Below are 55,682 nucleotides of genomic sequence, written 5' to 3'. Positions count from 1 at the left end.
TCTCTCTTCTTTCATAATGATGCTTTTTTCTGTATCATTATTTCAGGACGAGACAATTATAGACATAAAAAAATCCTCCGTATTGGAGGATTTTTTATACACGTTATTTTTTTAAATTATTCTTTTTATTCGCCTTTACGATTAGATAAGAAATGTAAAGAAAAATCATCCAAATTGGAATTAATTCTACCGAAATTTTCAATCCAGTAAACCACATAATTACCAATACTCCTAATAAAAATACAAGACAAATGTAATTGCTTATTGGGTATAAAAAAGATGGAAATAATGTTTTCGTTTTCTCTATATCCTTTTGTTGACGATATTTAAGATGAGTTATAGAAATCATAATCCAATTGATGACTAATGATGATACAACCAAAGACATTAAGACATGAAATGCACTTTCTGGAATTATTTTATTAATTAAAATACAAATAGCTGCAAAAAATGATGAAACCAAAATTGCCATAATTGGTACGTAGTTTTTGCTTAGTTTTTTTAAGAATTTAGGCGCATTTCCTTGTTCTGCTAAGCCATAAAGCATTCTACTGTTACTGTAAACAGAGCTGTTATAAACTGACAAAGCAGCTGTTAAAACTATAATATTAAGAACATTCGCGATGATTTTAGAAAACGGAATTGTTTTGCCAAAAAGATTGACATCAATTGTATTTAAATTCTCAAAAACCATTACAAAAGGGCTACTTTTATCTGTGATATTTTCCCACGGAGAAAGCGAAAAAAGAATAATTAAAGCTCCTACATAGAATATTAAAATTCTGTAAATAACTTGATTTGTTGCTTTCGGAATGTTTTTTTCTGGATTTTCTGCTTCCGCAGCTGTAATTCCAATTAATTCTAATCCTCCAAATGAAAACATAATCAGTGCCATTGCGGCCAATAATCCTTGATAGCCATTTCCGCTATTTTCGCTTAACCAACCTTTCGGGAAAAAACCACCATTGTTCCATAAGTTACTAATTGTCGCTTGTTCTCCTCCTGTTCCGCTGATTAAAAGATATGAACCAAAAACAATCATCGCTAAAATAGCAATAACTTTGATGATAGAAAACCAAAATTCGGCTTCACCAAACATTTTTACCGAGCCTAAATTAAGTGCATTAATCACTAAAAAGAAAAATAAACTCGACGCCCAAAGTGGAATTTCTGGCCACCAAAATTGTACATAAATTCCAATCGCAGTCAATTCGGACATACTTACCAAGATGTAGAGAATCCAGTAATTCCAGCCCGAAGCAAATCCTGCAAAAGGACCCCAATATTTATAAGCAAAATGACTAAAACTTCCTGAAACAGGTTCGTTAACCACCATTTCTCCTAATTGTCGCATAATAAAAAATGCGATAATTCCTGCAATAGCATATCCAAAAATAACAGATGGTCCTGCAAGAACCGCTGCTGGTCCTATTCCTAAGAATAATCCAGTTCCTATTGCACCTCCTAAAGCAATTAATTGAATATGTCGGTTTGTAAGACCTCTTTTTAATTCCTTACTTTCAGTATTTTCATTTTGACTCACGTGTGATGTATTATTTTGTTAAATATATGTAAAAACTATTTTTTAAAAGAAATTTTGATGCGATTTGTCTTGTTTTAATTAAACAGAAAATCTTTTTCAAGGTTTAATTTGGTCTAATAAAATGATTATTCTTGATGATTTGAAAGATTTTTTCTAATCTAAAAGAATTAAATGAAACTTATCTAAAAATCGATAGGTTTTGGATACATTTTACGTTGAATATAATAAATACTTAACATAAAAAATATACTCATTAATAATGTTGCAAAAGGTAAATAAGTAAGAGATTCTTCTGGCAAAATCATTGGTAAAATAACCATTGCAAAAGCTGGAGGTAAACGTAAATCGATTAATTTCAGAAGGATTGCAACAAAAATTAAATCGATTATGCCAGTAATAAGTAAGTTGTCTATATATTTTATCGTCAAACATCCAACCAAGCTTGCCATAAACATGATTAGAATTCGCTTTAAACGTATGTGAAGTTTTAATGCAGGATTATTTAATGACTCAAATGAAATAACGATAACTGGTGGAATTGCCGAAAAATAAATGTAACCAGAAAAATAACACATCAAAAACCAACAAATACAAAGACCAATTAACCATCTATTGTGACTTACGTAAATAATTGGCACTGAATTTTCGGTTGATTTTATTCTGAAAAATTTTATTGAGAGATAAAGTAAAAATACAAAAATAATAATAGCAATAAGGAATAAAAAGGAATGTGCGTTTGTGACAATTGGTAATAAACCTGTTGCTAATGCAGGTGCTAATTGACTTTTGAAAACACGTAAAGTAACTAACATCGCAACTAAAATAAGAATTAATTTAACAGAAATCAATAATGGTAAAAAGTTAATTCCAAATCCTAAAATTGCTGTAATTGTTGGTAATAAAAAAATATGAAATGGACGTTGAATCCATTTATTTTCCCTAAAAGTGATTATTCCTACAGATAATGCAGCGATTTCTGGTAAAATAATTTCTTTGTCTTTGAATAGAATAGCACTCAAAATCATCACTAAAATAAAAGCAAATGCAACGCTGTATGACAAAAAAGATTCTTTATTTCCTAAGATTGAATTCATAAAATAAAAGTATAAAAAAAACCTTTGCAAATTTTGCAAAGGTTTTCAATCTGTCGGGGTGGCAGGATTCGAACCTGCGACCTCCTGCTCCCAAAGCAGGCGCGATGACCGGGCTACGCTACACCCCGATAGATTTTTATATCGTGGGTGCAAATGTACGTCTATTTTTAAGAACTTACAAAATATTTTTAAGAATATTTTTCTGAAACCTTCATGTACGTTTCCATGTCTTTATCTCCTCTTCCCGAAAGATTCAGAACCACAATATCTTGCGGTTGAAAATTTATTTTTTCTAAGGCTGCCAAAGCATGAGAAGATTCTAAAGCAGGAATTATTCCTTCTATTTTTGTCAATAAAAAAGCGGCTTCTAAGGCTTCATCATCGGTTGCATTTAAGAATTGAGCACGACCAGTTTTGAACAAATGCGCATGCAAAGGTCCAACACCAGGATAATCTAATCCAGCAGAAATAGAATACGGCTCTACAATTTGACCATCTTTATCTTGCATTAACAAAGTTCGGCTACCATGAATTATTCCTTCTGTTCCTTTTATAGTTGTTGCGGCAGTTTCTCCAGATTCTACGCCTAAACCTGCAGCTTCAACAGCAATTAATTTCACCGAATCATCATCTAAAAAATGATAAAAAGCGCCTGCTGCATTACTTCCTCCACCTACACAAGCAATCACATAATCTGGATTTTCTTTACCATATTTTTCTTTCATCTGAAATTTAATTTCTTCCGAAATAATCGCTTGAAATTTAGTAACCATTGCAGGATAAGGATGTGGACCAACGACAGAACCAATGATATAAAAGGTTTCAGGATTATTAATCCAATAACGAATTGCTTCATTTGTTGCGTCTTTTAACGTTTTACTTCCTGAAGTTGCTGGTACTACTTTTGCTCCTAACATTTTCATTCGCGCAACATTTGGTGCTTGACGTTCAATGTCTATTTCTCCCATAAAAACAGTACAATCTAAACCTAATAATGCACAAACAGTTGCCGTTGCAACACCATGTTGTCCTGCGCCAGTTTCTGCAATAATTTTGGTTTTACCCATGCGTTTTGCCAACAAAGCTTGACCAATCGCATTGTTTATTTTATGAGCGCCAGTATGGTTAAGATCTTCTCTTTTTAGAAGAATATTTGTATTGTATTTTTTTGAAAGATTTGGTGCAAAATAAAGTGGACTTGGACGACCAACGTAATCTTTTAACAATAAATTAAATTCATTTTTGAAATCATCTGTTTCCACATATTGATCTAAAGCAACAGATAATTCATCACAATTATAGTGTAATAATTCAGGGATAAAAGCTCCTCCGAAATCACCATAAAAACCTCTTTCGTCTACTTCGTATTTCATGTTGTTTATTTTTTAATTTTGTTCAATTCGCCCATCAATAGTATCAATGAACTGTTTTACTTCGTCAATTTTTTTAATTCCTGGCTCTGACTCAAAACCACTATTGATATCAAATCCTATACATCTCGGATGTTGAAAATTTTTCAAGATAAAAGCATCTTCCAACTGTATTCCTCCACTTAATAAAAAGGGTGTTGATAACTGATAATTTGTTAACAGTTGCCAATCAAATTTACGTCCAGTTCCGCCATAATCAGCAGATTTTGTATCGAATACAAAACTATCAACAACTTGTTGATAAGTGGTTAATTGTTGAAAATCTTCCATTGATTTTATACCAACAGCTTTCCAAATTTTAAAATCTAAAAAGTTTTCATCTGTTAATAATATTTGATGTTTTTGATTGATTAATTCTTCACAAAAATTCGGCGTTTCATCACCATGTAATTGCACAACATCTAATTTATATTTTTCAACTTTTTCAAGAATATTTTCAATCGATTCATTCACAAAAACACCTACTTTTTCAGCGTTTGGAAAAATAGAAAAAATCGTTTCATCTTCTACAAATCGTTTTGATTTTGGATAGAAAATAAAGCCAACATAATCGGGTTCGATTGCTGCAATTTCTTTGAAATTTTCTACGTTATTGTTTCCACAAACTTTTACTTGAAAACGTTTCATTTCGATTCTTTTACAAATTGTTCAAAAGCCAATGTTGTATTTTCAGCTTTCATAAAATTTTCTCCAATCAAAAATGCCTGAAATCCAGCTTGTCTTAGTTCTTTTACCGTTTCTGGATCAGAAATTCCACTTTCTGCAACTTTGATTAAATCTTTTGGTAATTGTTTCAAAATTTGTTTCGATTTTTCAATATCAACTTCAAAATTCTTTAAATTTCTATTGTTAATTCCAATCAAATCAATAAATTCATTTACTTTTTCCAATTGATCTTCCGAATGTAATTCCAACAAAACTTCTAATCCAATTTCTTTTGCTGTTTTTGCTAAATTGTAAACTTCATCTTTTGTCAGACATTCAGCAATCAACAACATCAAATCTGCTCCGATCGCTTTGGTTTCGTAAACTTGATATTCGTCCACAATAAAATCTTTGCGCAGAATTGGAATGTTCAAAACATTTTTAGCATCAATTAAATCATCAAAACTTCCACCAAAAAATTGTTCGTCCGTTAAAACAGAAACAACAGATGCACCAAATTTTTCGTAACCAGCAACAACTTCTTTTACGTTTGCATTTTTATTAATAAAACCTTTTGAAGGTGATTTACGCTTGAATTCTGCAATCATTCCAGATTTTGATTCATCTAAAATTGAAGCTTTTGCAGATTTTACAGGAACAATAAAATTTTCCGAATTTTTAAAATCTTCAATTGATTGAATTTTCTGTTTTTCTAAAATTTCTACTCGTTTTTGAGCAACGATTTCGTCTAAAATTGTTTTCATTTGTTCATCAATTTTTTGAATGCATTTAGCGCCTTTTTACTTTCTAAACTTTCGTTCGCAATCGCTACACATTCGATTAAATCTTTGGTTGAATAAATTGTTTTTAACGCTAAAGCTGTATTTGCTAACACAACATTTTTTTGCGCTTTGGTTGAAGTTCCATCTAAAACACTCAAAAATATTTTAGAATTTTCTTCGATAGAATTTCCACCTTTTATATCATCAGGAGAAAGTGTCGTCAAGCCAAAATCATGACTTTCTAAAATAAATTCTCCTGAATTATTGTACACTTTTGTAGGCGAAGTCAACGAAATTTCATCGTAACCAGCCAACGCAGTCGAAATAGAATATTGCACGCCCGAATTTTGCATCACATAATGATATAAACGAGCGGTTTTTACATCATATGTTCCTAAATTCTGAAAATTTGGTTGAACAGGATTCACCAAAGGTCCCATCAAATTGAAGAACGTTTTTACTGCCAAACCTTTTCTAATCGGTGCAACTTTCGCCAAAGCTGGATGAAAAAGTGGCGCATGTAAAAATGTAATTCCGACTTCATCAAATTCGCGTTTTAGTTTATTTTGGTCTGTTGAAAATGTGTAACCAAAACTATCCAACATATTCGAAGAACCGCTAACAGACGAAGCTCCGTAATTTCCTTGCTTGATAATTTTTTCGCCAGCACCAGCCAATACAAAACAACTCAACGTCGAAATATTGAAGGTGTCTTTTCCATCTCCACCAGTTCCGACAACATCAATTGCTTGCTTTGGTAAATCAACTTTTACGCATAAATCTAACAACGCACGGCGATAACCTTTCAATTCGTCCAATGTAATATTTCGCATATTAAAAATTGTAAGAAATGAAGCAATTTCGACATCAGAATATTTTTCTTCCGAAATTTCCACCATAATTTGATACGCTTCTTCTTCGCTCAAGGTATAATTTTCGAATAATAAATTTAATAATTTTTTCATTGTTTTATGCTTCTAACCAATTCTTAATCATTTCATCACCAAGTGGAGTTAAAATTGATTCTGGATGAAATTGAACACCACGAACATCATAGGTTTTATGACGTAGAGCCATCACTTCTCCTTTTGGACCAACGGCTGTAATTTCTAAATCTTCAGGAAAACCCTCGTTTGAAACGACCCAAGAATGGTAACGACCAACTTCTAAATCTTCTGGTAAATTTTTGAATAAAATATCGTCTTTTATCACTTTAATATCTGACTTTACACCATGAAAAACTTCTTGTGTATTCAATAATTTTCCTCCAAAAACTTCTCCAATTGCTTGTTGTCCCAAACAAACTCCGAAAATAGATTTTGTTGCTGCATATTTCTCAATAATAGGTTTCAAAAGATTGGCTTCATCTGGAACTCCAGGACCTGGAGAAAGAAGAATTTTATCGTAATTATTCACATCTTCCAACGAAATTCCATCATTTCTGACGATGGTAATATCGTCTGCAAATTTCTTTAGCGAATGCACTAAATTATATGTGAACGAATCGTAATTATCGATGACTAAAATTTTCATAGTTTATAGGTTTTGAGCGATTTCAATAGAGCGACGAAGCGCTCCTAATTTATGATTGACTTCTTGTAATTCATTTTCTTCGACAGATTTGGAAACAACGCCCGCGCCTGCCTGAAAATATAAGGTATTTTGCTTGCTGACGAACGTACGAATCGCAATCGCCATATTGATATCTCCGTTAAAACCTAAATAGCCAATTCCACCACCATAAACGCCACGATTTTGATTTTCGTAACCGTCTAACAATTCCATTGCTTTGAATTTTGGTGCACCAGAAAGTGTTCCGGCAGGAAAAGAATCTGCAAAAACTTTCATTGTATTCACGCTAGGATCCAATTGCGCAGTCACTTTCGAAACCATGTGAATCACATGCGAGAAATACTGAATTTCTTTGTATTGCGCGACTTTTACATCAGTAGAATTTCGGCTCAAATCGTTACGAGCCAAATCAACCAACATCACATGTTCCTCGTTTTCTTTTGGATCAGCAATCAATTTTTCTGTTAATTCTTTGTCCAAAATTGGACTTCCAGTTCTGCGAACAGTTCCTGCAATTGGATGAATTTCTGCATGATTATTATTAATGATAATTTGCGCTTCTGGCGAAGAACCAAATATTTTATAATTTCCGTAATCGAAATAAAATAAATATGGCGAAGGATTTATCGAACGTAAAATGCGATAAACATTGAATTCGTCACCCGAAAATTTTTGTTTGAATTGACGAGAAGGAACAATCTGAAAAACATCTCCTCGAAAACAAGATTCTTTACATTTTGATACAATATCCTTGAATTCATCATCTGTTAAATTTGATTGAATTTCACTTTCTACATTAAACGGATATTCAATAATTGATTTATTATTGATGACACTTTTTATTTCAGAAAATTTAGAATCTGTTTCATCATTCTGAAATTCTATAAACTGAATTTCGTTGTGAAAATGATTAAAAACAACAATATTTTGATAAAATGAATAAGAGAATTCTGGAATCGTCGCTTCATTTCCTTCTGCCGAAAATTTTACTGTTTCGAAATACGGAATTGCATCCCAAGCAATGTAGCCAAACAAACCATTTACAATCAATTTTTCCGAATTCTTTACGTCAAATTGTTGTGTAAAAAGTTTGAATTTCTCAATCAAATCTTGTCCATTCAAAGCATATTCTTTTGCTTCGCCATTTGCATAAGTTTCATTCACAATTCCTTTTGTAACCTTGAATGTTGCAATCGGATTAAGGCAAATAAAAGAGTTTGCATCTGTCTTAGAATGATAGTCAGAACTCTCTAATAATAAGGCGTTCGGATAAATGTCGCGTAGTTTTAAATAGAGCTGAACAGGTGTTGTTAAATCAGCTAAAACAGTCTCTTTCTGTATGTTAAAAGTTAAATTCATTTATTAAATATTTAGGTTTCGAGCACAAAAAAAGGCTTGTCAGTTACGACAAGCCTTTTCTACATATAAGTGTATAGAGGTCTTACGAACCAACGTTTTGTTGTCCGATAAACCACCACCAATTATTTGTAAATAATGTTTTCATTGGTACAAATGTATAAACGTTTTTGAAATGAACAAATTATTTTTTGATAAATTTTTTAGTTCATTCAACAATTAATATTTTTGATATAAATAATAAAAACGCAAACAAAATGGAATACAAATATGACAACTTACTGATAGAGGTAGAAAATAGAATTGCATTAGTTACTTTAAATCGTCCACAGGCGCTAAATGCATTAAATAAAAATTTGTTAGATGATATTTCTAATTTCTTAACTGACGCAAATGCAGATTCGGAAATTAGAGTAATTATTTTAACAGGATCTGGAGATAAATCTTTTGTTGCAGGTGCAGATATCAAAGAATTTTCTGATTTTAATGGAGCGCAAGGACAAGAATTAGCGGCTAATGGACAAGAAAATGTTTTTGATAAAATAGAAAATTTTCCAAAACCAATTATTGCAGCTGTTAACGGATTTGCATTGGGTGGAGGATTAGAATTGGCAATGGCAGCTCATTTTCGTATCGCTTCTACAAACGCAAAATTAGGTTTGCCAGAAGTTACCTTAGGCTTAATTCCTGGTTATGGAGGAACGCAACGTTTACCAAAATTAATCGGAAAAGGTCGTGCAATGCAAGCAATTATGACAGCAGATATGTTTTCAGCAGAACGCGCTTATGAAATTGGCTTAGTAAATGAAGTTGTAGAACAATCAGAATTAATAAATCGTGCAAAAGAAATTGCTTCTAAAATTTTGAAAAATTCGTCTATAGCAATTAAACATGCTATAAAAGCAATTAATGCGTCGGACAAAGCAAACGGTTTTGAAACAGAAATTGAAAGTTTTGGAAGCTTATTTGATGAATCAGATTTTAAAGAAGGAACTGTTGCTTTTGTTGAAAAAAGAAAACCAAATTTTAAATAATTTATAACTTAAAATAAACAGCAAAAAGCTTCAGGATTTCTTGAAGCTTTTTTAATTTTACATCATGAAAAAAATAATTTTTGGATTCATTTTAATGATGAGTTCAGTTGTATTTTCGCAAGAAATTTATCAAGTTATTGCGCAAGAAGGATTGACTATCCGTTCAAGTGCAAATGGGAAAAAAATAGGAAAAATTCCGTACGGATATCCTGTTAAAATTACAGAGAAAGGTGAAGCTTTTTCTTTGATTGATAATGGAAAATCTAAAAGTGGAAATTGGGTAAAAATTGATGCCAGCGAATCAAAATTAATCTTAGACGAAGGTGTTGGCGAATCAGCTCGAAAAGGGGATTTGTACACATTTAGTGGCTATCTAATCACGCAACAAAATTTTATTAGTCAATTCGAAAAAGAAATAGCAACGCATCCAGCTTTTAGCGAATTTTATTTGGCAACAGCCTATAAATGTTTTGCAATAAAAGGAGATTTTTTTGGAGATGGAATTGTTGATTATTTATATAGAATGATTGATACAACGGGAAATGTACGTTTGTTTATTGTGAATAATCTGAAAAAAGGAAGTCAAATTTATGGTTTGGGAGGTGCAAAAGATCCGTTCAAAATTACAAATTATGATTTCGGAACTTTAACTGTTGTCCCAAAAGGAACACCTCTTTTTTCGAATAATATAAATGGTGTAAAACGTAATTTGAATGGAATTTCTAAAAATGAAATCGTAACTTTAGATTACGATGCAATTTATGTGCATCAAGAAAATGCGAAAGAAGGCGGGTTTATTTACCGAAAAGATGGTAAATGGAACTGGCTGAACCAAAAATAACCAACAACTAAATTCATGAAAAATTATTTTCTTTTATTCTTTATAGGAGTTTCTTCTTGTATTTTTTCGCAAGAAACTTTTTACGTCACTGCTCCAAGTGGTTTGATTGTGCGTGATAATCCAAATGGAGCGCGTTTCGGGAAAATTTCTTATGGCTCTGCTGTAAAAGTTGAAAAACAATTACAACCTTTTTCAATTACAGATAATGGAAAAACGGTTAACGGAAATTGGGTTAAAATTGAAGGAAATAATTCTCAAATTCAGTACGATGAAAATCTAGATACCGATAAAATGTATGCTTTCAATGGTTTTTTGACACCGAAAAATGAATTTATTAATCAAAGTGAAAAAATAATTGCGAGACATCCCGCTCTAAAAGATTACTATTTGGCGACTTCTTATGATGTTTTTGCGATAAAAGGCGACTTTTTTGGTGATGGATTAGAAGATGATTTGTTTCGAATGATAGATCCAAAAGGAAAAATTCGTTTAATGATTATTAATCATCAACAAAATGGAAGCAAAATTTATGGTTTAGGCGGAGCGAAAGATCCGTTTGGTATGGAAGATTACGGAATGGCAATTTTGCATAAAGTAGGAAAAGGAATTCCTTTGTGGTCTAATTATGAAGATGATTTTAGAGAATTTAAAAGTGTTCCGAAAAATGAAATCGTCAAATTAAATTACGATGCAATTTACATTCACGAAGCAGAAGCTTGTGGAGGTGGATTTATTTTTTGGAAGAATAATAAATGGAATTGGTTACAACAAGAATAAAAATTAAAAGAAATAATTATGCAAAATATAGAAAATAAAGTAGCTTATATAACGGGTGGAACAAAAGGTATTGGATTAGGAATTGCGAAATCTTTGGTCGAAAATGGTGTTAAAGTTGCAATTTCTGGACGAAATATTGACGATGTAGAAAATGTGCGTCATTATTTAGGAAAAGATAATGTATTGGCAATACAATCTGATGTTCGCTTTTTTGAGGATGAACAAAATGCTGTAGAGCAGATTATTTCTACTTTCGGGCGTTTGGATATTGTAATTGCGAATGCGGGTTTAGGAAAATTTGCACCGATTGATGAATTGTCTTTGGAAGATTGGAATGCAATGATTGATACTAATTTGACTGGAGTTTTTCATACGATGAAAGCGACTGTGGAAGCGTTAAAAGTATCAAAAGGATATTATATTTCGATAGCATCTTTAGCTGGAACAAATTTCTTTGCAAACGGCGCTGGGTATAATGCTTCAAAATTTGGAGTTGTAGGTTTTACGCAGGCTGCAATGTTAGATTTGAGAAATTACGATATCAAATGTACGACGATAATGCCAGGTTCTGTAACCTCTAATTTTAATGAACATGTACCAAATGAAGAAGATTCTTGGAAAATTCAGCCAGAAGATTTAGGGCAAATGGTGGTTGATTTATTAAAAATGAATCCGAATGTTTTGCCAAGTAAAATAGAAGTTCGTCCTACGAAAACAAAATAATTTTGAGACCTCCAGAAGAGGTCTTTTTTCATTAAAAAAAATATTTTATTTTCCTTGTTAGTTTACATAAATTAGTAGACGGAAAATAACACTATTTCTGAACACTATTTTTAAGAAGAAAAGATGAGTTTTAAAATAAAAGTAAATGCTTACCGTCGTAAAATAATGCGCGGTTTAACAGGTGGAATCGGAAAAGGTTCTTTAGATAATATAAAGAAGAATGACCAACTTTCTATAAAACGTGTGTTGATAAACCGTCCTAATCAACGTTTGGGTAACACATTGTTGATAACTCCTCTTATTCAAGAAATCGTGAAAAATTTTCCTGATGTTAAAATAGATTTATTCGTAAAAGGAAAAGTTGCGCCAATTGTTTTTGAAAATTATCCGCAAGTCGATCAAATTATTGAATTGCCCAAAAAACCATTCAAAGAATTAGTTGATTATATCAAAGTTTGGTTCAAAATTAAAAGTAAAAAATACGATTTGGTGATTAATGTAGATAAACAATCTTCTTCTGGACGACTTTCTACATCATTTGCAAAATCAAAATATAAACTTTTTGGTGACGAATTTATTACAAATACAGCGCAAGAAATTCAGTTGCATCAAGCACAATATCCCGTTTATCAGTTCAGAAAATTTTTAGAATTATTTGATGGAAAAATTAATAATGAAGCAATTCCTTCTTTAAATATTCAATTATCTGAAAAAGAAATTGAAGCAGGAAAAAAATTATTGAACGAAATAACAAAAGATTCTTCTAAAAAAACATTGGCTTTTTTCACGTTTGCAACTGGCGCTAAACTTTATAATGAAGAATGGTGGACAGAATTTTACAATTTATTTTATCCAAAATATAGCGAAAAATATAATTTAATCGAAATTCTTCCTGTTGAAAATATTTCGACATTAGCACATAAATTACCCGAATTTTATAGCAAAGATGTCCGCGAAATTGCGTCTGTTATGTACAATTGTGAAATTGTAATTGCAGCAGATTCTGGTATGATGCATCTTAGTTGCGCAGCTCCAACAAAAACGGTTGGTTTATTCAAATCAGAAGGTTTCTTAGAAAGATATAAGCCTTATGGAGAAGGAAATTCAGTTGTAATTGCAATTGATGACAACCAAGAAGGTGTGTTGCAGAAAATGGAAGAAACACTTTCTTAGTCGCATATTTTTCTTTGTTTAAAATTTTAATCACAAAAAATCGTTATTCTATAAAAATCTTTTGCAGTTTCGAGTTTTATTTATTCTAAGTTTTGTTTTTGCGAGCATATTTCTGCACGCACAGAATTTTGAATGGAAAAATCCAAACTTCAGGAAAGATTCTGCGTTAATTTCTGACACAGTAAAACTCTCAAATAAAGGAATTTTACCAGATAAATTTCAGATTTTTGATTCGGTCGGAAATCCTATTCCGAAAGAATTTTATACAATCAATTACGAGCGAAACGAAGTTTATTTCAATTCATCATTAGCGAAACAAATGGTGAAGATTAATTACTTTGTTAATCCACGTTTGGCGGAATCTATTTATTTTGCAAAAAATCCTAATATCATTGTTGAGGATTCAAAACCTGTTGATATTTTTCATCAAATAGAACCAAATTCAAAACAGTCAAACAAAGATGTTTTTGATGGTTTGAACAGTAAAGGTTCTATGGTTCGTGGAATTCGTTTCGGAAATAATCAAAGTGCTTCGGTACAATCATCTTTAGATTTGGAATTGTCGGGTAAATTATCGGATGATATTACCGTGAACGCAGCAATCGCCGATAATAATGTGCCAATAGAATCGGATGGTTATACACAAAATCTGCAAGAATTTGACAAAGTTTACATCGAATTGGCTACAAAAAAATCTAAAATTAGAGCTGGTCATATTGATATTAATACGTCACAAGAACAAAATTATTTTAATCCATTCAATCAAAAAGTTACAGGTTTACAACTTTCTACACAGTTAAAAAATGAAAAATCGACGACGAATATTTTTGCAACAGGAAGTATTACGCGTGGCGAATTTATGCGCGTTAATTTTATTGGACAAGATGGAAATCAGGGTCCTTACCGACTTTCTGGAAGAAACAATGAACTATATGTGATTATTATTTCTGGAAGCGAAAAAGTATATATTGATGGCGTTTTATTGTCACGAGGCGAGCAAAATGATTATGTAATAAATTACAACACGGGTGAAATTTCCTTTACTACAAACAGATTGATTACTGCAAATACGCGAATTAATGTCGAATATTTGTACAATTCTCGCAATTATTCGCAAACATTGCTTTACGGAGGCGCAGAATATCAATCAGAAAAATTGAATTTATCAGGTTATTTCTTTTCTCAAGGCGATTCAAAAAATAATTCTTTAGGAAATGATTTGACTGATAATGAAAAGCAAATTTTAGCAAATGCAGGAAATGATCCAAGTAAAATGTATGCCGTTTCTGCGGAATTAACAACATACGATAGCAACCGAATTTTATACAGAAGAAATAATCTAAATGGATTGGATATTTTTGAATATTCTACAGATCCAAATGATGAATTGTATCAAGTTGCATTTACTTATCTTGGTTCAAATCAAGGAAGTTACCGACAAATAAATGCAAATCAGAACGGAAAGGTTTTTCAATACATAGAACCAATTGCAGGAATTTTACAAGGAGATTATGAACCGATTAAACAATTGGTTGCGCCGAAAAAAATGCAGATTTACACGTTAAATGGTCAATATCAATTAAAAAATAATGGAAATGTTGGTTTTAATTTAGGTTTGAGTAATTACGATCAAAATTTATTTTCTTCTATTGATGATAATAACAATTCTGGTTTAGCAACACGCATTTATGGTGAAAAATCGTTTCAAGTAAAAGAGTGGAAAATTACTCCTTTTGTAGAATGGAATTATATCAACAAAAATTATAAAAGTGCTGAAAGATTACGTTCTGTAGAATTTGCGCGAGATTTTAACCTCGAAAATGAGTTGAGCGGAGTTGATCAAAATTTTATTACAACAAAGGTTTCTTCTAATTGGAAAGATAAATTTTTGACACAATATAAACTTGATTATTTAGAAAATACTGGTTTGTACAAAGGTGTTAGAAATCAAATTGAATCAAAATTTATTACAAAAAAAGATGAAATAGTTGCGCAAGCCAATATTTTATCTACCAAAGCAACTTTGCAAAACACTAATTTTTCGCGCTATATGGTTGATGGAAAACGTAAAATTGGCGATAAATTTTGGGTTGGTGCACGTGTTTGGGGAGAAAATAATGAAATTGAAGATGTTATTCTAAATGAAAAAGCTGATTTGAGTTTTAAATGGAATGAAATTCAGGCAAAAGCTGGATTTGCAGATTCTTTGGGACATAAAATAGATGTTACGGTTTATCAGCGTCAAGATGATTCGATTCGATTAAATTCTTGGCAAAATATACAGAAAAGTAAAGGATTAATTTTCAATTCAACACTTATTCAAAAAGCTAATCATCAATTGAGTTTAAACTTCCATTACCGTAAAGTAAATTATCAATTTTTAGATTCTCCAGACGAAGATTTTATAACTGGAAATGTGAAATGGTACAAATCGTTTTTTAATCAAGGTTTACAATTAAATGTAGATTATGAGGTAGGAAGCGGTGTGGAACCACAGCGAGAATTTCAGTATATAAAGGTTTCGGATGGAATGGGAATTTATAAATGGACTGATTATAATGGCGATGGAATAGAGCAAATTGATGAGTTTGAGGTTGCAGAATTTATCGATCAAGCCAATTATATACGCGTGTACACGAACACAATAGAATATTTAAAAACGAACAAAAACTTGTTCAATTTTACGTTGCGTTTTCGTCCAAAACAAGTTTTTAATTTGGAGAATGAATTTTGGAATCGTTGGATGTTTTTACAAGTTATTTCTGCAACCAATTCGTTGCGCAAAGAAAATTCTACTTTAGAGTGGAATCCGTTTACTAATTCGGCTCAAATTTTAGGAAAAACGAGAAACATTCGTTCATCAATTTTCTTTAATCAAGGAACGCAATATAAGTGGTCGACAAATTTTATTTACAATCAACAAGAATCGCAAACGTATGTGTATACAGGTTCTGAAAACCGAAATTCTGACAGTTATTTGTTGCAAACACGATACAAAATTATACAAGATTTGATTGCGAGTTTTGATACAGAATATATGGTTATCAAAAGTGATTCGGAGCTTTTTGCAAGTCGACGTTATAAATTAAATAATACACGATTTTCGCCTAAAATAACCTATCAAACAGAGAAATCTATTATTGCCTCGGTGTTTTATAATTATCAAAATAAGAAAAATACATCGGGCGAAGAACGCTTAAATCAATCGGATTTGGGAACAGAAATTCAGTGGAATAATTCGGCTAAAATGAGTTTATTGGGAAGTTTTAGTTTTATCAACAATAAATTTATTGGGAATCAAGAATCTGTGGTCGGAAATCAAATGATGGAAGGTTTACGTGCTGGAAATAATTTTGTTTGGCAATTGCAATTGCAACGTCAAATTACAAGTTTTCTACAACTTAATATTTCGTACGATGGACGAAAAACGGAAGAAAATAAACCAATACATACAGGAAGCGTACAATTGCAGGCGAGGTTTTAAACATAAAAAAACCTCGAGAATTTCTCGAGGTTTTACGTTTATTCTATCTTCCCTTCATAATAAACAGGATTTCCTTTTTTGTCGAAACCAATTATGGTTAGTTTGTAATTTCCTGGATTATCGTTGTTGAAATATTCGATGATGGCTTGGTTATTTTCATCTGTTTTTAGATAGGTATTCCAATAAAGCGTTTCTCTAATGTCACGTGGAATATCTTTATAAAGAGATTCATATTCATCAATACTTAGAAAAGGTAGAGATTTGTCATAACCTTTTAATGATAAAATATTAAGAGATTTATTAACGTCATTATTTCCAATACTTCCTCTTTTTGAGTAGATTGCAATTGCATTTCCAAGTAATCCACTTCCTTTATAAATTTTAACTAACGCAATATCATTTATATTAATACTGCTTAGTGTTTCGTTAGAAAGTCTCATTTCATTTAAATAGACTGTGACATTTCCATTTCGAATCATTGGAGTTACAACTCCTTGCTTTAAGGTTGTTGTTAATCCTGCAATTTTTCCAGCTAAAAAATCAAAAATATTACTGTAAGCATTAGCATTTTTATTATCATTAACAAAATCAATTACTGTTTCATTAATGCTTTTAAACATTCTGCTACTTAATTCATTATTTAATTTTTCTGTTTTAGAGGCTGTTTTAGCTATAATAATTGCTTCTTTTAAACGAATGCTTTTGTCATTTACAATTTTATTGATTTTGATTTGTTCTTTTACCTCATTTAGTTTATTATTTGTTTCTGTTTCTGATAAAATAAAATTAGTTGAAGGTAAATTAGAATTATATTTTGTGTTGTTAAATAAAGGTAGAATAGATAGAACTACTTTATCTTCTTGTTTTTTTGTTTTTTGAGGTTGTTTATTTAAATAATAATAAATATTAAAGGTATCATCTGAAATCAGATTTTTTAATTCGAAATTACCATTAGAATCTGTTGAAGTCGGAATTAAAAATTTTTCTGTTTCAGGATATTCTATGAAAAGATTTAAATCAGAATTTTTTAGATCTTGCCCATTTATATATACTTTCCCTTTGTATGACAAATATGTATTAGATACAATATTTGATCTTTTTCTAGGGTTATTCATGATATCTTTCCAATTAAATCTTTCCCAATTTTCTGATATTAATAATGCATCTAAAGCTTCAGGATTATTTTCTTTTTGAAAGTATTGAATAGGATTGGAAATACTACGTGTAAAATCTTTGGTTAACCAAAGTGCGGGAAGTAAATTATTGTTTGGATTTGTATGATGATTAATGACTACAGCTAGCTCTTCGGGAGATTCAGATTTTAATGTAATAGTATTTATTGTTCTTGCTTCGTTATTTATATCAAAGTCTAAAACTGGTTTAGAGAATGTTTTAGAATGGTTGATAAAGACCAAACGCTGAGTAACAATATTATCATTTTCGTCAAAAACGTTAAGTTGTAAAATTCCACTTTCATTACTAAAACTACTTTGAGGTATTTTTTGAGATATTGTTTGAATTTTTTTTGTGATTTTTGCAGTATGTACAACAATATTATTAATTGTCGTTATTACCTTGTAGTCTATTAATTGTTGCGGTATCTCAATACTTTTTAGTTGATAACCAATACTATCATTTGTGTTTATAACTTTAAGAATTACACCTGATTTATTAGGAGCTTTAAGATTAATTATTTCTTGTTGTCCGTTTTCGTCATTTACTTGTACTAGATATGTTTTATTTGGTTCAGGTCTCAGGTGAAACGAAGCTACATTTTCATCAAGATTATTGAATTCTACAACTTTAATAGTGGGATTATTTTTTTCGAAAACATAACCATTCCACTTTTTTGGTAAATCACCAATAGAATTTAATCTAACAGCAAATTTAGTTGTTTGATTTTCGATGAAAGAATTACCTTCGGAATAAATAGATGCATTCCATTTTAAATTATTGTTTTTAACTAGTTTTAACTTAGAAGTTGGATTATAAATTAAAATTGGTTTTATATATTGAAATTCTTCGGGAAAATTTGTCATATAAGTGGTATAAGCACGTATATAGTATACATCTTCTTGTAAGTTTTCTTTTAAAAAAAAACTTCCATCGCTTTGACCTTTTAAAATAGGAAGTAATTTTTTATCAAGTAAAGTTTTATTTTTATCATATAATTCAACAAAAAGGTTGGTAGAAATATTACTCTGTTTGTATCCATCAAATACAAAAGCTTTGAACCAAATATTTTCTCCTGCGATGTAATCTTCTTTATTAAATAAGATATAAATTTTTTCTTGTGCATAATTTTCTTCAAGATTTTTTATGGCTAAATCAAGCTTACTTTGTGCATTTACGAATAAAGAAAATATAGCAATGATGATTAGAAAATAGTATTTCATTGAGATTAATTATTTGATTTTGTTAAGATAACAAAATAATCAATACTTTAAAATAGTAAATTATTATAAAAAAAACCTCGAGAATCTCTCGAGGTTTTACGTTTATTCTATCTTTCCTTCATAATAAACAGGATTTCCTTTTTTGTCAAAACCAATTATGGTTAGTTTGTAATTTCCTGGATTATCGTTGTTGAAATACTCTATTTCTGTGTTTTCTTCTGGAGTAGAATACAAGTTCGAGTTCCAAAACAAAGTGTTTCTGATGTCATTTGGAACATCGTTGTAAAGCGATTCGTAGTCGTCATTACTAAAATAAGGTAAAGATTGATTATATCCACCAATTTGAATCAAATTATTTGGTAACATTGGTGTATTATCAACTGGTGCATCACTTCCTCTTTTCGAATAAATTGCAATTGCATTTCCAAGTAAACCAGAGCCTTTGAAAATCTTTATCATCGCAATATCTCTAGGATTAATACTGGTTAAATTATCCGAAGTCATTTTCATCTCATTCCAATAAATTGTAACTTCAGAGTTTCTGATTTTCGGAACTCCGTTAGAAACAGTAAGTCCAGCAACTCGTCCAGCCAGAAAGTCCATAATATTTGTGTAACCTTCTATTGGTTGAGATTCATTCACAAAATCTATCACAGTTTCATTCATACTTTTGAACATTCCACCGCTCAATTCATCATTCAATTTCTCTGTTTTCGATTTTTTGTCCGCTTTTACAACAACTTCTTTTAGGCGAATACTTTTATCATTAATGATTTTGATGTTGTTTTTATACGCTTTCTGTTTTTCAACTTCCTCTTTATTTGTTGTTTCTTCTAGCAAGTAAGCTGTTGTAGGCAATTTAGCTTTATAACTTGTACTTTTATAATTTGGTACAACAGACAACGTTAAAGTTCCGTTGTTGGTAGATTTTCCATTTTCCGAATTCAAGAAATAATTCATTGCCATTGGTCCATAATAAAACAAATTATTCATTTCGAAATTTCCTTCATAATCTGTTTTCAACGTTGCAAAATCTTTTTCGTTATTCTGCATTTTATAAATAATACTCAAAGAAGAATTACTCAATTCTCGTCCGTTATTATATACTTTTACCTTGTACGAAAGGTATCTACGATCGTTATCAATTGTTGGTTTTACAATATTTCCTACGACTAAATCTTCCCAATTAAATCTTTTCCATTTTTCTGAAATCAGAAGTGCATCAAGATTTTCTGAATATTCGTTATTCTTAAAATATTGAGTAGGATGACCAATTTTAGAACTAAAATCTCGTGTTAACAACATAGCGGAAATTAAATTATCTTCATCAAGATTTTTTTGATCTTTAATTACAGAAGTTAAATTTATTTCTTCGGGATATTTTACTTTAATTGTATTTAATTCGCGTGGATTTTTTGTTGTTTCGAAAGTAATTTCAGGATTTTTATACAATTCTTTTGGATTAATAAAAATCAAACGATTAGCAACTTGACTCTCTTTTTCGTCGAAAATAGTAATATTCAAAATACCTTTATCGTTATCCAAAATTTCTTTCGGGACATTAATAGAAATAGTTTCTACACTTTTTACAATTTGAGAACTCATCACAAGTTCATTGTTTATTGTTCCAATAAGTTTATGATTCAACAAAGGATTTTCTTGATTGATACTTTTCAGTTGTATCACAATATCTTTGCTATTTCGAGCAACTTTCAGTAGAACTCCGTCTTTTTTTGCTTCAGGTAAATCAATAATTTGTTGATTTCCTTTCTCATCATTCAGTTGAACTTGATACGATTTTCCTTCTTCTGCTCTTAAAGAAAAAGAGGCAACGTTTTCATCTAAATTATCAAATGTTGCAATTTTATTGGTCGGATTATTTTTTTCGAACACAAAACCATTCCATTTTTTTGGTAAATCTCCGTCCGATTTTAATCTTATAGCAAATTTAGTCGTTTGATTTTGAATAAAATTTCCACCTTCAGCAAAAGCTTTTGCAGTCCATTTTAAATTAGAATTCGGAACAAGTTTTAACTTAGAATTTGGGTTGTAAATTTTAACTTGATTGATATGTTGAAATTCTTCCGAGAAAAAAGTCATATACGTTGTGTAAGCTCTTACAAAGTAAACTCCCTCCTCGTTTTCATTTTTGGTATTTAGTGTTCCGTCACTTTCTCCATTCACAATCGGAACCAATTTTCTATCAATTAATTTCTTGTCTTTATCGTATAACTCGACAATAAGATTCGTAGAAATTAAACTCGGTTTGTAACCATTTAATGTATAAGCTTTAAACCAAATATTGTCGCCAGCAATGTAATTTTCTTTATCAAATAATAAATAGACTTTTTCTTGTGCGTAATTTGTATCAAGACTTTTTATAGCCGTTTCTAATTTTGATTGAGCAAAAGTTGTAATCGAGCAAAAGTATAATGCGAGTAAATAAATATATTTCATGAAATTAAGTATAACAATAGTTCTAAATCAGAATGAGAACTAATATTGTAAATTTATCATTAATTAAATAAACACTCTTCTAAACTTTTATTAAAATTTTCAAGTTTTTTACCAAGTAAAATAAATTTTCAAGCAAAATAATAAATGAATAATAATTGAGTCATCTTCGTTTTAATTTATTTTTCGAAAAATCTCCATTTTCTTAGTTTTTCTAAAAAAAAATGATTGTTTAATGTATAAAACTCTAAATTTGAATATTGTATGAAAAATTAAAAAAACAATATGAAACTCAAGCTACTATCTACCCTTAGTTTAAGTCTTTTATCTTTTATTGCAAATGCGCAACAAAAGGCAGATTTAATCATTACAAATGCAAAAATATCAACCTTAGATTCTTCGATACCCGAAAATAGTAACACGGCAGTTATCCAAAATGGAAAATTTGTTGCTATTGGTAATGAAAATTTATTGAAAGAATATCAAGGAAAAACCATCAATGCCAACAAACGCAGATTGGTTCCGGGTATTAATGATGTTCACATACATCTTGTAAGTTACGGCGCAACATTTAACAGAGAAGTGCGTTGGGACGGAATTTTTTCTCAAAAAGAAGCTTTAGCTGTCCTAAAAAAACAGGTCGATAAAACGCCAAAAGGCGAATGGGCAACTGTAATTGGTGGTTGGTCGCCGTATCAGTTTAAAGAAAAATCTTTGGTAACTCCAGCGCAATTAGACCAATTAAGTGCAACAACACCTATTATGGTTACGCATCTTTGGGACAGAATTATTTACAACAAAGCCGCGTTGAAAGCGCTTAAAATAGATAGAAATTCGCCAGATCCAAAAGGTGGATTCATCGAAAAAGATACCAACGGAGAACCTACAGGAAACGTAATTGCGGTAAGCGATTGGGCTGTTATTCTGAATGCAATTGGTAGTTTGCCACCTCCAAAAGATTTGGCAGAACGCAAAAGTTCTACTCAAAAATATATGCAAACGCTTAATAGTTTTGGTGTTACAAGTTTAACAGATGGTGGTGCTGGTGCGTATCCTAATAATTATCAGGCAATTATAGATTTAGCAAAAGAGAAAAAAATGACGCTAAGAGTTGGCGGAACGCTTTATCCGCCGATTGGTGCTAACGAAGCTGAACAGTTTGATAAATGGCTAAATACGGTTGATGTTACTATTGATGATCCTTATTTTAAAATCATTGGTGCAGGAGAAATTCTTTCTTATGAAAGTTTTGATATGACGAATTTTGAGCAAGATCGTCCACTTTTGGTTAATTTAGAAAAAGATTTGAAACCTATTTTACAATCTGTTATCAAAAAAGGTTGGACATTTAGATTACACGCCGCATACAGCGAAACGATTAGCCGAATGTTGAATGTAATTGAGGAAATCAACAAAGAAAATCCGATTAAAAATCGTTGGAGTATAGAACACGCTGAAACGCTGACTATGAACGAAATTAAAAGAATTAAGAATCTAAATGGAGGAATTACGGTTCAGAGTCGTTTACTTTTTCAAGCAGAAGAATTTGAAGAAAAATACGGAAAAGAGGCTATAAATAATGAAGTTGTTAACGTAAATGATATTTTAGATAACAATATTCCTATCGGTTTTGGGACTGATGCAATGCGTATCGCGAGTTACAATCCGTGGTACACAGCTTATTTCTTTGTAACAGGAAAAAACTTGAGCGGAAAAGCATTTTTACCGAAAGAGAAAAAAATTAGCAGAGAAAAGGCGTTAGAATTGATGACGCAAGGAAGTGCGTGGTTTACGAAAGATGAAGACGTAAAAGGATCGATTTCTGTTGGTAAATTTGCAGATTTCATATTATTATCAGAAGATTTTTTAACGATTGATGAAAATAAAATTCCAGAAATTCGTTCAGTTTTAACTGTGGTTGGCGGGAATGTAGTTTATGCGGATAAGGAGTTTAAAAAACTTGCTCCAAAACCTTTCGAGATTTTACCAAATTGGTCGGTTTATAAATAACAAAAAAAATCCTTCAGAATTTTCTGAAGGATTTTTTATAATATGATAAATTGTTTTGAGAATTAAATTCCGTCAACAATTGTATTTAATGTTACAGAAGGACGCATCGCAGCAGTTGTTTTACCAAAATCTGCTTTGTAGTAACCACCAATATCTTGAGGTTTACCTTGTGCAGCGATTAATTCTTCGTTAATTTTTGCTTCATTTTCTTGCATTGCTTTTGCAACTGGAGCAAACTTAGCTGCTAAATCAGCATCTTTTGTTTGATTTGCTAAAGCTTCTGCCCAATACATAGCCAAGTAGAAGTGAGAACCACGGTTATCGATAGTTCCTAATTTACGACCTGGAGATTTGTCAGTTGCTAAGAATTTTGCATTTGCTTCGTCTAAAGCGTCAGCTAAAATTTGTGCTTTTGCATTTCCTTGTGTTTGAGAAACGTGCTCTAAAGAAGCTTGTAATGCTAAGAATTCTCCTAAAGAATCCCAACGTAAATAACCTTCTTCTACAAATTGCTCGATGTGTTTTGGAGCAGATCCGCCAGCACCAGTTTCAAATAATCCACCTCCATTCATTAAAGGAACGATAGATAACATTTTAGCAGAAGTTCCTAATTCTAAAATTGGGAATAAATCTGTTAAGTAGTCACGTAATACGTTTCCAGAAACAGAAATAGTATCTTTTCCTTCTCTTGCACGGCTTAATGTTTCTTTCATAGCGTCTTTAACGTCCATGATGCGAATATCTAAACCAGTAGTATCGTGATCAGCTAAGTATTTTTCAACTTTTTTGATGATTTGTTGATCGTGTGCTCTTCCTTTATCTAACCAGAAAATTGCAGGTGTATCAGATAAACGAGATCTGTTAACTGCTAATTTAACCCAGTCTTGAATTGGAGCATCTTTTGTTTGAGACATTCTGAAAATATCAGTTGCTTCAACTTTTTGCTCTAATAATACGTTTCCGTTTACGTCTTCAACTTTGATTGTTCCGTTTGCTGGAGCTTGGAAAGTTTTATCGTGAGAACCATATTCTTCAGCTTTCTGAGCCATTAAACCTACGTTAGGAACAGAACCCATTGTTGTAGGATCTAAAGCACCATTTGCTTTCATATCATCAACAACAGCTTCGTAGAAACCTGCATAAGAACGGTCTGGAATAATAGCTACTGTATCTTCTTCAGCACCTTCTTTGTTCCACATTTTACCTCCATTTCTTACTAAAGCTGCCATAGAAGCATCAACAATAATATCAGAAGGAACGTGGAAATTAGTAATTCCTTTGTCAGAATTTACCATTGCTACACGTGGTCCGTTTGCTAAATCAGCTTCAATTGCAGCATTGATTTCTGCTTCTTGAGGTTGACCTTTTATTTTTTCGAATAAATCTGCTAAACCATTGTTTGGATTAATATCTAATGCTTTGAAAGTATCAGCATATTTTACGAAAACATCTTTAAAGAAAGTCTCCACAATTGCTCCAAAAATAACTGGGTCAGAAACCTTCATCATTGTAGCTTTTAAGTGAGCAGACAATAAAACGTCTTGTTTTTTAGCTTCTTCAATAGCCTCTTGTACAAAAGCTCTCAAAGAATTCAAATTCATTACAGAAGAATCAATTACTTCACCAGCTTTCAAACCAGCAGCTGATTTTAATTCTTGAGTAGAACCATCTTCTCCGTAGAATTTTATTGTATATTCAGTCGCGTTTTCAATTGTAGTAGAATTTTCTGTACCATAGAAATCTCCACTTTTCATGTAAACAACTTCCGTTTTGCTATCTTTTGCCCAAGCACCCATTTTATGAGGATTTGCTTTTGCATAATTTTTAACCGCTTTTGGTGCACGACGATCCGAGTTTCCTTCACGTAAAACTGGGTTTACCGCAGAACCTAAAACTTTTCCATATCTTGCTTTGATTGCTTTTTCATCTTCATTTTTTGGTTCAGCAGGATAATTTGGTACTGCAAAACCTTTCGCTTGTAATTCAGCAATCGCTTCGTCTAACTGAGGAACAGAAGCCGAAATGTTTGGTAATTTGATAATATTTGCTTCCGGAGTAGTCGCCAAAGCTCCTAATTCTGCTAAAGCATCAGGAATTCTTTGTTCTTCTTTTAAGAAATCAGGGAAAGTTGCTAAAATACGTCCAGCTAAAGAAATATCTGGAACTTCAATTGTAATATCAGCTGTTTTCGTAAATCCTTGTACGATTGGCAAAAATGAATGTGTTGCCAACATCGGAGCTTCATCCGTAAGTGTGTAATGAATTTTTGACATTATGTTTTAAATTTTTTGTGACCATCGATTAATGATCAATTAAAATACATCTTTTCAAGATTTGAATGCATCAAATGCAAACGTGGCAAATATACAAATTTTAACAGATTTAAACCTACCATAAGTCAATCATTTACATGATTTTTAGGATATTTTTAGCATCCAAAATTTTAATCATACAAGTTGATAATTTATTGCATTAAAATTGTTCAAGTTGATAATTTTTTGACCGAATAATTCTCAACTTAACGGATAAAATGAATTATTTAAATTTATTTTTTTTCGATTATTATTCAGCTTTCTTATTTTTATTAACTTAATATCTTCCTTAATTTTACAAAAAACTAATTCCTTTTGATAAATAATCTAACAACAATCGCTTTTTATAATGTCGAAAATTTTTATTCTAAAAATTTAGAAGAAGATTCATTCTTACCAGGTAATTTTTCGAAATGGAAGGATAGTCGATATGATATAAAAGTAGATAAAATAGCTTTTACTATTGCTAAAATTGGACGATTAGAAACAAACGAATTACCATCAATTGTTGGTTTGTGCGAAGTGGAAAACGAAGAAGTTTTACAAGATATTAGTACAAATAATTATCTGAAAGATGGGAATTATTCAACTTTATTATATGAATCGTTGGATGAAAGAAAAATAAATGTTGGATTAATTTACCGTAAAAATCATTTTGAGGTAATAGAAAGTTCGCCAATCCGAATTGTTTTCAAAGATCAATACGATGTGAAATCTTATACACGTGATATTTTGTATGTAAAAGGTAAATTATTTGAGGAATCAATTCATTTATTTATCGTTCATCTTCCATCTAAAATTGATAAAGAAATTAATCAGTTAAAACGTTTAAATATCTTCAAATCAATTCGAAAAAAAGTGAATGAAATTTTGCTAGAAAAAAAATCGGAAAAAATCATCATCATGGGAGATTTTAATGATTCGCCTACAAATGATGATTTACGAGAAGAATTAAATACACGATCAAAACAAGAAGAGATAAACGGAAGTGAGTTGTATAATCCAATGGTAGGTTTACAGTCCTATAAGAGAGGGTCGATGATTTTTAAAAAACAATGGATGTTGTTCGATCAACAACTTTTTTCGAATGGTTTTTTCAAAAAAGAATCAAAATTAAAATATGTAAAAACAGATATTTTTGATGCAGATTTTTTGAGGAATAGTGGCGGAAAATCAACAGGTTTACCATTTAGAACCTTTGTTGGTGGAAAATATTTCGGTGGATATAGCGATCATTTTCCCGTCTATACCATTTTAAAGTATTAAATTTGTAGCGATTTAATTTTAGGAAAAGGTGAGAATTCACGAGAATGGTCAAGTAGAAATTGATGGAATCGATAAGTTGATTCTGAATGCTTTTATGGATAATGCGAATATTCCAGTTTCTCAATTAGCAAAAGAATTGGGAATTTCCAATACAGCAGTTCATCAGCGCATCAAAAAACTTGAAACTTCAGGTATAATTTCAGCAACAAAAGTTATTATAAATCCGGTTATTTTGGGTTATTCTACGATGTCTTTTGTTGGTGTATTTATGGATAAACCTTCTTCATATAAATTAGTAATTAATGCTTTGGAACAAATTCCAGAGGTGGTTGAAGCTCACTTTACTACGGGTAATTATGGTATTTTCTTGAAAATATTAAGTCGTGATAATCTTCATCTAATGAATGTTTTAAATAAAAAAATTCAACAAATTGATGGTGTTACACGAACAGAAACAATTATCTCGTTAGAGCAACCAATAAATAGACAAATAAAACTTTAATATACAAAGATGAGTATTAATCAATATTTAGACTCGACGTATCTTAAAACGCCTGCTCAAGCGGGTATTTCGAACTCGGATACATTAGATATGGTGCATAAGTTAACACAAGAAGCCATAGATAATGATATATATGCAGTAATGATTCGTCCAGATTATGTAAGATCTGTGCGTGCATTATTAGAAGAAAGAAAATCGAATGTTATTTTGGGAACTGTTATAGGTTTTCATGAAGGAACAAACGATTTGAATGAAAAACTGAGAGAAGCGCAAAGAGCGATTGCAGACGGTGCAGATGAATTGGATTTCGTAATTAATTATGAAGCATTCAAAAAAGGTGAAATTGAGAAGGTAAAAGAAGAGGTAGAAACTGTAACATCTATCGTTTTGCGTGAAGCTAAAGTGGTAAAATGGATTATAGAAACGGCAGCTTTAACAGACTCTCAAATTGTAGAATTAACACAGTTAATTCGCGATATTGTGATCAATAATCTTGGTGAAGAATATGCACCAAGAGTTTTTGTAAAATCCTCAACAGGTTTTTATAGAACACCAAACGATGAGCCAAATGGCGCAAACGAACATGTAATAAAATTGATGTTAGCAAATGCAGGATCTTTACCTGTAAAAGCATCTGGAGGCGTAAGAACCGCAGAAGAAGCAGAAAAAATGATTGCATTAGGCGTAAAACGTATCGGGACATCTTCGGCATTAGCAATTGTAAAAGGAGAAAAAGCGACTGGAGATTATTAAAACTTCTATTTTTTTAAGATAATAAAGCCTCAGATTTCTGGGGCTTTTTTTATTCATTATAAATTATAAAAAAAAAAGATTAAATCATTTTTCAAACTTATTAGTTGTTATGTTTGCATCCCGCTTTTGTTAACTTGATTTATATCAGTTGTTTTGAGCGGAAAAAACAATAAATTTATATTAAATTTTAAATTGTGTAAAGAGTTATGATATTTAATAACGGTAATCTTTATGAGAAAATGAATATAGATGCTGGTTTAGCTGTTTTTGAGCTAGGAAATTATTTTGAGAACGAAGAATGGTTACATTTTTTTTCTAAAAATGATAATTATGGTATCATTTGGTCAGGAACCAAAAAGATAAATCATATTATTAATGGTAAAGAGATGATTATTCCGAAAAACAGTTTTCTTTTTATAGCACCTAATATTCAACAAAAATTTATTAAACAATCGAGTAAATGCGACGCTTGTTACATTGTTTTCAAACGCGAATTTTATTCGAAATCTATAGCAGAAAATCTAAAATTGGAAAATAGTATACTATTTTCTCCAGAACACGTAAATATTGTAGAAAACAATATTTGTTCAGCACCTATTTTTGAATCAAATTATATCCAATACTTTTTTAGAACTTTAAACACAGATTTAGACATTAAATTAGCGCATAATCTATTGGAGAGAATTATTTTGGATGGACAAATGCAAATGTTTGATTCAGGACAACAATTTATTAATGATGATTATGACGTAGAGATTGCATCAAAATTTAAAAAACTGTTGCAACAAAATGTTAATGAGTATAAACAAGTATCTTTCTATATAGATCGTCTTTTTATAACAAAAAGAAGATTAGATAAAGCAACATTAATTATTTTCAAAAAATCAGCAAAAGAAATGATTATTGATGAATTGATGAAAAATGCCAAGATTATGTTGGCTAATTCTAAAATGTCAATAAAAGATATTGCATTGGAACTCAATTTCCTGCAAGAGACCAATTTTGCAGCCTTTTTCAAGAAAAAAACGGGTATTTCTCCGTCTAAATTCAGACAAAACACTCCGAGTTAATTAGTTAGATTTGTCTCTTTTCATCATATTTATGTACTTTTTCATCACATAAGATAAAAAACTCGACATAAATTTGCACTCGCATTTGTAACATAATGCAACTCTAAAGATAACTACTACCTGAATATTTAACAAATTATTTTACAAAAACTTTTAAAAAATTATAAGATGATGAAAAAAGCAGCATTTATTTTAACAATTTTATGTGCATTAGTATCAGGAGTAGCATTTGGTCAAGCTCAAGCAACTTTGAATGTTAAACTTTATCCAATCCAAACAATTGTAATTGGAGGTAACAATACTGTAAACTTAGAATACAAGACTAAAGATAATTACTTAAACGGAGTTACAAGTGACATGAAAGATCACTTAGTAGTTTATAGTACAGGTGGTTTTGCGGTAAAAGTAAAATCTGAGAATGAAGATTTAGTTTATACAAAAGATGCCTTAACAAGTAAGATTGCTGCAAATACAATCAACTTACAAGCGACTTTAGGTACAGGAAATGCGTTAAATGCTTCTACAATGAATAACGTAGTTTTATCTAACGAAAACAAAAACTTAATTTCTAGTAATGTAGGTGGTACAGAGTTGAAATTTAACGTTGCATATAACGGTAAAGGAAACAACGATTACGTAAACAAATACTACAACGTAGAAACACCAAACGTGTACACAACTACAGTGACTTACACGATTGAAGCACAATAATAAAACAAAAATATGAAGTAATGTTGCAAAACATTACTTCTCTTTTGCTTATGAAAATTCTTCGATTTTTAATTCTATTCTTTTCAGTTTCGGTTTTATTTTTTGGACAAAAAGTACAAGCACAATCTGGAATTTCTGTCAGTCCTCCAAGGACTTATTTTAGTTTAAACCCTGGAGAAGATGATCGTAAAAAGATTTTAATAACCAACGTTAGCGATGTTAATACGCTAGAGTTGGCAATTTCGTTTAACGATTGGAAGTATGATGAATTTGGAACAAATATAGTTTCTGATCCTAATACAAGTTCAACAAGTTGTGCCAATTGGATTACCATAATTTCTGGTAATACATTAACACTTCAACCAAAAGAATCTAAAGAAATTGAGGTTTTGATGAATGTTCCCAAGGAAATTTCTGCTGATGATGTACATACAACAATGATGTATATAACGCAAACAAATCCTGTTGCTGGACAAAATAAAAGTGGAGAAAATATCAAAATTTCTATCCGAACTGGTGTCAAAATCTATCAAAGATTAAATATTGGTCGTGATGTAAATGTAGAATTTACCAACTTTGTTTTTGATAAAACTCAAAATAATTTGGTTTTAAATATCGAAAACGCAGGAAATGTTTGGAGCGAAGGAACAATTAAAAACGAAATGATTAACCAAGAAAATGGAAAGCAAATTGCTTTACCAGATTTGGTTTTCTATAGTTTACCAAATGACAAGCGCATTGTTTATATTCCATTACCTAAAGATTTAGAAAAAGGAACGTATATTGCAACTTCTACCTTGAGTTTGGGTGATAATGATCAAATAAAAATTGCTGAATTAAGCTTTTCCAATGATAAATAACAAATACATACAAAATATTTTTGTCTCATTTTTTTTGATGACATCTTTGTTTGTATCTGCTCAATTTACTCTTAATTCTCACAACAATGGTTGGGTACAAGTGAATGGAAGCAGTGGAGTTACTGTGAAAAATGTGGTTGTAAATCAATTGCAAATGAACGGTCCGCTTAATATCAAAAACTGGTCAATCGTTGGGCGAGTTGTATCGCCAATTGTTAATTCGGAGAAAAAAGAGTTTCCAGTAGGAAAACTAAAACTACAATTCAACACGTACACAGCAGAACAATATTACGCAGAAAATTATCCAACGATAAATCAAATCGGTGTCATACAAAATACAATTGCGATGAGTTTTACTCCCGTATATTTTATTCGTAATTCGCCTTTGGTTATCAATCCGCCAAGCGGTCGTTTTGGAAGTTTAAAGTTGAATTATGATATTATTATCGAAGCAGGTACATATCTAAATTCGCTAAAATCTTGGAATAATTATCCCATTCGATTAGAATTTTCTTTGCTAAACGAATTTGGAAATGTTATCAGTACAGGTCAATTTTCTATTGATATGCAAATTAGTCCATCCGGAAACTACGATCCTGCACCAACCGTTTCTATCGCTGTTGATGGTTCGGCATCTAATGGAGAATTAATTTTTAAGACCATGCAAGATTATAAAAATGGTGTAAAAAAAGAATATCCAAATGGATTGATTGTAAGCTCGGATACGCCTTACGACATTCAGGTTTCTTCGCTTAGTCAATATTTACAATCAAGTACATCGGGAAATTTAGACCTCAATTCGGTAAAAGTTCAATTAAAAGATTCGGACACAAATAAATTATCTAACACAGTTAGTTTATCTAATTATAATCAATCATTAATTAGTAATTCATCCAAAACTGCTTCAAAGAAATACACTATTATCTACTCTACAACACCTTCTGATAGTAAGATTTTGAACAGTAAACCAGGAAATTACGCTGCAACTTTATTGTACACAATTACGCCTTTGTAACCCAATAATGCAATTTTTTTGTTCACATTTACGAAGCATCTTTTTTGTTCTGCTTTTCACAATTAGCGGACAAAATTTGTATGCGCAAAACTTTGCAAAAGGATTAATTTTTAAGACAACAAATGAAGTAAAAATCGAAGACAATAATGTCTTTACGGTTATTATGCAGTTTGAGAATACAACGAATGATACTATTGATGCACGACTGAAATTGAATCTTCCTATTTCTATTCGTTCTTATTCACAAGACGATTTACGCATCAAGATCAATCCCAATAAAAAAGCATTTATTCCACTTAAATTTTCTGTTAATAAATCTCAAATTGCGGGTCAAGTTCCTTTAGAATTTAATATTATTGATAGAAAAACAAACAAAGAAATTGCAAATTCTGTTTCGAGAATCTTTATAGAATCGAAAAAGAATTTGAAAATTTTTCCTGTTCAATCTAATATTTTTTATAGACAAGAAGGCGATTCTATTCATTATGAATTGAAAGTTGCCAATATGGGAAATCAGTCCGAAAAAGTTTTAATTACCAATGTTTTTCCTGATTTTAAAGGAAATTTTATTTCAGAAAATAAACGAATAGAAATTCAAGCATTTCAAGAACAAACCATTCGTTTTTCTAAATATGTCGACCACGAAATGATGAAAATGGAAACATATCAAGCCAATGTTTCTGCTTTTTATGACAATGGAAATTTTGCTGGAAATGTATTTTTCACCATTCAAAATGCAAGTTCTAATCGTGTTTATGTCGATCCTACAATGTTAAATCAAACATGGATCAACCAATCAACTAATTATGTTAGAATGACGGTTCGTGATGTAGGTTCGCGAAATGAAAATTATAATTTGATGGCACATCAAGAATTTTCGGTTGGTCTTAACGAGTTTTCATATAATATAAATGGAACAAGTTGGCAACATGATCAGGGGTCTGTTTTGACGGATTCTTGGGTAAAATATGAGCGAAAAAATAAAGGAGTTTTACTTGGAACAATTAGTAATAATGATTTCGACATTCCGATTAATGGACGTGGAATAATGTTGTTTAATAATTATAATAAAAATGACAATAGAATTGTAATTGGTACTGCAGAAAAAAACTATAATTTGTTGGATGATTTTAGCGGAGAAAAATTTCGAAATTATCACACAACGTTTGCTAACACACGTTTTTTAGTTAATGGTGATAATGAGTTGGAAACAACTGCGCTTTTTGATCAAAGTTATTCTACAACAAATTTTATTTTGACGAATGGTTATCGTTGGATTTCGAAAAACAAATGGAATCATGCGTTAAAATTTGGTTATGGTTTTTCTAAATTTAAAGAATCCAATGAAATCGAAAATTCGTTGTCGGCTTCTGCTAATATTTCAGGAAAATTCGGGAAATATGATTTCTATAGTTCCAATTATTTTAGTTCTGGTTATTATCCAGGGACGCGTAAAGGTGCATTATACCTTAATCAACGTTTGCAACGCTCGTTCAAAAAAGTTTCAATTTGGACGGCTTTTACAATAACAAATAATAACCCAAAATCGATTGATCCTTATTTAATTAATTATACCAATGCAAATCAATCAAAAGCATTGCGTGCAGAAACTGGAATTTCTTTCAAAGTTGCAAAACAATTTAATGTATCGATTTCGCCAAAATTAAACATAGAACAATCAAGTATTTTAGATATTAATACATTTTCATATACGCCAATTCGTTTCAAATCGGGTTACGTAAATGGATCATTTTCATGGTTATCAAATTCCAGAAGTCATCAATTGGTTTTTAATGCATTGGGTGGTTTTTCAGAATTGAATAATGAAAGTACTCAAGAACCAATTGTTTCGGGACAATTGACTTGGAATTTCAAGAATTTTCAATTAAATACAACCTATCAACGTGGAAGTTTGATGATTGCCGAAATTTATTCTACCAATAATTTAGATCATCAAATAGAACGTTTTAACGCATCGGCAAGTTATCGTCAAAGTTTTTTCAAGAAAAGATTAAATACGGCATTAAGTGGTTATTATAGTATGGACAAAAGTTTCGGGAATACCTTTACTTTTGGCGCTTCTGTAGATTATCAGCCAATGGATAATTTTAGTATAAATGCACAAATAAATCATAGCGAATATAATGCGAGAATGATGTACACCAACCAAACATATTTGCAATTTGGTGTACAGTATAATTTGCCTGCAAACCGTGCTGTAAGTAGTGTGAAAGATGGAACTTTAAACTTACTTGTTTATTATGACTACAATGCAAATGGTGTTTTTGACGATGGAGATAAAGTTGCAGATAGCCGTGTTGCAAAGATTAATGAAACGAGTTTTATCACCGATTTAGAAGGAAAAGTGGTTTATAAAAAAGTGCCTTATGGCGATTATTTGATAAAACTTCCTGGTAAAAAATGGTTTGCACAAGATTATACAATTTCTATTAATAGTAAAAATACAACACTTGCAATTCCAATGCAATTAACAGGTGTTGTACGTGGAAAAATAGAATATGAATTAACGTCAAAATTAGAGTACCAAGTTTCTGCGAATTTATTTGGATTTACTTTAGTTTTTACCAATGAAAATGGACAAGCTTTTACAGTAAAAACCAATGATAGAGGAGAGTATACAGCTTTTTTACCTGTTGGTAATTATACATTTTACATTGTAGAAAGTTCTTTGCCAGAACATGTTTTTGCAAAAACATATCTGAATAAAGTAACCATAGAAAAGGAACAAAATATAGAATTTGAGCCTTTACTTCTGAAAATTAAAGAGCGAAAAGTTAACATAAAACGTTTCGGAAATTAGTCATATTATTTTGTTATTTTGCAGCAAATAAAATCAATATGCCACTTACTTTTTGCCATCCAGCAATTGTACTTCCTCTTAAAAAACTAAAACCAACTTGGTTTTCTATGACAGGCTTGATTATCGGTTCGATGTCGCCAGATTTAGAATACTTTTCTCGAATGGAAATTTTGGCTACACACAGTCATTTATTTTGGGGAGTTTTGTATTTCGATTTACCAATTGCGCTTATTTATTGTTTTGTTTTTCATTTATTTGTCCGAAATATTGTCATCATTCATTTACCTTATTTTTTTCAAGAACGATTTGTTGATTTTCTAAATTTTGATTGGATTAACTATTTCAAAAAACAATGGTTGGTTGTAATAATTTCGATTATAATTGGCGCGTATTCACATCTTTTTTGGGACGCTTTTACACACGAATGGGGTTATTTCGCTAAGTTAATTCCAGCTTTACAAGAAGTTTGGTTTACGAAACCAATAGAAGTAAAAGGGTACAAGTTTTTACAACATTTTAGTACATTTCTTGGAGCAATTTTTATTGCTTTCTGGATATATAAAATGCCAAAACAAACACTACCGATAACAAAGTTTGATTACTCTTTTTGGTTAAAAATTATTTTATTAACAACAATAATCTCAATGTTAAGATTTGTTTTATTTCCAGTAGAAATAGGATTAGGAAACATCATCGTTGTAGTGGGAATGAGCGGATTTCTTAGTTTGGTTGGCTTGGGAATGATAGATAAAAATAAGAAGAAATCGGTGTTAAGCTGAACTTGTTTCAGATTCTTATAAAATATGCGATGTTGAAATAAATTCAACATGACAAAAATATTTCAAACAAAAAAGCAAGCTAGTAAAGCTTGCTTTTTATGTTTGAAGTCTTTAAAAACTCACTTTATCTTTTATATAATTTCCGTTTTGACAATATTGTTTCAATTCATTTTCGATAAAGATTTCAATAGCTTCAGCATCTTGCGCAGGATACAATAAATGTACATTGGCACCAGCATCTAACGTAAAATACAAATGATTTCCCGTTTCCCGACGAAATTCCCACAGTTTCTCTAAAGCAGCAACAGTGTTCGGTTTCATCAAGATAAAAGCAGGATTCGACATCATCATCATCGCATGCAATGTCAATGCTTCGTGTTCTACTAATTCTCCGAAAGCTTTAATATCACCAGATTTTAAGATTGGTAATAACTCTTTTAAGTTGTCATTTGCTTCTATAAAACGACGTTCTGCATACGGATGTCCATTCATTAAGTTGTGACCAACAGTAGAAGAAACAGATTTTTGTCCTTCATGAATCAATAAAATAGTGTCATGAAAAGTTTTGAAAACATCATGAATTTCAGCATCAGCATATTTTGTTCCGAATAAATCTGAACTTCCTTCGATAAAATCATTTTTTCCCCATTCTACTAATCCTTTATAAACCGAACGACACGCACTTCCTGAGCCTAAACGCGCCAAGAAAGATGCTTTTTTTAACGAATTTTCTTCGGATAAATTTGCTCCAAGAATATTTTCTATTTGTACCAAACACAATGCCATTGCCGACATTCCAGATGCTGAAGAAGCAATTCCAGAGCTGTGAGGAAACGAATTGTGTGTGTGAACTTCAAATTTGAATTGATTCAAAAATGGAATATAAGCTGTAATTCTTTCAAAAAAAGTAATGATTTTTGGTGCAAAACTTTCTTTTAATTCACCTTCCAAATAAACCTCAACTTCAAAATTATCGGAAGTTTTTGGTGTAAATTTTAACTCAGTTTCTGTAAAACTATTTGTTAACGTATAGCTGATAGAGCTATTTGTAGGAATTTGATTTTTCTTTTTTCCCCAATATTTTACCAAAGCAATATTAGAAGGACTTTTTGCAGAAACGCTTCCTGATTTTAATTCGAAAGCAGAAGTTGAAAGTGTTGAAATGAATTGTTGTTCCATAAAACAAAAGTAAACTATTTTGTAGAATTCAGCTTTTGAAAACGCTCAAAATGGTAATCAATCGCCTCATTTATTGGTATAAATGTATAATTAAGTAAATTTTTGACTTTAGAATTATCATATTTAACGAATGTTGTTAACGAATAATAATTGGCTTTCGTCATGTATTGTCCACCAAAAACTCGGTTAAAATTCGATAAAATTTTAATTGTTTTTAGTGTTGAATTTGAAATTGATTTAACCGAATAATTTCTTTTTTGGGCAACTAAATTCAAAACATCTTTGTAGGTTTTGTTTTCAGAAATCAATACAAATTTTTGATTATAGGTTTTTTCTTCAGTCAATTTTATTAAGATTTTGATGACGTCGCGTACATCAATAAAACCAGTTCCGCCAGATGGTGCATATTTATTAATGAAAGAATTTTGAGTAAATAATTTTTCACTTTCTCTTTTACCATCAAGTGTTCCGATGATTATACCAGGATTTATTATAATTACTTTTATACCTTCTTGCGAAGCTCGCCAAACCTCCATTTCTGCACGAAATTTAGAGATTGCATAAGAAGAATGCGTCAAACTATTGTTCCAGCCAGAGCGCTCGTCAATCATCTTTGTGGCAGGATTTATATCGTCCATAGATGCGATAGAGCTGATAAAGAAGAATTCTTTTACACCAGAATTTATAGCTTCATTAACTAAAGCTTCTGTTCCTTGAATATTAGTGTTGAAAATTTCTTCTTCATCTCGTTCATCAAACGAAACAAAAGCGGCTGTGTGATAAATGGTTTGGATACCGTTTAATAGTTCTGAAAGCTCTGTTACATCTAACAAATCTCCATCAATCCAATTAATTAATGAATAATTATGCGAAGCATTTTGTGCTGTAAAAAAATCTTCGACAATTTTTGTGTTAGATGTCTTTCGTTTCAAAGCACGAATAGGTTGCTGCTTTTTAGCTAACTCAACTAATAAATGACAACCAACTAAACCTGTTCCTCCTGTAACGAAAATCATACTGAATTAAATATATTTCTTTTTCTTGAACCAAAAATAGATAAAAATAACAATTATTAGCATGATAAGTAAACAAATCGGATAACCTAATTTGTGATTTAGCTCGGGCATATAATCGAAATTCATTCCATAAATACCTGCTAAAAAGGTAAGAGGTAGGAAAAAGGCAGAAAAAACGGTTAAAGTTTGCATAATTTCGTTAGATTTTTGACTATTTAATGATAAATAAACAGTTAGCAAATTGTGTACGTCATCTACAATTTGAGTATGTAGATGTAACATTTTAACATTTTCTTCCATCAAATCTTGCGAAGAACTTGTGCGTTTGTTATCCAAACGGTATTCTTTTAGAGCTTCTAATGTGTAATCTAATATTTTTTTGCAAGCTGTAGCTTCTCGCTTAATTTTATATAAGTTCGGAATTTTAATTTTGCTGTAATCATCTGTAAAAATTAAATGTTCAAGCTCATCAATTTGTTCATCCATTTTATAGGCTGGTTCTTCGTAAGTTTTGATTGTCTCGGAAACAATACGATACAAAATTCCTTTGATACTTACTTTTGAAGGTTCCATATTTTGAATGTATTTTTTTAGGACTAAATCAAATATATCTGTTTCTTTTTGATGAACGGTAATGATGAAATTTGCACCGATGTAAATACTAATTTTATGGCTAAATTCTCTTACTGTATTTTTTAACATTCGATGCTCTTTATCAAAAAAACGAACCAATAGAAATGAAATATTTTCGTCATCTGATTCATATTTTGGTAAATGTCCAGGTTCTAAACTGTCATCAATCGTTAATTTTTGAAAACTGTATTGGGAAGCAATTTCATTCAATTCTTGCTTTGTTGGATTCTGAATATTAATCCATTTGAATTTATCTGTTTCGAAAATAGTATTCATTGGTTATTTTTTTTGCAAAATAACTAAAAATATCTGTATATGAATGCAATATACCTAATTTAGTAAAAAAGTTAATTTTTATGTTAATTTATGTTAATTTTAAATACTTAATGTGTAATAATGTTAATATAATGTTATCATTGCAGCTTAATTACAAAAAACGTAAAGATGAGAAAAAGACTTACATCTCTGAGTTTTGTAGCTTTATTTTCGTTAGGTGCAATTGCTTTTGCACAAACGACAGGTAAAGTGAGTGATGCTAATGGTTTTCCAGAAGCTGATGCAGAAGTACAGATTAAAGGAAGCGATGTTGTTGTTTACACTGATGAAGAAGGTAACTTTAATATTGATGCGAAAATAGGAGATACCCTAGTCATAAATGGGAAAGAATTTGTAGTAACGAGTAATACTTTAGGTAATTTAAAATTAGTTGATTCTGCAAATATCGATTTGGAAGAAACTGTAATTACTGTAGCGTATGGCTCACAAAAAAAAGAAACTGTAGTAGGATCTAACGAAGTAATCAAAGCAGAAGCTTTTGAAGACAGACCTTTATCTAATGTTGTGAAGGCTTTGGATGGTGCTTCACCAGGAGTTTTAGTATCTACAGGATCAGGACAGCCAGGTAGTGGGATAAATGTACAAATTAGAGGTATATCTTCTTATAACTTATCAAACTCACCTTTATATATTGTTGATGGATCTATTTATACAGGAGAAATTTCTGATTTAAATCCTAGTGATATTGCCTCTTTAAATATTTTAAAAGATGCAGCATCAACTTCTTTATATGGTTCTTCTGCTGCAAATGGTGTTGTAATGATTACAACTAAAAAAGGATCTAAAATAAAAAGATCTGCGTTTAACTTTACGGCAAATACAGGTGTTGTTACACGTAGTATTGGTCAGTATGATCGTATTGGTGCAGATGATTATTATGTAGCAGCTTGGGAAGCTTTACGTAATGGACGAATGGTGACTACACCTTCAGGAGGATTGGAAGGAGCTAATGCATATGCTTCGGCTAATTTAATTACAGGAGTTTTACAAAATAATATTTATAATGTAGCAAATAATCAAGTTGTTATTGATGGGAAATTAAATTCAACTGCTAAGAAATTATATGATGATTTTAATTGGGATGATTATTTAAATAGAGTAGGAAGCACACAGAGTTATAATTTAAATTTTAGTGACGCGACTGATCTTTCTACAATATATGCTTCTTTTGGATATAGTAAAGAAGAAGGATATGTTATAAAATCTGATTTTGAAAGATATACAGCACGTGTATCAGGAGATAGCCAAGTAACAGATTGGTTAAAGTTGGGTGTTAATATGAATGGAACTTTAACAAAATCTAACCAAGCAGAAGATGGTGGAGGTTCGTCTTACATTAATCCATTCTATTTCAGCCGTGCTATGGGACCAATTTATTCACCATTTTTATACGATGCAAATGGGCAACGTGTATATGATGAATTAGGAAACCCTGTTTACGATGGTGTTAATACAAGAGGTCGTGGTACTTCTGCAAGTGGAGGTCGTAATGTGTTAGAAGAAACTTTGTTAAATAATCAAATTCAAAATACAAATGCAATTAATACGCGTGGATTTGCTGAGTTTAAATTAGCAAAAGGATTAACTTTTACAACAAATTTAAGTTATGATGTAAGAAACTATGCTTTCAAATCTTACCGTAATAAATATATTGGAGATGCTGCAGGAGAAGGATCTTTATCTCAAACAGACCGTAAGACTCAATCGATGACTTTCAATCAATTATTAAATTATACGAAATCATTCGGTCAGCATAATTTTGATGTATTAGCAGGACATGAATCATTTGAGCGTCAAATCGATTATTCATACCGTTATAAAACAGTTGAAGTTATTGAAGGAATTTATCACTTCAACAATTTCTTGAAAAATAGAAGTAATACAAGTTATAATTTGCCATTAACAAAAGAATCATACTTTGCTCGTTTAAACTATGATTTTGCTGGTAAATATATTGTTTCTGGATCTATACGTCAAGATAAGTCATCTCGTTTTGCAGAAGGATATAACGAAGGTATTTTCTGGTCAACAGGTATAGGTTGGAATATTAATAAAGAAAATTTCCTAAAAGATTCTCAGGTTATTAATTTATTAAAATTAAGAGGGTCTTATGGTGAAGTTGGAAATGATGGAGGAATTGATGAAAACCCAGGTTATTTTGCAGATTTAACATTATATAACTTAGGGGATTATTTTAATGCAGAAGAGCCAGGTGTTTACTTAAGTCAAACTGGTAATAAGCGATTAACTTGGGAAACAAATGTACAATTAGACGCTGCTTTAGAATTCGGATTATTTAAAAATCGAATTACTGGATCTGTGGAATTCTTTCGTAGAGAAACAGAGAATATGATTTTTCCAAATCCTCAACCAGGTTCTGCAGGGGAGCCAGGTAATCAGATATTTACGAATATCGGAACAATGAGAAATACTGGATGGGAGTTAGGTTTAAATTTCGGAATTGTACGCTCAGAAGATTTTACATGGAATTTAGGTGTTACAGCAACAACATTCAAAAATGAAATAGTTGAAATGCCAAAAGGTCAAGAGGCAATTATTAATGGAACAAAACGTCTAGCAAAAGGACATTCATTATATGATTTCTGGTTAAGAGAATGGTATGGTGTAGACCCAACAGATGGAGCTCCATTATTCGTTCAAGACCCTACAAAGGCTGACACATCTGCAACACGTGTTATTGATGGTAAAAAATATACGACAAACCACAATAATGCAAATTTTGGTTATGTTGGTAGTTCTCTTCCAGATGTTTATGGGTCTGTTACGAATGAGTTTAAATACAAGAATTTATCTTTAAGTACTTTATTTACATATCAAATTGGAGGAAAAGTATATGATAGTAACTATGCTCTTTTAATGACAAGCTACCCTCAAGGACAAGCTTTACATAAAGATATATTAAACGCTTGGAAGAATCCAGGGGATATAACGGATGTTCCTATTTTGAGTTCTCAAAATTATACAGCAGCAGCAGCACAATCTTCAAGATGGTTAGAGGATGCAGATTATTTTATGTTGAAAAACGCAACATTAGGATATACGTTTGATAAAACTAGTATTCAAAATTTAGGATTATCAAATTTAAAACTTTTTATCAGTGGAGAGAACTTATTTGCTGTTACAGCAAAAAAAGGATTAGAGCCTGTACAGTCGTTTAATGGAACTACAACTTATCGTTATACACCATCAAGAACTGTTAGTTTTGGTATTAATTTATCATTTTAATAAAAAAAAACATGAAAAAAATAAAAATATTAGTTGGGGCTTTATTAATTGGATCAACAATGATGATGTCGTCTTGTAGTGATGATTTTTTAGATACTAAACCATCAAGTTCTGTAGATGAATCTTTGGTATTATCTACTGCAGATGGGTTATTAGCAGCAGTTAATGGTATGCATAGAAATATGTATGTTCGTCAAAATTCATCTCAAGGTCAAAATGGATATACTTCTCAAATGATTATTTCAGATGTAATGGCAGAAGATGTTGTATTTCCAACTGCAGGTAACAACTGGTTTGTAAGTCAGTTAAGATGGTTAGATGCAGCAAACGTAAATTCTGGTTCAGTAGCTTATGCTTGGGATTTTTGGTATTCTATGATCAAAAACTCAAACAAAATTATTGTAAAAGGAGCTAATGCAACAGGAGAGCAAAATACAAAAGAAAGAGCTTTTGGAGAAGCTTATGCATATAAAGCTTTTGGTTATTTTCAATTGGTGCAATTATATAGCAAGCGTTATGTAAAAGGAGGAGATAATTCTAGTGTAGGTATTATTATAAGAGATGATTCAGAAGATAATTCGCCAAAAGAAAGAGCAACTGTAGAAGAAGTTTATCAAGAAATCTGGAGAAATTTAGAAAAAGCTGAAGAATTATTGAAAAATAAAAAAACAATGAATAATTCACATTTTTCTATTAGTAATGTATATGGTTTGAAAGCCAGAATTGCATTGGTACAACAAGACTATGTGAACGCTGTTAAGTATGCTAGTTTAGCAAAAGTAGGTCATCCTTTGATGGAAGAAAGAATATACCAAGAAGGCTTTAATAAATATGATAATGATGAGTGGATGTGGGGAATTACAATTGTAGATGACCAAACAGACTACTTTGGTAATTTTATGGGATACATGTCTCGTAATTATAACTCGACTAATATTCGTCAAAGTCCAAAAGCATTTAACTCTGCATTATATAAAAAATTAGCAGATACAGATGTTCGTAAAAAATTAGTTGATCCAACAGGAAAACATGAAAGTTTAGGATTACCTTCTAACTTTGCTAAATTTCCATATACATCTCAAAAATTCTTATCTGTTTCAGCAGGAGATAGTAGAGGTGATGTTGTATTTATGAGAGCTTCTGAAATGTTTTTAATAGAAGCAGAAGCTAAATATTTCTTAGGAGATGAAGCCGGTTCTAAAGCTATATTATCAGAATTAGCAAAGAAGCGTGATAGTAAATTTGTAGGATTTACAAACTCAGGAGCAGCATACTTAGAAGATATTTATGTACAGCGTCGTGCTGAATTATGGGGAGAAGGTTTCCGTTGGTTTGATTTAAAACGTCAAGGAAGAAAATTAGACCGTACAGGAGCAAACCATAGTTCAACTGTAACAAATGGAGTAATGACAGTAGAGTCAACTGATAGTAGATGGCAATGGTTAATTCCTCAATCAGAAATTAATGCTAACCCATTGTGTAAGCAAAATCCATCATAACATTTTAATATAATTAATCCTCATATAATTATATATTTCGCGAGGTTCTCCAATCAGAGAACCTCGCTTTTTTATATCTAAAAATCTCTATCAAATATCAATCTAAAAATCATAACTTTGCAACTCGTAAAATTTGATTAAAAATATATTATAATACTATGAATCCATTAATTGAAGAATTGACTTGGAGAGGGCTAGTTCACAACATTATGCCAGGAACAGAAGAACAACTTACAAAAGAAATGACTTCTGGTTATGTAGGTTTCGATCCAACTGCAGATTCTCTTCACGTAGGTAGTTTGGTGCCGATTTTTTTGTTAGTTCATTTACAACGTCATGGTCACCGTCCTATCGCTTTAGTTGGTGGTGCAACAGGTTTTATTGGTGATCCAACAGGAAAAGCTGCTGAAAGAAGTTTGTTAGATGAAGAAACTTTAAATAAATATGTTGCTGGAATTAAAGGACAATTAGCTCGTTTCTTAGATTTTGACTCAAATAATGGAAACTCGGCTGTTTTAGTCAATAATTATGATTGGATGAAAAACTTTTCATTCATCGATTTTGCGCGTAACGTAGGAAAACACATTACCGTAAATTATATGATGTCGAAAGACTCAGTAAAAAGCCGTTTATCATCAGAATCTAACGTTGGTATGTCTTTTACAGAATTTACTTACCAATTAATTCAAGGATACGATTTCTTACATTTATACCAAGAATACGGAGCAAAATTGCAAATGGGTGGTTCTGATCAATGGGGAAATATCACAACAGGAACAGAATTAATTCGCCGTATTGGTGGTGGAGAAGGTTTTGCTTTCACATGTCCATTAACAACAAAAGCTGATGGTACAAAATTCGGAAAATCTGAAGGTGGAGAAAATATTTGGTTAGATAAAAAGAGAACATCTCCTTACAAATTCTACCAATTTTGGTTAAATCAAGCAGATTCTGACGCAGAACGTTACATCAGAATTTATACTTTCTTAGAAAAAGATGCAATTGATGATTTGATTGAGCGTCACCGTCAAGAACCACATTTACGTGAATTACAACGCAAATTAGCAACCGAAATTACAATTTTAGTACACGGTGTTGATGAATTGCATAAAGCAGAAAAAGCATCTCAAGTATTATTCGGAAAATCGACTTCAGAAGATTTAAAAGAATTAGATGGAGATACATTTTTATCAGTTTTTGAAGGTGTTCCACAAGCTACAGTATCAAAAGCAGATGTTGAAGCAGGTTTAGATATTGTTACAATTTTAGCAGAAAAAACAGGTTTCTTGAAATCAAATTCAGAAGCACGTCGCGAATTGACAGCAAACTCAATCTCAATAAACAAAGAAAAAGTAAGCGAAGAATTTGTTTTAACAACAGAAAATTTAATCGCTGATAAATACGTTTTATTACAAAAAGGAAAAAAGAATTATTTCATCTTAATTGTTGAATAATTTTTTATCACAAAAATAGTCAAACCAAAAAAGCAAGCTTCATCAGCTTGCTTTTTGTTTTGAAAACTATTTTTTTATTTCAATTCAGTCAAATAATTTTTGATCGAATCCGAAATATTTCCTTCTGATTTCTCTAAAACACGTAAAAAAGCACTTCCTATAATTGCTCCATTTGCAAAACTCCACGCTTTTTGTACATCCTCTTTTGTCGAAATTCCAAAACCAATTTGATGAGGTTTTGTTAATCCCAAACTTTTTACTTTAGCTAAAAAATCTTCGTTATAATTTGATTGCGCAGCGCCAGTCGTTGCAGAACTTGACACGATGTAAACAAATCCTGAAGTCGCATCATTTATTTCTTTGATACGTTTTTCTGAAGTTAATGGCGTAATCAAAAATGTAACTTTTTGATCATATTTCTCAAATAAATCTTTGTGCTGAGCCAAATAAATTTCATAAGGCATATCAGGTAAAATTAATCCCGAAACACCAGTTTCTTGGCAATTTTGCAAGAATTTTTCTAAACCAAAAGTCATGACTTGGTTGTAATATCCCATCAAAACAATTGGAGCAGAAATTTCGTTTTGTACAGATTTTAATTGTTCAAACAAAATATCCAATGTCATTCCGTTTGCTAATGCTTTTTCGCTTGTAGCCTGTATTGTTGGACCATCAGCCAAAGGATCAGAGTACGGAATTCCAACTTCTATAATGTCAACATTATTTTTGTCTAATTCTCTTAAAATAACAGGGGTATCCGATAAATTCGGATACCCAGCTGTTGTGTATATTGTGATGAGATTATTACTTTTTTGTCCGAATAATTGCTCTAATTTGTTCATTTTATTTTGCTTCTTTTAGTAAGATTGTATAAACAGGAAAGTGATCCGAATAACCATTTGCACGGTAAGTATCGCCGCTCCACATACGGTTTGGAGATCCTTTGTATGCACCTTCCGTTGCTTTTAAATAATCTTTATTGTATACTTCTGTTTTATAAATTTTGTAAGTCGAATAATCTTTTTTATCAGTTGTTAAAGAAGCTGTTGAAATAAATTGGTCAAATAAATTCCATGCATCACGATAAGATAACGAACCAACTCCTTTTTTGAACAAAGGTAACATAGGATCATAATATCCACCTGCTTTTACTGAAGAAAATTCGCCTGCAGGATCAAATGTATTCTTGATACTTGGAGAAATAGGATCGTCATTAAAATCACCCATTGCAATTACTTTAGCATTTGGATTCTTCGATTTTAATTCGTCAAAAATTCCTTTCATTACTTTTGCAGCTTCCATACGAGAAGGCATAGAAACTTTTTCTCCACCACTACGAGATGGCCAGTGATTCACTAAAAATGTAATTTCTTCACCATCTAATAATCCTGTAACTTGCAAAATATCACGTGTATATTTTCTGCTTCCATCAGCATCATAAATATAGATTGGATGAGGTTTTGTGTCTAAAACTGTAAAACGAGATTTTTGATACAATAAACCTGTATCTACACCACGCGCATCAAATGAATTAAAATGTACGACACCGTAATCGTATTTTTTTAAAGCTTTACTGTTTGCAATATCAGTCATAATAGCTTTACTTTCTATTTCGCATAAACCAACAATAACTGGAGCAGAACCTGTTACGTCAGCTCCTAATTCGCTAATTACTTTTGAAATATTATTTATTTTCTGAAAATATTTTTCAGTATTCCATTTCTTATTTCCGTTTGGTAAAAACTCATCTTGAAGAATTAATGGACGAATAATTTTTTTACCATTAATGTTTTCATAAGTATAAGCTTGTTTAAATTCTTCGGTTTGGTACTTCGAAATATCAGATTCTGCAATTTGAATGTGATAATTTGGGTCATTGTACTTCAAAGTTCCATCAATATATCCGACTGATTTTATGGTGTCAAAAATATTTTCAACATTGTAAAAACCAACAGTAGCACTGGTGTATTTCGTCTGAGCCTTAACCGTTAATGTTAATATCAGATTAAAAATTATTAAAAAAGTTAAAGATTTATTAAAATTAAACATATGTTCTTAATTATGAATTTACTAAATTTGTTATCCTAATTTTTAAAGATAGCTAATTTATAAATAAAAATTCTTTTGAATGAATAAATTATTATTAAGTATTTCACTCTTTGCTGCAACCGTTGCTATGGCACAAACGCAGACGAAGGTAACTGGAGTAGCAAAAAATGCTGCAACAGGTGAAGAGGTTTATAACCTCACTGTACGCTTGGGCGGAGTTGTAGTAAACGATGCAGCGATTACCGATCGTATAGGTTATTTTCAATTTGTAGATATTCCTGACGGGGTATACAAATTGCAAATTTATGGTGTGGGATATGATCCTTATGAAAAAGAGATCACAATAATTGGGCAGAAAGTGCTTGATTTAGGTGATATAAAATTAACTTTTAATCCAAATACAGCAGAAGTAGGTATTATTACATTGACTGATGACGAATTATCAGATGACGAAAGTACGACAGCTTCAAATTCAGGACTTTTACAATCTTCACGCGATGTTTTTGCTCGCGTATCAGCATACGAATTAGGTTCGTATTGGTTTAAACCAAGAGGTTTAGACAATAAATATAACGATGTAATGTTCAATGGAGTTCGAATGAACAAAATGGACAACGGACGTGCAACTTTTAACAACTGGGGAGGTCTAAATGATGTAACTCGTCGACCAGACGAATTAACATATGGTATAGAACCTTCTAGTTATGCTTTTGGAGATTTAGGTGGTGTTACAAATTTTGACACGCGTCCTTCTACAATGCGCAAAGGTGTTAGTTTAGCTTATTCTAGTACAAACAGATCTTACAGAAATCGTGTGATGGCAACATATAACACAGGACTGATGGATAATGGTTGGGCATTTATGGTTTCTGGAAGTAGACGTTGGGCAGAAGAAGGTATTATAGAAGGTACTTCTTACGACGCTTATGCATACTATCTAGGAATTGAGAAAAAATTTAACGAGCATCATACCTTAAACTTTACAAGTTTTGGAGCGCCAACTCGTAGAACAACTGGATCTCCAAATACACAGGAAGTAGTATATATGAAAGGGATTTATTACAATTCATATTGGGGATGGCAAGATGGTGAAAAACGTAATGAGCGAATCAAAAAAACGTTTGAACCTATAAATATGCTAACACACCATTGGAATATTAATAATAAATCAAAATTAACAACAACTGTATCTTATCAATTTGGTAAAGAAAGCGGTTCACGTTTAGATTGGTTTAATGCAAATAATCCTTCGCCAACATATTATGGTAATATGCCAAGTTATTATCTTTTTGATAGAGATAATATCAATGGAACACCAACAGCTTTTCAACAAGCAAATCATGATAGAGTACTTGGACAATGGCAAAATGGAGAAATTTCTCAATTAAATTGGAACAGTTTATATCAAGCAAATAGAAATATTGCATCAGGTAGAGCTGCTTATTGGTTAACAGCAGATGTTAATGAGGATAAAACAGCATCAGCTTATACTAATTTTCAGACAGAATTAGCTCCAAATATTGATTTAACAATTGCAGCATCTTATCAAAACACTAAATCTAAACTGTATCGCGAAATACAAGATTTATTAGGTGCAGATTATGTATGGAATACAGATGATTTTAATACTCTTGTAGATAACGGAACTTCACGATATTATCGTTATAATATGTTAGATACACGTGATGAGTCAGAACGTGATAAAATTAGAAAAGGTGAAAAGCAAGAGTATTATTACGAAATAAATCGTGATTATGCTGATTTGTATGCACAAACTAAAGTAAAATCTAAATATTTAGATGTTACAATAGGAATGAAAGCTGCGTTAACGAAATTTTATCGCGATGGAAAATTCCAAAACGAAATGTATAAAGATAATTCTTACGGGAAAAGTAAAACGTACGACTTCTTAGACTTTGGTGTAAAATCTAACTTCTTATTAAAATTAGATGGACGTAATTTTGTACAAGCAAATGTAATGTATCAAACAGAAGCACCAACTTCTGATGAAATTTTTCCAAATGCGCGTATGAATGATGTAACTGTAGATGGAGTAGAAAGTGCTAAGATTTTCTCGAGTGATTTATCTTATATATTAAGAGCGCCACGTATCAAAGCAAGAGCTACGGCTTTTTATACAAGAACAAAAGACGAGATAGAGAAATCTTTTGGTTATATTGATGGAACAAATGATGAAAGTAGATTGTTTGTGTCTGAAGTAATAACAGGTGTTGGTAAAGAATATCTAGGAACAGAATTAGCGATAGAAGCACAAGTTTTACCTGTATTAACGGTATCAGCTGTAGCATCTATTGGTCAATATGTTTACAAAGACAATCCAAGTTATAATTTATATTCTGATGAGTTTGGTGTACAAGGTATTCCTTTTAAAAATTTTGGAACTGCATATGTTAAAGACTACAAAGTAGCATCAGGACCACAATCTGGTTTTTCATTAAGTGCAGAATACCGCGATCCTAAATTTTGGTGGGTAGGTGTTTCTGGAAATTATTTGATGAATAATTATGCTGATATAGCTCCATATCGAAGAACAGGTGGGTTTATTACAGATAAAGGATCAATTATTCCTGGTGTAACAGAAGAAGGTTTAAAACAAGTTCTGAAACAAGAAAAGTTTAGTGATGAGTTTATGTTGAATCTTAATATGGGAAAAACATTTCGTATTGGTAAATATTCAGCAGGAATTTCAGGAACTGTAAATAATATTTTAAATAACAAAGATTACGTAACAGGAGGTTTTGAACAGATGCGTATTGGTAATTATAACAATGCAAGGGATAAAAACTATCAACGTATGTTTGGGCCTAAAATGTTCTACGGGATGGGAACAACTTATTTTGCAAACCTTTACTTTAGATTCTAAATTATTAACTAAGAACAACAATTAAAATGAATACAATATCTAAAATTTCAGTTGCAGTTACATTAAGCTTAGGTCTTTTTGTAGCACAATCGTGTGTACATGATGATGATTATGCTACACCTCCAATCGAATGTAATTTACCAGTAGCAAATATTACATTACCAGAATTAATGCAAAGAGTTAACGCTAACCAATTAAATGTAGATAGCAATAAAGCAATTCTTGATGATTTAATTTTAGAAGCTTACGTGATTTCTAGTGATGAAACAGGGAATATTTACAAAACAATTTCTATTCAAGACAACCCAACAAATCCAACAGTAGGAACTCAGATAGAAATTAATGCGGGTAATTTATACAATGATTATCCACTAGGATCTAAAATTCAAATTCGTCTTAAAGGTTTAAAAGCACGTTTAGATGAAAGAGCAGGAATCATAAAAATAGGTTCTGTAGATCCTGGTTTTGATATTGGTCGTATTCCTCTTACAGAATATAAAAAATATATATTCAAAACATGTGAACCAGTACAAGAAATAAAACCGAAAGAGTTTAATAGCTTGGCAGAAGCTATGAAAAATGAGAATATCAATACATTAGTAAAAATAAATAATGTACAATTTTTACAACCAGAAATAGATAAAACTTACGGAACAGCAAGTAAAATAGAAAGCAGAGAGTTAGTAGATAAAACTGGTTCTTTAAAGGGTGTTGTTGTAAGAAATTCAAACTTCGCAGATTGGAAAGATGAAGCATTACCAACAGGTAGTGGTTCTATAACTGTTGTAGTCTCTAAATACGGATCTATATGGCAAGTTTACATTCGCGATACAAAAGATGTGAAATTTGATCAATCACGTTTTGATGTAGGTGGCGGAACAAATCCTGGTGGAGGTAACACAACCGAAGCAGCAAACTTATTGTTTAAAGGGGCAGATTTTAATAACTGGACTGATTTTACAAGTTCACTTAATACATTTGGAATTACTACTGGTTTAGGAGTACAAGGAATAGGAAATGGTAGAGATGGATCAAATTCTTTCCATCTAAACGGTACAACAGGTACAACAAATCCTTTTGTATTTACCGTAAAAGCAGGTACTCTTACAATACCAGCAAATCCTAAGAAGATTACGATGTGGGTAAAAGGATCTGCAGCAAAATCATTATCATTTAACGTTGAAACGACAAGTGGACGTACCTTCTTTAATTTAGGAGTTTTTGGAACAGAAAATGTAACGTTAACTTCTCAATCAAATAATCAATATTCAGGTGCTGTAAATACGAACGGAGAATGGAGAATGATTACGCTTAATATTGAAGGAATGACATTAAATAGTACAGGAGATTTGTTTGCACTAAAAGCAGGGTCAGGAACAACGTATGATTTAATCATAGATAATATCAAAATAGATTAATATTTTTAGATTCTAAAATCTATATTTATACAAAAGGCGAGCATATTGTTCGCCTTTTTTTGTACTATAATGTTAAGGATATTGATAATTAGGCAATATTTTTAACCATTTTTAGTATAAAAATTCAATAAAAAATCATTTTAAATTTAACTTATACCAATATTGTGTTTGTGTTATTTGAAAATAATTGATATGAAATAGCATTTTTATTTATTAATAAAAGTTAAAAAATACCTTTATCGATATTTAATAAACTGCTTTATTTAAAAAAGCGATAAAAAAAAGTTTAATTGTCTTATTTTGATAAATAATTAAATATATATCATTTTTCTTTTTTCACTAAAAAAAAAGTGTGAGTTTTGTTTCCCTATTTTTAAAAATAAGATTATGAGGAGAAGAATCACATCTTTGAGTTTATTTGCTTTCCTAGGTTTAGGAACATTAGCATTTGCTCAAGTAACGGGTGTTGTAAATGATGCAGATAATTTCCCAGAAGCTGATGTTGAGGTTACTGTAAAAGGTACGAACAAAGTTGTTTATACAGACGCGGATGGTAAATTTGATATTGATGCTAAAATTGGTGATATTTTAGTAGTTAATGGCAAAGAGTTTAATGTAACAAGTAATACTTTAGGTGCATTAAAATATACAGCGAAAGAAAGTTCTACAGTAGATTTAAGTGAAGTAATTGTGAAAAGTATTTTCAACGCTCCATCTAAATCGGGTGTAACAACGATAAAAGCAAAAGATCTAGAAGCGATGAATCCTTCTGTATCTATCGATCAAATGATTGGTGGTAAAGTAGCAGGTTTATCATCTCAAGCAATGAGTGGAGCGCCAGGTGCAACAGCTAATGTATCTATTCGTGGAGCAATTGGATTAAACGGTGGTGTAAAATCTCCATTATATGTTGTAGATGGTACATATATGTCGGCTGCAGATGTAATTGCAATTAATCCAGCTGATATTGAGGAAGTAAAAGTATTGAAAGATGCTTCTCAATTAGCAATCTTTGGTTCTCGTGGAGCGAATGGTGTTATCATCATGAAAACAAAATCTGCGAAGAAAGGTGAAGCAACAGTTTCTTATTCATCTCGAATCGGGGTTAATCAAATGGTTGATTTGCCAAACATCAATTTGATGAATGCAAATCAATTATTAAACTACCAAAACGGATTAAGTACGATTACAGGTGATAATGGTAAGTTATTAGAGCTAGGACAAGCGCGTACGTCAGAAGAAATTGCAAGATTATCTAAGAATAATCACAAATGGTCTGACGATTTATATAAAAATGGTCTTACAACTTCACATTTTGTATCTATTGCAAAGAATGATGGGGAGTCTGCAAGTAATTTTTCTATCGGATACGATAAAAATGAAGGAGCTGTAAAATTCTACGAAGGTTTAGAGAGAATTACGGCAAGTTTAAACATTACAAACAAAGTAAAAGACTGGTTAAGATATGGTGTTAATATTAACGGGTCTTACGCAACGTTAGATGCGCCTCGTGACCGTGTTAATGCACAATCACCATTTTACAATACATTATTAAATCGTCCATACGAAACTTTTTACGAAAAAGATTCTAACGGAAATAATGTGTTAGATGCACAAGGAAATCCAATTTACAATTCTAATGCAAACTACATGGGATATCCTGTTGCAGACGAAATGGAGAAAACGGATGCACAAACAAGATATTTACGTATTTATGGAACAGGTTTTGTAGAAGCTGATTTATGGAAAAATGTATCAGCTCGTACAACTTTAGGTGCAACTTATAACCGTACACAATACGAAAACTTCTTGAAACCATCTGCTGTATTATCTCAATTGTTAGGAGAAGGAGGTTCTAAAACAGATAAAAGTTCAGATCGTTTTGACTACAACTGGAGAAATGAGGTTTCTTACGAAAACAGTTTTGGTAAACACCATTTACGTGTAACAGCAGCATCAGAATATATCAATCAAAGTTTATATTCTTTGGCTTTATACGGACAAGGTTTTCCTAACGATTATTTACAAACACAAGGTTTAGCTACAATTATAGATCAAGATTCTAATACATCAAGATGGCGAGTAACGAAATTTGGTTATTTAGGAGCTGCATCTTATGATTTTGCAAATAAATATTTTGTTGACGCTTATATTCGTCGCGATGGTACTTCATTAGGAGGTGTTAATAATAAATATGGTAATTTTTGGGGAGTTTCTTTGGGTTGGAATATCGCAAAAGAAGGATTTTTAAGAGATTCTAAAGCAGTTAGTAATTTAACACTTAAAGCATCTTACGGAGAAGTAGGTGATGATTCTGGTTTGGCTCGTTATGCGAATCTAAATTTGATGAATATTTTAGGAACTTACAATGGTAATCCATCAAGTTTTCCTACAAGTAATTTAGCTGATATTAATGCAACTTGGGAAACAAACAAAAAATTAAACTTAGGTCTTGATTTTGGTTTCTTCGGTAATCGTTTAACAGGTTCTGCTGCATATTTCCGTGATCTTAGGTCTGATTTCTTATTTAATAAACAATTATCTACAGAAGCAGGAGGTTACGAAACAACTATTAATGCAGGAGAAATAAGAACACAAGGAGTTGAGTTAGAATTAAATTATGATGTAATTCGTTCTAAAAACTTTGAGTTATCTGTTTATGGTAATGTAACAAGTTTAGGTTATAAAGTAAATAAATTGGCAGATAATCAAAGTGATTTACTTGTTTCAAGTTCTTACGAAAGTATGATACATGTTGCAGGTGGTAAACCTTACCAATTTTACTTAGTTCGTTATGCTGGTGTAGATGCAAGCACAGGTAAAGATTTGTATTTAGACAAAAATGGAGATGTAACAGATACTTATAATGGTGGTGATGCAGTAGCAACAAACAAAACACCATTACCAACGTTGATGGGAGGATTTGGATTAAATACTAAAATCTACGGATTTGATATTAGTGCAGACTTTACATATTCTTCAGGAGGTTATATGTACAACAATACGTATGCTTACTTAACAGATCCAACATCTTTAGATAATAAGGTTGTAGAAGCTGGTAATTACTGGAAAGCAAGTGGAGATAATGCACAATTTTCTGCACCAAACTTAACAGGTCCAGAATATTCGACTAAATACTTAGAGAGTTCAGATTATATCGCTTTCCGTAGTTTATCAGTAGGATACAACTTTACTAATTTGGTAAAAGGAACGGTTATCAAAAACTTAAGAATGTTTGCCCAAATACAAAACTTAGCATTATGGACAAATTACCACGGTAATCCAATCGCTGGTACAGGAACAAGTGAAAGTAGTACGACAGAATCTAAAGGATATGTGTCTAACTCATTTACAGCGTTCTCTTATCCGTTAGTTCGTTCTTATTCAATAGGATTTAATGTATCATTCTAAAAATTAAAAAAATGAAAAAAAATATATTAGTATTATCATTATTAGCATGTGCATTAAGCTTTACATCTTGTAGTGATGATGATATCAACCAAAAACCATACGATGCTATTGAAGTTGCAGATTACTATAAAACAGAATCTGATTTTACAAATGCATTAAACGGTGTTTACAAAGGATTTGCACAAGCAGGATATTATGCAGGTTTAAGCAGTGCAAGTGATATTATTTCAGTAGGAGATATTATGGCTGATAACTTGATTTTAGATCCTAATGGACGTAAATCTGGTCAAAGAGCACATACATGGACGTATAACTCTAATGCAGTACCAACAGATATTTATTCTACATCATACAATATTATTTCTAGAGCAAATATCATTTTAGCTAATATTGATAATTTGGTTGATGGAGATTTTAAAAATAATGTAATTGCACAAGCAAAAGCAGTTCGTGCATTAGCGCATTTTGAAGTAGCACGTACGTATGCGCAAATTCCAACTCAAGCTGCAGATGCTGCAACTACAGTAGGTATTGCTTATATAGATAAGTACGATGTTGAAGCTTTACCAAAACGTGATGCAACAATTGGAGAATCTTATGCCAAAATTATTACTGATTTAGAAGCAGCAATCCCTTACTTAGATTCAGATATAACTATTAATCGTCCCAAACATATTATGAATAAATATGCAGCGCAAGCTTTACTAGGTAAAGTATATTTATACAAAGGAGATTATGCAAAATCTATTGAATTTTCTAAACCTGCTGTAGATGTAGTTGATCCAGCAGAACAATTTGAATTAGCAGGTCTATGGACTTCTAAAAATAGTCAAGGTGTATTGTTCGAGATTCCATTCATTAATTCAAGTGATATTACAATCGGAACAAATTTTAGCCAAGGTGCTACAAATAGTAACATTGTGATTGAATATGCTGTAGATAAAGATTTTTATGCTTTATATAATCAAACTACAGAATCTGAGCGTATCAATGCATATTTCAAAATTTTTAATCCAGTTAATCATGATAATCAAGAAGTAATTGCTGTTAATAAATATATTACAGGTGCTGTAAAATTAGGATTAAACAATGGTCGTTATTTACGTGTAGAAGAAGCAATACTTAATTTAGCAGAAGCTCAATATTTATCTGGC

Annotated in this window: 39 protein-coding genes and 1 tRNA gene (1 of these 40 only partly in view); 23 read left to right on the top strand and 17 right to left on the bottom strand. The window is 31.3% G+C overall.

Features of this window, described 5'->3' with window-relative positions:
* Nucleotides 1–103: 103 nt before the first annotated feature.
* From RSC72_RS01660 to RSC72_RS01620, 9 genes are all read right to left on the bottom strand, one after another.
* Nucleotides 104–1,543: an amino acid permease gene (locus RSC72_RS01660; RefSeq protein WP_332578386.1), complete on the bottom strand. Its 1,440-nt coding sequence runs from the start codon at nt 1,541–1,543 to the stop codon at nt 104–106.
* Between the two features lie 182 nt (nt 1,544–1,725).
* Nucleotides 1,726–2,637 (bottom strand): hypothetical protein, encoded by a 912-nt coding sequence (locus RSC72_RS01655; protein WP_332578385.1) that lies wholly within the window; start codon nt 2,635–2,637, stop codon nt 1,726–1,728.
* A gap of 53 nt (nt 2,638–2,690) precedes the next feature.
* A tRNA-Pro gene (locus tag RSC72_RS01650) sits at nt 2,691–2,765 on the bottom strand.
* Between the two features lie 60 nt (nt 2,766–2,825).
* On the bottom strand, nt 2,826–4,010 hold the full coding sequence (gene trpB, locus RSC72_RS01645; protein ID WP_332545493.1) for a tryptophan synthase subunit beta: 1,185 nt from the start codon (nt 4,008–4,010) through the stop codon (nt 2,826–2,828).
* A gap of 12 nt (nt 4,011–4,022) precedes the next feature.
* Complete coding sequence (locus tag RSC72_RS01640; protein WP_332545492.1) at nt 4,023–4,694, bottom strand: phosphoribosylanthranilate isomerase; 672 nt, start codon at nt 4,692–4,694, stop codon at nt 4,023–4,025.
* Nucleotides 4,691–5,476 (bottom strand): indole-3-glycerol phosphate synthase TrpC, encoded by a 786-nt coding sequence (gene trpC / locus RSC72_RS01635; protein ID WP_332545491.1) that lies wholly within the window; start codon nt 5,474–5,476, stop codon nt 4,691–4,693. The genes RSC72_RS01640 and trpC overlap by 4 nt, the downstream gene beginning before the upstream one ends.
* Nucleotides 5,473–6,459, bottom strand: a complete 987-nt coding sequence (gene trpD, locus RSC72_RS01630; RefSeq protein WP_332545490.1) for an anthranilate phosphoribosyltransferase — start codon at nt 6,457–6,459, stop codon at nt 5,473–5,475. Before trpD ends, trpC begins: the two co-directional genes overlap by 4 nt.
* Nucleotides 6,460–6,463: 4 nt before the next feature.
* A complete protein-coding gene (locus RSC72_RS01625; protein ID WP_332545489.1) occupies nt 6,464–7,027 on the bottom strand; it encodes an anthranilate synthase component II in 564 nt (187 codons plus the stop codon).
* Between the two features lie 3 nt (nt 7,028–7,030).
* A complete protein-coding gene (locus tag RSC72_RS01620) occupies nt 7,031–8,425 on the bottom strand; it encodes an anthranilate synthase component I family protein (protein WP_332545487.1) in 1,395 nt (464 codons plus the stop codon).
* A 254-nt stretch (nt 8,426–8,679) separates the two neighbouring features.
* Here RSC72_RS01620 and RSC72_RS01615 point away from each other — a divergent pair, with 254 nt between their 5' ends.
* From RSC72_RS01615 to RSC72_RS01590, 6 genes are all read left to right on the top strand, one after another.
* Nucleotides 8,680–9,456, top strand: a complete 777-nt coding sequence (locus tag RSC72_RS01615; RefSeq protein ID WP_332545486.1) for an enoyl-CoA hydratase/isomerase family protein — start codon at nt 8,680–8,682, stop codon at nt 9,454–9,456.
* Nucleotides 9,457–9,520: 64 nt separating this feature from the next.
* Nucleotides 9,521–10,297, top strand: coding sequence for an SH3 domain-containing protein (locus RSC72_RS01610; RefSeq protein WP_332545485.1), 777 nt, complete (start codon nt 9,521–9,523; stop codon nt 10,295–10,297).
* Nucleotides 10,298–10,312: 15 nt separating this feature from the next.
* Nucleotides 10,313–11,074 (top strand): hypothetical protein, encoded by a 762-nt coding sequence (locus RSC72_RS01605; protein ID WP_332565925.1) that lies wholly within the window; start codon nt 10,313–10,315, stop codon nt 11,072–11,074.
* 18 nt (nt 11,075–11,092) lie between these two features.
* Nucleotides 11,093–11,797, top strand: a complete 705-nt coding sequence (locus tag RSC72_RS01600; RefSeq protein ID WP_332545483.1) for an SDR family oxidoreductase — start codon at nt 11,093–11,095, stop codon at nt 11,795–11,797.
* Between the two features lie 123 nt (nt 11,798–11,920).
* Complete coding sequence (locus tag RSC72_RS01595) at nt 11,921–12,970, top strand: glycosyltransferase family 9 protein (protein WP_332545482.1); 1,050 nt, start codon at nt 11,921–11,923, stop codon at nt 12,968–12,970.
* A 61-nt stretch (nt 12,971–13,031) separates the two neighbouring features.
* A complete protein-coding gene (locus RSC72_RS01590; protein WP_332545481.1) occupies nt 13,032–16,454 on the top strand; it encodes a hypothetical protein in 3,423 nt (1,140 codons plus the stop codon).
* A gap of 38 nt (nt 16,455–16,492) precedes the next feature.
* Here the strand turns inward: RSC72_RS01590 and RSC72_RS01585 are convergent, their stop codons facing one another.
* Nucleotides 16,493–18,850, bottom strand: a complete 2,358-nt coding sequence (locus RSC72_RS01585) for a hypothetical protein (protein WP_332545480.1) — start codon at nt 18,848–18,850, stop codon at nt 16,493–16,495.
* Nucleotides 18,851–18,952: 102 nt separating this feature from the next.
* Nucleotides 18,953–21,307: a hypothetical protein gene (locus tag RSC72_RS01580; protein ID WP_332578384.1), complete on the bottom strand. Its 2,355-nt coding sequence runs from the start codon at nt 21,305–21,307 to the stop codon at nt 18,953–18,955.
* 282 nt (nt 21,308–21,589) lie between these two features.
* Here RSC72_RS01580 and RSC72_RS01575 point away from each other — a divergent pair, with 282 nt between their 5' ends.
* Nucleotides 21,590–23,314 carry an amidohydrolase gene (locus RSC72_RS01575; RefSeq protein WP_332565923.1) on the top strand — a complete coding sequence of 575 codons (1,725 nt, stop codon included), beginning with the start codon at nt 21,590–21,592 and terminating at the stop codon, nt 23,312–23,314.
* A 62-nt stretch (nt 23,315–23,376) separates the two neighbouring features.
* On the opposite strand, the gene RSC72_RS01570 is transcribed toward RSC72_RS01575, so the two are convergent.
* Entirely contained in the window at nt 23,377–25,587 is a 2,211-nt protein-coding gene (locus tag RSC72_RS01570) for an NADP-dependent isocitrate dehydrogenase (RefSeq protein ID WP_332543358.1), read from the bottom strand.
* A 354-nt stretch (nt 25,588–25,941) separates the two neighbouring features.
* On the opposite strand from RSC72_RS01570, the gene RSC72_RS01565 reads away from it, so the two are divergent.
* The 9 genes from RSC72_RS01565 (at nt 25,942) to RSC72_RS01525 (ending at nt 35,403) form a co-directional block, all read left to right on the top strand.
* Nucleotides 25,942–26,892, top strand: a complete 951-nt coding sequence (locus tag RSC72_RS01565; protein WP_332543360.1) for an endonuclease/exonuclease/phosphatase family protein — start codon at nt 25,942–25,944, stop codon at nt 26,890–26,892.
* A gap of 28 nt (nt 26,893–26,920) precedes the next feature.
* Nucleotides 26,921–27,394, top strand: coding sequence for an Lrp/AsnC ligand binding domain-containing protein (locus RSC72_RS01560; RefSeq protein ID WP_332543362.1), 474 nt, complete (start codon nt 26,921–26,923; stop codon nt 27,392–27,394).
* Nucleotides 27,395–27,403: 9 nt separating this feature from the next.
* Nucleotides 27,404–28,147: a deoxyribose-phosphate aldolase gene (gene deoC / locus RSC72_RS01555; RefSeq protein ID WP_332543363.1), complete on the top strand. Its 744-nt coding sequence runs from the start codon at nt 27,404–27,406 to the stop codon at nt 28,145–28,147.
* A gap of 206 nt (nt 28,148–28,353) precedes the next feature.
* The gene (locus RSC72_RS01550) at nt 28,354–29,217 is read left to right on the top strand and encodes a helix-turn-helix domain-containing protein (RefSeq protein WP_332543365.1); all 864 of its coding nucleotides are present in this window, start codon (nt 28,354–28,356) and stop codon (nt 29,215–29,217) included.
* Nucleotides 29,218–29,385: 168 nt separating this feature from the next.
* Complete coding sequence (locus tag RSC72_RS01545; protein WP_332543367.1) at nt 29,386–29,928, top strand: hypothetical protein; 543 nt, start codon at nt 29,386–29,388, stop codon at nt 29,926–29,928.
* A 20-nt stretch (nt 29,929–29,948) separates the two neighbouring features.
* Complete coding sequence (locus RSC72_RS01540) at nt 29,949–30,788, top strand: molecular chaperone (protein WP_332543369.1); 840 nt, start codon at nt 29,949–29,951, stop codon at nt 30,786–30,788.
* Nucleotides 30,778–31,803, top strand: coding sequence for a hypothetical protein (locus RSC72_RS01535; RefSeq protein ID WP_332543370.1), 1,026 nt, complete (start codon nt 30,778–30,780; stop codon nt 31,801–31,803). Before RSC72_RS01540 ends, RSC72_RS01535 begins: the two co-directional genes overlap by 11 nt.
* A gap of 7 nt (nt 31,804–31,810) precedes the next feature.
* Entirely contained in the window at nt 31,811–34,624 is a 2,814-nt protein-coding gene (locus RSC72_RS01530) for a hypothetical protein (RefSeq protein ID WP_332543372.1), read from the top strand.
* Between the two features lie 38 nt (nt 34,625–34,662).
* Complete coding sequence (locus RSC72_RS01525; RefSeq protein ID WP_332543373.1) at nt 34,663–35,403, top strand: DUF4184 family protein; 741 nt, start codon at nt 34,663–34,665, stop codon at nt 35,401–35,403.
* A gap of 111 nt (nt 35,404–35,514) precedes the next feature.
* On the opposite strand, the gene RSC72_RS01520 is transcribed toward RSC72_RS01525, so the two are convergent.
* Genes RSC72_RS01520 through RSC72_RS01510 form a run of 3 tightly spaced genes read right to left on the bottom strand, consistent with a single transcriptional unit; the run spans nt 35,515 to nt 38,507 of the window.
* Nucleotides 35,515–36,582, bottom strand: coding sequence for a diphosphomevalonate/mevalonate 3,5-bisphosphate decarboxylase family protein (locus RSC72_RS01520; protein ID WP_332543375.1), 1,068 nt, complete (start codon nt 36,580–36,582; stop codon nt 35,515–35,517).
* A gap of 14 nt (nt 36,583–36,596) precedes the next feature.
* The gene (locus tag RSC72_RS01515; RefSeq protein WP_332543376.1) at nt 36,597–37,598 is read right to left on the bottom strand and encodes an NAD-dependent epimerase/dehydratase family protein; all 1,002 of its coding nucleotides are present in this window, start codon (nt 37,596–37,598) and stop codon (nt 36,597–36,599) included.
* A gap of 6 nt (nt 37,599–37,604) precedes the next feature.
* Nucleotides 37,605–38,507, bottom strand: coding sequence for a CorA family divalent cation transporter (locus RSC72_RS01510; protein ID WP_332543377.1), 903 nt, complete (start codon nt 38,505–38,507; stop codon nt 37,605–37,607).
* Nucleotides 38,508–38,675: 168 nt separating this feature from the next.
* Between RSC72_RS01510 and RSC72_RS01505 the strand changes: the two genes are divergently transcribed.
* The 3 genes from RSC72_RS01505 (at nt 38,676) to tyrS (ending at nt 44,766) form a co-directional block, all read left to right on the top strand.
* On the top strand, nt 38,676–41,813 hold the full coding sequence (locus RSC72_RS01505) for a SusC/RagA family TonB-linked outer membrane protein (RefSeq protein ID WP_332565921.1): 3,138 nt from the start codon (nt 38,676–38,678) through the stop codon (nt 41,811–41,813).
* Between the two features lie 11 nt (nt 41,814–41,824).
* Nucleotides 41,825–43,312 carry a RagB/SusD family nutrient uptake outer membrane protein gene (locus tag RSC72_RS01500; protein ID WP_332543380.1) on the top strand — a complete coding sequence of 496 codons (1,488 nt, stop codon included), beginning with the start codon at nt 41,825–41,827 and terminating at the stop codon, nt 43,310–43,312.
* A gap of 158 nt (nt 43,313–43,470) precedes the next feature.
* Nucleotides 43,471–44,766: a tyrosine--tRNA ligase gene (tyrS, locus tag RSC72_RS01495; RefSeq protein ID WP_332543382.1), complete on the top strand. Its 1,296-nt coding sequence runs from the start codon at nt 43,471–43,473 to the stop codon at nt 44,764–44,766.
* Between the two features lie 74 nt (nt 44,767–44,840).
* Here tyrS and trpA read toward each other — a convergent pair whose 3' ends face one another.
* Both trpA and RSC72_RS01485 read right to left on the bottom strand, forming a co-directional pair.
* Complete coding sequence (trpA, locus tag RSC72_RS01490; protein WP_332543383.1) at nt 44,841–45,608, bottom strand: tryptophan synthase subunit alpha; 768 nt, start codon at nt 45,606–45,608, stop codon at nt 44,841–44,843.
* Nucleotide 45,609: 1 nt separating this feature from the next.
* Entirely contained in the window at nt 45,610–46,815 is a 1,206-nt protein-coding gene (locus RSC72_RS01485; RefSeq protein WP_332543384.1) for an endonuclease/exonuclease/phosphatase family protein, read from the bottom strand.
* 79 nt (nt 46,816–46,894) lie between these two features.
* On the opposite strand from RSC72_RS01485, the gene RSC72_RS01480 reads away from it, so the two are divergent.
* The 4 genes from RSC72_RS01480 to RSC72_RS01465 all read left to right on the top strand — a co-directional run.
* Nucleotides 46,895–49,699 (top strand): TonB-dependent receptor, encoded by a 2,805-nt coding sequence (locus RSC72_RS01480; protein ID WP_332543386.1) that lies wholly within the window; start codon nt 46,895–46,897, stop codon nt 49,697–49,699.
* Nucleotides 49,700–49,725: 26 nt separating this feature from the next.
* Complete coding sequence (locus tag RSC72_RS01475; RefSeq protein ID WP_332543388.1) at nt 49,726–51,117, top strand: DUF5689 domain-containing protein; 1,392 nt, start codon at nt 49,726–49,728, stop codon at nt 51,115–51,117.
* Between the two features lie 387 nt (nt 51,118–51,504).
* Complete coding sequence (locus RSC72_RS01470) at nt 51,505–54,528, top strand: SusC/RagA family TonB-linked outer membrane protein (protein ID WP_332543390.1); 3,024 nt, start codon at nt 51,505–51,507, stop codon at nt 54,526–54,528.
* An 11-nt stretch (nt 54,529–54,539) separates the two neighbouring features.
* Nucleotides 54,540–55,682: the 5' portion of a RagB/SusD family nutrient uptake outer membrane protein gene (locus RSC72_RS01465; RefSeq protein ID WP_332543392.1), read on the top strand. The gene runs 357 nt beyond the window's last position; the window shows 1,143 of its 1,500 coding nt (coding positions 1–1,143); its start codon is at nt 54,540–54,542; its stop codon lies beyond the right edge, outside the window.

Origin of the sequence: Algoriella sp., assembly GCF_036647415.1 — a bacterium.
Taxonomy (GTDB): domain Bacteria; phylum Bacteroidota; class Bacteroidia; order Flavobacteriales; family Weeksellaceae; genus Empedobacter.
The sequence above is the reverse complement of the archived record's forward strand: the minus strand, read 5'-3'. Positions and strand labels throughout refer to the sequence as shown.

What these genes read in the sequence shown, in the direction of transcription:
- RSC72_RS01655 (WP_332578385.1), bottom strand. Translation starts at nt 2,637, where the DNA reads ATGAATTCAATCTTAGGAAATAAAGAATCTTTTTTGTCATACAGCGTT.
- trpB (WP_332545493.1), bottom strand. Translation starts at nt 4,010, where the DNA reads ATGAAATACGAAGTAGACGAAAGAGGTTTTTATGGTGATTTCGGAGGA.
- RSC72_RS01640 (WP_332545492.1), bottom strand. Translation starts at nt 4,694, where the DNA reads ATGAAACGTTTTCAAGTAAAAGTTTGTGGAAACAATAACGTAGAAAAT.
- trpC (WP_332545491.1), bottom strand. Translation starts at nt 5,476, where the DNA reads ATGAAAACAATTTTAGACGAAATCGTTGCTCAAAAACGAGTAGAAATT.
- trpD (WP_332545490.1), bottom strand. Translation starts at nt 6,459, where the DNA reads ATGAAAAAATTATTAAATTTATTATTCGAAAATTATACCTTGAGCGAA.
- RSC72_RS01625 (WP_332545489.1), bottom strand. Translation starts at nt 7,027, where the DNA reads ATGAAAATTTTAGTCATCGATAATTACGATTCGTTCACATATAATTTA.
- RSC72_RS01620 (WP_332545487.1), bottom strand. Translation starts at nt 8,425, where the DNA reads ATGAATTTAACTTTTAACATACAGAAAGAGACTGTTTTAGCTGATTTA.
- RSC72_RS01615 (WP_332545486.1), top strand. Translation starts at nt 8,680, where the DNA reads ATGGAATACAAATATGACAACTTACTGATAGAGGTAGAAAATAGAATT.
- RSC72_RS01610 (WP_332545485.1), top strand. Translation starts at nt 9,521, where the DNA reads ATGAAAAAAATAATTTTTGGATTCATTTTAATGATGAGTTCAGTTGTA.
- RSC72_RS01605 (WP_332565925.1), top strand. Translation starts at nt 10,313, where the DNA reads ATGAAAAATTATTTTCTTTTATTCTTTATAGGAGTTTCTTCTTGTATT.
- RSC72_RS01600 (WP_332545483.1), top strand. Translation starts at nt 11,093, where the DNA reads ATGCAAAATATAGAAAATAAAGTAGCTTATATAACGGGTGGAACAAAA.
- RSC72_RS01595 (WP_332545482.1), top strand. Translation starts at nt 11,921, where the DNA reads ATGAGTTTTAAAATAAAAGTAAATGCTTACCGTCGTAAAATAATGCGC.
- RSC72_RS01585 (WP_332545480.1), bottom strand. Translation starts at nt 18,850, where the DNA reads ATGAAATACTATTTTCTAATCATCATTGCTATATTTTCTTTATTCGTA.
- RSC72_RS01580 (WP_332578384.1), bottom strand. Translation starts at nt 21,307, where the DNA reads ATGAAATATATTTATTTACTCGCATTATACTTTTGCTCGATTACAACT.
- RSC72_RS01575 (WP_332565923.1), top strand. Translation starts at nt 21,590, where the DNA reads ATGAAACTCAAGCTACTATCTACCCTTAGTTTAAGTCTTTTATCTTTT.
- RSC72_RS01570 (WP_332543358.1), bottom strand. Translation starts at nt 25,587, where the DNA reads ATGTCAAAAATTCATTACACACTTACGGATGAAGCTCCGATGTTGGCA.
- deoC (WP_332543363.1), top strand. Translation starts at nt 27,404, where the DNA reads ATGAGTATTAATCAATATTTAGACTCGACGTATCTTAAAACGCCTGCT.
- RSC72_RS01550 (WP_332543365.1), top strand. Translation starts at nt 28,354, where the DNA reads ATGATATTTAATAACGGTAATCTTTATGAGAAAATGAATATAGATGCT.
- RSC72_RS01545 (WP_332543367.1), top strand. Translation starts at nt 29,386, where the DNA reads ATGATGAAAAAAGCAGCATTTATTTTAACAATTTTATGTGCATTAGTA.
- RSC72_RS01540 (WP_332543369.1), top strand. Translation starts at nt 29,949, where the DNA reads ATGTTGCAAAACATTACTTCTCTTTTGCTTATGAAAATTCTTCGATTT.
- RSC72_RS01535 (WP_332543370.1), top strand. Translation starts at nt 30,778, where the DNA reads ATGATAAATAACAAATACATACAAAATATTTTTGTCTCATTTTTTTTG.
- RSC72_RS01530 (WP_332543372.1), top strand. Translation starts at nt 31,811, where the DNA reads ATGCAATTTTTTTGTTCACATTTACGAAGCATCTTTTTTGTTCTGCTT.
- RSC72_RS01525 (WP_332543373.1), top strand. Translation starts at nt 34,663, where the DNA reads ATGCCACTTACTTTTTGCCATCCAGCAATTGTACTTCCTCTTAAAAAA.
- RSC72_RS01520 (WP_332543375.1), bottom strand. Translation starts at nt 36,582, where the DNA reads ATGGAACAACAATTCATTTCAACACTTTCAACTTCTGCTTTCGAATTA.
- RSC72_RS01515 (WP_332543376.1), bottom strand. Translation starts at nt 37,598, where the DNA reads ATGATTTTCGTTACAGGAGGAACAGGTTTAGTTGGTTGTCATTTATTA.
- RSC72_RS01510 (WP_332543377.1), bottom strand. Translation starts at nt 38,507, where the DNA reads ATGAATACTATTTTCGAAACAGATAAATTCAAATGGATTAATATTCAG.
- RSC72_RS01505 (WP_332565921.1), top strand. Translation starts at nt 38,676, where the DNA reads ATGAGAAAAAGACTTACATCTCTGAGTTTTGTAGCTTTATTTTCGTTA.
- RSC72_RS01500 (WP_332543380.1), top strand. Translation starts at nt 41,825, where the DNA reads ATGAAAAAAATAAAAATATTAGTTGGGGCTTTATTAATTGGATCAACA.
- tyrS (WP_332543382.1), top strand. Translation starts at nt 43,471, where the DNA reads ATGAATCCATTAATTGAAGAATTGACTTGGAGAGGGCTAGTTCACAAC.
- trpA (WP_332543383.1), bottom strand. Translation starts at nt 45,608, where the DNA reads ATGAACAAATTAGAGCAATTATTCGGACAAAAAAGTAATAATCTCATC.
- RSC72_RS01485 (WP_332543384.1), bottom strand. Translation starts at nt 46,815, where the DNA reads ATGTTTAATTTTAATAAATCTTTAACTTTTTTAATAATTTTTAATCTG.
- RSC72_RS01480 (WP_332543386.1), top strand. Translation starts at nt 46,895, where the DNA reads ATGAATAAATTATTATTAAGTATTTCACTCTTTGCTGCAACCGTTGCT.
- RSC72_RS01475 (WP_332543388.1), top strand. Translation starts at nt 49,726, where the DNA reads ATGAATACAATATCTAAAATTTCAGTTGCAGTTACATTAAGCTTAGGT.
- RSC72_RS01470 (WP_332543390.1), top strand. Translation starts at nt 51,505, where the DNA reads ATGAGGAGAAGAATCACATCTTTGAGTTTATTTGCTTTCCTAGGTTTA.